Genomic DNA, 56,647 nt, shown 5'->3' on the forward strand with positions numbered 1-56,647 from the left:
CCGATGTCGCGACCAAGGAAAACTGGAAGGACATCATCAAGCCGTCGAGCCTGCTCGACAGCTGCACGATCGACGGCAAGATCTATTGCGCACCGGTCAATATCCACTCCTGGCAGTGGCTGTGGCTTTCGAACGCTGCTTTCGAAAAAGCAGGCGTCGCGGTTCCGAAGAACTGGGATGAATTCGTTGCCGCTGCGCCGGCGCTCGAAAAGGCGGGGATCGTTCCGCTTGCCGTTGGCGGTCAGCCCTGGCAGTCGGCCGGTGCATTCGACGTGCTGATGGTTGCCATCGCCGGCAAGGACACCTTCAACAAGGTCTTTGGTGACAAGGACGAGGAAGTTGCGGCCGGTCCAGAGATCGCCAAGGTCTTCAAGGCTGCGGACGATGCCCGCAAGATGTCGAAGGGCAGCAACGTTCAGGACTGGAACCAGGCCACCAACCTGGTCATCACCGGCAAGGCCGGCGGTCAGATCATGGGTGACTGGGCGCAGGGTGAATTCGCGCTCGCCAATCAGGTCGCTGGCAAGGATTACACCTGCCTTCCCGGCCTCGGCGTCAACGAAATCATCTCGACCGGCGGTGACGCCTTCTACTTCCCGCTGCTGAAGGACGAGGAAAAGTCCAAGGCTCAGGAAGTTCTGGCTTCTACGCTGCTCGCACCGGCCACCCAGGTTGCTTTCAACTTGAAGAAGGGCTCGCTGCCGGTCCGCGGTGACGTTGACCTCGCTGCCGCCAACGACTGCATGAAGAAGGGTCTCGAAATCCTTGCCAAGGGCAATGTGATCCAGGGTACCGACCAGCTGCTTTCGGCCGATAGCCAGAAGCAGAAGGAAGACCTGTTCTCGGAATTCTTCGCCAATCCGTCGATCACGCCGGAAGACGCGCAGAAACGCTTCGCCGAGATCATCGCATCCGCCGATTGATCACAGGCTTTGCTGTCACAAGCCGGCTTCGCGAAAGCGGAGCCGGTCTTTCCTCTCGGGTTCACCTCATGGGTGGCGAGCAGGGCGTGACGGTATCTCGTTTTCCGTAAAAGTCGCCAGAAGATGACTGTCGGAGAAGGGTAATCTGAGGCTGCGCCTGCGCGCGCCGGCTCTTGCCTGCAAGAAGCGCTCTTTACGAAGCGCTTGTGATATCGGAGGGAAATCAGAATGGCGGGACACGCAAAAACCGGCCGACCAAACCAACTTTTCCGCAATCTGAATGCGAAGATTGCGTCCATCCCGATGATCCTGACGGCCGTGGTCATCTTCTTTGGCGGGACACTGTGGACGGTCGTCTATTCCTTCACCAATTCCAAGCTGCTGCCGCGGCTCAACTTCGTCGGTTTCGACCAGTATGAGCGCCTCTGGGATGCGCCGCGCTGGGTCATCTCGATCCAGAACCTGGCGATCTACGGCTTCTTCTCGCTGATCTTCAGCCTCGTCATCGGCTTCCTGCTGGCCGCCCTGATGGACCAGAAGATCCGCTTCGAGAACACGTTCCGGACGATCTTCCTCTATCCCTTCGCGCTGTCCTTCATCGTCACCGGCCTTGTCTGGCAATGGATCCTGAACCCGGAATTCGGCGTTCAATCCGTCGTGCGCTCGCTCGGCTGGACGAGCTTCACCTTCGATCCGCTCTATACGCCGAGCATTGTCATCTACGGCATCCTGATCGCCGCGCTTTGGCAGGGTACAGGGCTTGTGATGTGCCTGATGCTGGCCGGCCTGCGCGGCATCGACGAGGATATCTGGAAAGCCGCCCGCGTCGACGGCATCCCGACCTGGAAGACCTATCTTCTGATCATCATCCCGATGATGCGTCCGGTGTTCATCACCACGCTCGTCATCATCGCCTCCGGCATCGTCAAGGTCTACGACCTCGTCGTCGCCCAGACATCGGGTGGTCCGGGCATCGCGTCGGAAGTTCCGGCGAAATATGTCTACGACTACATGTTCCAGGCGCAGAACCTGGGGCAGGGTTTTGCCGCCTCGACCATGATGCTGATCACGGTCGCCATCATCATCGTGCCTTGGGCCTATCTGGAATTCGGGGGAGGGCGCAAGCGTGTCTGATATCGCCATCAACAATGCAGGCGCCATGGCTGGTCCCCGGGGCAAGAAACCCCGTCCCATGCTCTCAGCCCGCAACATCATGATCTACGGCACGCTGTTTGTCGCTGCCGCCTATTACCTGCTGCCGCTTTACGTGATGGTCGTCACCTCGCTGAAGGGCATGCCGGAAATCCGTCTCGGCAACATCTTCGCGCCGCCGGTCGAAATCACCTTCGAACCCTGGGTGAAGGCCTGGGCGACGGCGTGTACCGGCCTCAACTGCGACGGCCTTTCGCGCGGTTTCTGGAACTCGGTGCGCATCACCGTTCCCTCGGTGATCGTGTCCATCGCGATTGCCTCGGTCAATGGCTATGCGCTCGCCAACTGGCGGTTCAAGGGATCGGAACTGTTCTTCTCGATCCTCGTGATCGGCGCCTTCATTCCCTATCAGGTGATGATCTATCCGATCGTCATCGTGCTGCGGGAAATGGGGATCTACGGCACGCTCACGGGCCTGATCCTGGTGCACAGCATCTTCGGCATGCCGATCCTGACACTGCTCTTCCGCAACTATTTCGCCTCGCTGCCGGAAGAACTGTTCAAGGCGGCGCGCATCGACGGGGCAGGGTTCTGGGCGATCTATTTCCGGATCATGCTTCCCATGTCGCTGCCGATCTTCGTCGTGGCGATGATCCTGCAGGTCACCGGCATCTGGAACGACTTCCTCTTCGGCGTCGTCTTCACCCGGCCGGAATATTACCCGATGACCGTGCAGCTCAACAACATCGTCAACTCGGTGCAGGGTGTGAAGGAATACAACGTCAACATGGCGGCAACGATCCTCACCGGCGCTGTCCCGCTTATCGTCTACTTCGTCTCCGGACGTCTGTTCGTCCGCGGCATCGCCGCCGGTGCTGTGAAAGGCTGATCCCACATGAATTCAAGTGTTTCCATCAAGGACCTGTCTTTGAACTTCGGCGCCGTCAGCGTGCTCGAACATCTCGACCTGGAAATCAGCGACGGTGAGTTCCTCGTGCTGCTCGGTTCCTCCGGCTGCGGCAAGTCGACCTTGCTCAACTGCATTGCCGGCCTGCTCGATATCTCCGACGGCCAGATCTTCATCAAGGGCAAGAATGTCACCTGGGAAGAGCCCAAGGACCGCGGCATCGGCATGGTGTTCCAGTCCTACGCGCTCTATCCGCAGATGACGGTCGAGAAGAACCTCTCCTTCGGCCTGCAAGTCGCCAAGGTGCCTCAGGCGGAGATCGACAAGCGGGTCGCGCGTGCTTCGGAAATCCTGCAGATCCAGCCGCTCCTGAAGCGCAAGCCGTCCGAACTGTCGGGCGGCCAGCGTCAGCGCGTGGCGATCGGCCGTGCGCTGGTGCGCGATGTCGATGTCTTCCTGTTCGATGAGCCCTTGTCGAACCTGGATGCCAAGCTGCGCTCGGAATTGCGCGTCGAAATCAAGCGCCTGCACCAGTCGCTGAAGAACACCATGATCTACGTCACCCACGACCAGATCGAGGCCCTGACGCTGGCGGACCGCATTGCGGTGATGAAGAGCGGCGTCATCCAGCAGCTTGCCGATCCCATGACCATCTATAACTTCCCGGAAAACCTGTTCGTCGCCGGCTTCATCGGTTCGCCGTCGATGAATTTCTTCCGCGGCGAGATCAAGGACAAGGGCGGCCGCAAGGTCATTGAGGTCAACGGCGTCGACTTCGGTCTCGAAGCCTATCCAGCGCGCGGACCGCTGGAGGCTGGCCGCAAGGTCGTGCTCGGCGTTCGTCCCGAACATGTGAAGGTCGATGAGACTGTGCCCGGCCGCGAGGTCCACGATGCTGTCGTCGATATCGAAGAACCGATGGGTGCCGACAACCTGCTGTGGCTGAAACATGCCGGCCAGACCATGTCGGTCCGCATCGCCGGCTCTCGCCGCTATGCCCCGGGAACGGCTTTGAAGATCGGCTTCGACATGTCCATGGCATCCGTCTTCGATGCCGTGACGGAGAACCGGATATAACCAATATCTGTGTGGGGTTTACCCCCTCTGTCCTTCCGGGACATCTCCCCCTCAAGGGGGGAGATAATCACGACCACCGGTGCATCTCTCGTAGGGGTGGCACAAAACTTTCGGCTGATCTCCCCCTTGAGGGGGAGATGTCCCGGAGGGACAGAGGGGGGTGAAAGCTCCGCTTACCAACGCATATTGGGTACAAGCATGATGAACAGCATCCAAAACACGGTCATCGACCTTTCCGGCGAGTGGCAACTGGCCTCGTCCGATAATAGCCATGCGCTGACCATCAACGTGCCCGGCGACGTCCATAGCGGCCTGCAGGCGGCTGGCATCATCGCCGATCCCTATGCTGGTCGCAATGAGGATGATGTCCAGTGGGTGGCGCACAAGGACTGGGTGCTGGAACGGACGTTTCAGCTCGATGCGGCGGATGTGCAGGGTCACTGGTATCTCGATGTCGAAAGCCTCGACACGGTTGCAGAGGTCTACCTGAACGACGAGGCCGTGCTCCATGCGGAGAACGCCTTCCGTCGTTACCGTCCGGATGTCGGCTCGGTGTTGAAGGCGGGGCAGAACCGCTTGCGGATCGTCATCCGGTCTTCAATCGCCGCCGGTGAAAAGGCGCAGGCGGCGCAGCCCTTCTACATTCCTTATTCAACCGGCAATTCACCGATCGCCAACGGCAACATGCTGCGCAAGCCGCAATGCCATTTCGGCTGGGACTGGAATATCGCACTCGCCCCGCTCGGCATCTACGGCACGATCGCGCTGAAGAAGCTCGCCGTCGCCCGGATCGAACATGTGACGACCCGCCAGGTGCCGCAGGCGAACGGTGCTGTTGATCTGCAGGTCACGGTAACTTTGTTCGCCAAAGAGCCCGGCATCACCGGCCTCGATTTCTCGCTCGATGGCCAGCGCGAACATCTGGATTGCGCCGTCAATGCCGGCGAAACCCGCATCACGCATGTCTTTACCGTCGACAAGCCGTCCCTCTGGTGGCCCGCCGGCAGCGGCGAACAGGCGCTTTCCGAACTGATCGTCTCGCTGGCGGGCGACAGCGTCACGCGGCAGATCGGCTTCCGCACGATCGAACTTCTGACCGACCCGGACGAGGCGGGCAGTCGCTTTGCCTTCCGCGTCAATGGCCGCGAAATCTTCTGCCGCGGTGCCAACTGGATTCCCGCCGATGCGCTCGCCTCGCGCGTCACGCCGGAGGGTGTCGAGGACCTCCTGCAGTCGGCTGTCGATGCCAATATGAACATGATCCGCATCTGGGGCGGCGGCTTCTATGAGCCGGACTGGTTTTACGACCTGTGCGACCGTCTCGGCCTGATGGTCTGGCAGGACTTCATGTTCGCCTGTAACCTCTATCCTTCGACGCCGGATTTTCTTGAGAATGTCGCAGCCGAAGTCGATTACCAGGTCAAGCGCCTGTCATCGCATCCGTCGATTGCGCTCTGGTGCGGTGACAACGAACTCGTCGGCGCGCTGACCTGGTTCGAGGAAAGCCGCAAGGATCGCGACCGCTACCTCGTCTCCTACGATCGCCTGAACCGCGTCATCGAGACTGGAATTAAAGCGGCTGCGCCCGAGGCGATCTGGTGGCCGTCGAGCCCGTCGGTCGGTCCGTTGAACTTCGGCGATGCCTGGCATGCGGACGGTTCGGGCGACATGCACTACTGGTCCGTCTGGCACGAGAACAAGTCGTTCGACAATTACCGCACCGTGCGCCCGCGCTTCTGCTCGGAGTTCGGCTTCCAGTCCTACACCTCGATGCCGGTCGTGCGTCAGTTCGCCGAGCAAAAGGACCTGAACGTCGCGTCGCCGGTGATGGAGGCGCATCAGAAGAATGCCGGCGGCAACGAGCGCATCGCCGCCACGATGTTTCGATATTTCCGTTTCCCGAAGGATTTTTCGAACTTCGTTTATCTTAGTCAGATCCAGCAGGGATTGGCGATCCGCACGGCCGTCGATTACTGGCGGTCGCTCAAGCCTCACTGCATGGGAACCCTGTATTGGCAGCTGAACGACACCTGGCCGGTAGCCTCCTGGGCGAGCCTTGATTATGGCGGCAACTGGAAGGCCATGCATTACATGGCGCGCCGGTTCTTCCAGCCTGTGGCAGTCGCCGCCGTTCCGTCAAACGACGGCAAGACGATCTCCTTCTCGATGGTCAACGATACGGCCGAGCCGGTCACCGTCGAATTGCAGACCTTCCTCGTTTCGCTGGATGGCAAGAAGACGCCGCTCACTGCGGCCGCCGGAACCTGCAGCCCGGATCGTGCCGCGACGCTGGTGACGATTGCCGCTTCAGACATCCCGAAGGACAGGCTGCTGTTCTGGTCCTTCGAGGCGTCGAACGGCATGCGCGGCGAGGGGCATCATGTCGAGGGCACCTACAAGGCGCTTGATCTGCAGCCGTCTGGTCTTGCCATTACGACGGTTGCCGATGCCGATGGAGGTTACGATGTGACGGTCGCCGCGTCCGGCCTGGCTCTCCATGTGATGATCGAGGCCGATATCGAGGGACGCTATTCCGACAACGCCTTCGATCTGACGGCGGGCGAAAGCCGCACGGTCCGGTTCACGCCGAAACAGGCGCTGGCAGCAGGGCAGGCTCCGGTGTTCACCGGTTACGACCTGCACTCCTGTCAGGGCAACGGGTAGGAGATGTCGATCATGCGCTGCGTTTCCAACGCTCCAGAAAATTCCCGCCCAAACCATATCCCGGTGCCCGACCACGGCATCTGGCTCAAATAAAACTCCCAAGGAAGGATACCCCATGCAGAACGTCAGCTTTCAGCTTTACAGCGCCCGCAATTTCCCGCCGCTCTCCGACGTCCTGAAGACGGTTGGCGCCGCCGGTTACACCCAGGTCGAAGGTTACGGCGCTCTCTATGCGTCGCTGGACGATGCAGCACTCGCCGCCCTCAAGGATGACATGACCAAGAGCGGCGTGACCATGCCGACCGCCCATTTCGGTCTGGACCTGCTTGAATCCGATCCGGCCCGTGCGGTGCATATCGCCAAGACGCTCGACATCAAGGCCATCTATTGCCCCCATATCGCCGCCGACCAGCGTCCGACCGATGCTGCCGGCTGGAAGGCCTTCGGTGCGCGTCTCGAAAAGGCCGGCAAGCCGTTCTGGGATGCCGGTCTCGATTTCGGCTGGCACAACCATGACTTCGAATTCGTGGCGCTGCCGGACGGATCGATCCCGCACGACCACATCTTCGAGGGCGGTCCGAACCTTTCGTGGGAAGCCGATATCGCCTGGGTCATCCGCGGTGGCGCCGATCCGTTTGCCTATGTCGAAAAGTATGGCAAGCGCCTGACCGCGGTCCACGTCAAGGATATCGCGCCTGCTGGTGAGAACACCGATCAGGATGGCTGGGCCGATGTTGGCCATGGCACGGTTGAATGGGCGAAGCTGTTCAAGGCGCTCGCTTCGACGTCGGCAAAATATTACGTCGTCGAGCACGACAATCCCAAGGATTACAAGGCGACGGCCGAGCGCTCGATCGCTTCGATCAAGACCTACTGATAGAAAGAACGCGTCATGACCAAGGAACTCGGCGTCGGCATCATCGGATGCGGCAACATTTCCACCACCTATTTCAAGCTTGCACCACTGTTCAAGGGCATCAAGGTTATCGCCTGCGCCGACATCAATCCGGCGGCGGCTGAAGTCCGTGCCTCCGAATATGACGTCAAGGCACAGACGATCGAGGAGTTGCTCGCCAATCCGGAGATTGACATCGTCGTCAACCTGACGATCCCGGACGCGCATTTCCCCGTCTCCAAGATGATCCTGGAAGCTGGAAAGCACGTCTATTCCGAAAAGCCGCTGGTCCTTTCGCTGGAGCAGGGCGAACAGCTGCGCGGCATTGCGACCGCGAAGAACCTCAAGGTCGGCTGCGCCCCGGACACATTCCTCGGCGGCGCGCATCAGCTGGCCCGCAATTATATCGATGAGGGCCGGGTTGGACGCATCACCTCCGGCACCTGCCACGTGATGAGCCCGGGCATGGAGATGTGGCATCCGAACCCGGACTTCTTCTTCCTGCCCGGCGGTGGCCCGATCCTCGATCTCGGCCCGTACTACATCGCCAACCTCGTCAACCTGATCGGTCCGGTCAAGCGCGTCGCCGCCCTGACCTCCATGGCCAATCCGACCCGCACGATCACCAGCGAGCCGCGTGCCGGCGAGGTCATCCCGGTCGCGACCCCGACCAACATCCATGCGCTGCTCGAATTCCAGAACGGCGCGACGATCACCCTGTCGGCCAGCTGGGATGTCTGGTCGCACAACCACGCCAATATGGAGCTCTATGGCACGGAGGGCTCTATCTTCGTGCCGGATCCGAACTTCTTCGGCGGCACCGTCTCGGCCAGCGGCCGCGACAAGGACATCCAGCCGCTGGAAACCTGGGATCACCCGTTCTCGGTTGCGAACCAGGAGCACAAGCAGGGGCCGATGGCGAATTATCGTACCGCCGGTCTTGCCGACATGGCGCTCGCCATCCTCGAAGGCCGCGATGCCCGTTGCTCGCTGGACCGCGCCTTGCACGGCGTCGATGTCATGGTCTCGATCCTGAAGTCCGGCGAAACCGGCCAGTTTATCGAGCTCACCACCACCTGCACCCAGCCACAGGCCCTCGGTATCGAGGAAGCAAAGGCCCTGCTGCGGTAAGGATTCCGCCACGGTAAAAACAGCGAAGGCCCGGATCATCCTAGATCCGGGCCTCCGTGCTTCAACCCGACGTACCGTCAGACGATAAACATGCTTTCCGTCATCGTCTTGGTCGACGAGATTGCCATGGAGTTGTTCAGGCCGGCTGTGCCATCGCCCATGTCATAGGCATGCCAGATCGCCATCATGCTGAGACCGGACTGGCTGTAGAACTCGTAGAAATAATTGCCGATGTTATCGGCGCTGCCCTCATAATCTTCAAGCCGTTGCGCATTCAGTACCGACAGGTCGAACCTGTCACCGCGCGCGGCATCTTCCACGAAAATCGTCGTCATTCCCTGGTCGGGATTGGCGCGGCCTGTCACGATCAGCTTGTCGTTGCCCGCGCCGAACTTGAAGTACACCATCAGTGGATCATCGGGGAACGACAGCTTGTAGGTGTCCACGCCGCTGCTTCCTTCGAATGTGATCATGTCGATCCCGGCGACCGGGCTTGCAGGAAGTTTGGCAACGTCGATCTTCAGCGTATGGGTAAGGCCGGGCTTGTCATTGACGTAGGCGTCGATGTTCTTAGTGAGTGTCTTCAGGGAGATCTCGGTACGGATCTTGCCATGGTCGCTGTCGATGACACGATCGCCGACATCGTCGATCACATAGGTGTCGTATCCCTTGCCGCCGTTCATGATGTCGGCGCCATCGCCACCAATGATCGTGTCGTCGCCGGCACCGGATTCAACGTGATCGTCGCCATCGCCGAGGTCGATCGTGTCTTTTCCCTTGCCGGAATAGACCCAGTCGTCACCGCCACCTGTCTTGATCTTGTTGGTGCCGTCACCGGCGATGACAAGGTCGTTGGTATTGCTGGCGTCACGGAACTTCGTTTTGCTCAGTTGGGCATAGCTTGCAACGCCCGCAGCAAACGTGTCGTTTCCGGCGCCTCCGACCTGTACGAAGTGTAGCTGATCGCCCTCCGCATGCTCGTCGGAGAGGATTTTCAGGTAGGTCTTGACCTGGGCCTCGAAGGACTCCGTCTTGATCGCGCCCGCATCCGCCTTGTTGATGACCTTGTCGCGCGCTGCGATCTTTTCGTAAACGCTGGTCGCGCCGCCCTCGCGGTCGAACAGGAAATCCATGGCCTTGAGCACGGCATCGGCGTCCTTGCGGTCCGACGGAGCCAGAATGCCGACCTTGTTGGATTCTTCTTCGCGGCGGTTCTGGAGGCCCTTGATGTTGAAATTGTCGTGGTTGTAGCGAACCTCGTACCAGAATTTCGCGTGGTTATCGTTCTTGATCGCACTCGAAATGCCAGGGCCGATCAGCGAGGGAGAATTGTAGTAGAGCGAATAGAGAACCAGTCGCTCCTGGGATTCCGCAGGCAGGGTGGCGCCATATTTCTTCAGGGCGGCCGTCAGGCCCTTTTCGATGGAGGAAGAAAACAGGCCGGGATGTCCATTCAACTTGGCTTCAAGCAGAACGGTAGCCTGTGCATCCGTCAGCCAGAGAGATTGCATCGCCTTCTTCTCTGTAGCCGTCCCGGCCGTCCCCTGCGACTTGGCAATAAGAGTCAGATCATCGGCTTTCGTCGCGGTCTTGTCATCCTTCCAGGCCTTGATGATCTTTAGGCCGCTTTCCTGTAGCGCCGTCAGCTTGCCGTCGATCTTGCCCGTCAGCGCGAGTTTGAAGGCCAGGGTTATATCCGCCATGCTCATGGCCTTGATATTCAGGCCATAGCCGACCGTCGGAATATCCTTGCTGTCATTGTGGACTCCACCATCGGCGGATGCCAGAGAATCTCCGATAAGCTTTGGATTTTCCCATTTCTTCAGAAAATTTGCGGTTTCTTTTAGAAAGTTCTTTTTATCGATCTTCGTCAAATTTGTGAGTGCCATATAAATTCCTTAAAATTTTATAAATCAACAAGTAGATAATTTTTTATACTATGCATTGTTTTCGGTCAACGTTGCCGTACATTCTTTCAGGGATGCCTGTTCTCCGTTTATCCCCTTGTTTCTCGTTGCTTTTTTTGCGATACCGCTTTCCTGATCCAATCCATGGACAAAGAGGTATCTTGCATGAGCTGGCAACCGGCGGAAAACCGCTATGAGACAATGAAATACAACCGCTGTGGCAAGACCGGCCTGAAGCTGCCAGCGATTTCCCTCGGCCTCTGGCACAATTTCGGACACGATACGCCGCATGAGCGCAAGCTCGATATGTGCCGCACGGCCTTCGATCTCGGCATCACCCATTTCGACCTCGCCAACAATTATGGCCCGCCTCCGGGCTCGGCCGAAACCGCCTTCGGCGAGATCATGCGCACCGATTTCGCCGGTTTGCGCGATGAACTCCTCATCTCGTCCAAGGCCGGCTACGACATGTGGCCGGGTCCGTATGGCGAGTGGGGCAGCCGCAAGTATCTGATCGCGTCCTGCGACCAGAGCCTTGCCCGCATGGGCCTCGACTATGTCGACATCTTCTATTCGCACCGCTTCGATCCTGACACACCGCTGGAAGAAACATGCGGCGCGCTCGATCATATCGTCCGCTCGGGCAGGGCGCTGTATGTCGGCATCTCTTCCTACAATTCGCAGCGCACCCGCGAAGCCGCTGCGATCCTGAAGGACCTTGGCACGCCCTGCATCATCCATCAGCCAAGCTATTCGATGCTCAACCGCTGGGTCGAGGATGACGGCCTTGTCGATACGCTGGAAGAACTCGGCATCGGCTCGATCGTGTTCTCGCCGCTGGCGCAGGGCATGCTGACGACAAAATATCTCGGCGGCATCCCGACCGACAGCCGTGCGGCGCAGAATCATTTCCTCAAGAAGGATTTCATCCGCCCGTCGATCATCGACAATATCCGCAAGCTCAACGAAATCGCCGAGAAGCGCGGCCAGACGCTGGCGCAGATGGCGATCGCCTGGGTCCTGCGCAATGGCCGCATCACTTCGGCACTGATCGGCGCCAGCCGCTCGTCGCAGATCGTCGATTGCGTCGCAGCGCTGAAGAACGACACGTTCACGGCGGAAGAACTGGCCGAGATCGATATCTACGCCAAGGAAGCCGACATCAACCTGTGGGCTTCGTCGGCAGAGCGCGACTGACCCTGTTTCTGCCATGGGCCGTCATCGTCGGCGGCCCATGGATTTCTCATCACGCGCCGTTGCGCTCATCGAAATCCTGGCGGGCCTGTTCCACGGCCGGCAGGTAATCCACCGTCCATCGATAAAGCACCTTGAACGGCTCCTGCAGCGTTCGCCCCAGCGGCGTGATGCTGTATTCCACGGAAATCGGCGAGACCGGAATGACCTTGCGGCCGACGATGCCGTTTCTTTCCAGCTTTCTGAGGCACTGCGTCAGCGCCTTTTGCGTCACGCCCTCCAGCCGCCGCCGGATTTCGTTGAAGCGCAACGGCTCGTCATGCAGCGCCGCGATAACCAGCACGGACCATTTGTCGGCAATCTGGTCGAGCAGCAGTCGGCTTGGACAATCGGCGACCGACAGAACTTTTCTGCGATTTTCCGACAGGTCTGCCATGGCTCCGGTTTCCTTTTTGCTACCTGGTCGACATATAGTGCCTAATTGACGCTAGGTATATAGTGTATACTTAGAGTGCTCCGAATAAACAGGAGCATGATGATGAGCCATTCCAATACCGATATTCTCTTCGAACCCTTCCGCCTGAAGACGCTGGCCCTCCGGAATCGGATCGTCATGGCGCCGATGACCCGAACCTTCGCGCCGAAGGGCATTCCTGGTGCTGATATTGCCGCCTATTACCGGCGCCGCGCTGAAAACGAGGTCGGCCTGATCCTGTCCGAAGGCACGGTCATCGATCGCCCAGCGTCCAGCAATCATCCGGGTATTCCGCATTTCTATGGGGAGAAGGCACTGAATGGCTGGAAACAGGTCATCGACGACGTGCATGCGGCCGGTGGCCGGATGGGGCCGCAAATCTGGCATGTCGGCTCGGTCGCCAACGGGATGACGGAGTGGGTACCGGGCGCGCCGATCGAAAGTCCCTCGGGTCTTCTGGCACCCGGTCAGCCGCGTGGCGAGACCATCAGCGAGGAAGCCATTGCCGATTCGATCGCTGCCTTCGGCCGTGCCGCCGCCGATGCGAAGCGCCTCGGCTTCGACACGGTCGAGATTCACGGGGCGCATGGTTATCTCATCGACCAGTTCTTTTGGTCCGGCACCAACCTGCGCACCGATCTCTTCGGCGGCGCGACCCTGAAGGAGCGTTCCCGTTTCGCAGGTGAAGTGGTCAAAAGCGTCCGCGCTTCCGTCGGTCCCGACTTTCCGATCATCTTGCGCGTCAGCCAGTGGAAGCAGCAGGATTATGCCGTCAAGCTCGCCGATGCCCCCGCAGCGATGACCGATTGGCTGGTGCCTTTGGTGGAGGCGGGCGTCGATATCCTGCATTGCTCGCAGCGCCGTTTCTGGGAGCCGGAATTTCCTTCTGTGGATGGCCAAGACGGACTGAATTTCGCAGGCTGGGCCAAGAAACTGACGGGTGCAGCGACGATCAGCGTGGGCTCGGCTGGCCTGTCCGGCGAGGTCATGGGCGCCTTTGCCGGTGAAAGCTCGACGCCAACCAAACTGGATACTCTCGTCGAGCGCATGGAGCGCGGCGAGTTCGACCTGATCGCCGTTGGTCGTGCCCTGCTCAGCGATCCGGCATGGGTCGCGAAGGTCCGGCAGGGCGAGGGCGCCGTCTTCCGGAACTTCACGGCTGACGCATTTGCCACGCTTGTGTAAGCAGGCGCTTTCGGCGGGCGGGACAATGACCGCCGGCCGAAAGATTTTCAGCCAGCTTATTGATTTGCCTAAGGTTTGAGCAACCGGCCGCGCGAAGGGATGCCTTAGACAAAAGTCGAAGATTTCGTTCCGCCGCATGGCTGGACAAGGGGGAGTGAGCGTGTAAGGTGCCGCATGGGAGGAGATGCTGCGAGGAGGATCGCTGCATTGCCACATCATTCTGGAGGAGGAAAAACATGGATCGCCGTCTATTCATCAAGCGCGCGGCTCTCGGTGGCGTTGGTGCCGCTGCCGCCACGACGCTCGCAGCCCCGGCCATTGCCCAGAGCAGCCCCAAGGTCAACTGGCGCCTGGCATCGTCATTCCCCAAGTCGCTCGATACGATCTATGGTGGTGGTGAAGTCCTGTCGAAGTACGTTTCGGAAGCGACGGACGGCAATTTCCAGATTCAGGTCTTCGCGGCCGGTGAAATCGTCCCTGGTCTTCAGGCTGCGGATGCCGCAGCAGCCGGCACCGTCGAGGCTTGTCACACCGTCTCCTACTACTACTGGGGCAAGGATCCGGTCTGGGCTCTCGGCGCGGCTGTTCCGTTCGCGCTCAACGCACGCGGCATGAACGCCTGGCACTATCATGGTGGCGGTATCGACCTTTTCAACGAATTCCTGGCGACCCAGGGCCTCGTTGGCTTCCCGGGCGGCAACACCGGCGTGCAGATGGGCGGCTGGTTCCGCAAGGAAATCAAGACCGTCGCCGATATGTCGGGCCTGAAGATGCGTATCGGTGGTTTCGCCGGCAAGGTTGTCGAGAAACTCGGCGTCGTGCCGCAGCAGATTGCCGGCGGCGACATCTATCCGGCTCTGGAAAAAGGCACGATCGACGCTGCCGAATGGGTCGGTCCCTACGACGATGAGAAGCTCGGCTTCTACAAGGTGGCGCCCTATTACTACTATCCCGGATGGTGGGAAGGTGGCCCGACGGTTCACGCCATGTTCAACAAGGCTGCCTTCGACGGCTTGCCGAAGAACTATCAGTCGCTGCTGCGCACCGCCTGCCAGGCGACTGACGCGAACATGCTGCAGAAGTACGATTTCCTGAACCCGGCGGCGATCAAACGCCTTGTCGGTGCTGGCGCCAAGCTCAGCCCGTTCAGCCCGGAAATCCTGTCGGCCTGCTTCGACAAGGCCAACGAGGTCTATGCCGAAATGGAAGCCTCGAACCCGACCTTTAAGAAGATCTGGGAATCGATCAAGGCGTTCCGCGGCGAGTATTACCTCAACGCCCAGATCGCCGAATACAACTACGATACGTTCATGATGATCCAGCAGCGCGGCGGTAAGCTGTAAACGCTCCTGCATGCATGATGTCAAACTTCGGCCCGGGGCAGCGATGTCCCGGGTTTTTCATGCGCCTCGTTGATTAGAGATTCTGCGGTTCGCCAATTTCAACGGCATGCCCGTCCGGGTCGTAAAAGCGGAAGACACGCTGTCCCCATGCCTGCCGTTCGACCGGTGGATAAGATCGACATGCGGGGCAATCGCTGCGAATGCGGCATCGACGTCATCGTGTTCGAAATAAAGCAGCAGGTTGTGCCGCCCGTAAGGCTGTTCGTCTTTTGACGCCTTGCCCCAGATCATCTGTTCCAGTGCCTCACCCTCGTGGGTCGCAAATCCACCCTCGAAGAGAACGAAACTGCCGAAGTCTTGCTGGATGGTCAGGCCGAGTGTCTTCTCGTAAAACGCCTTCGATTGGGCGATATCGCGAACGAAGGGGATCGGGTTCACAAAGCGCATCGGCTGCCCTTTCGACTGGATATAAGAAAAGCCGTCCGCAACATGTTGCTGCGGACGGCTTGTGTGTGCGCTTTAAAAACCTGCCGGTCTCGTCAATTGAACGAGGGCGGCGCGCTGAGGTCCGTTGCGGGCTTCTGCTGGCCGGCACCGTTCTGGTCGGCCGGTTTCGCGCCATTGCCATCCAGAGGGCTGCCACCCGGCAATTGCAGGCCGCCAGGCAAGCCGAGGCCACCGCCGTTGTCCGGCAGGGTCAGGCCGCCACCACCGACACCGAAGCCGGGGACCTCGATCTTGATCGTGGACGGATCGACGACGGCAGCATCGCCCTTGTAGTGCATGACCATCTGCGGAAAGGCGATGGTGAGACCGACCATGATGACCTGAATACAGACGAATGGCACAGCACCCCAGTAAATCTGCCCCGTGGTGACCGGCTGGATCGTCTTCCCGGTTATCCTGTCGAGATAGGGCACCTTGGCGGCGACGGAGCGCAGATAGAACAGTGCAAAGCCGAACGGCGGATGCATGAAGCTCGTCTGCATGTTGATGCCCAGAAGCACGCCGAACCAGATTAGGTCGATCCCAAGCGCATTGGCCGCCGGTGCCAGCAGAGGCACGATGATGAAGGCCAGTTCGAAGAAATCGAGGAAGAAGGCCAGGAAGAAGACGAGCAGGTTGACGGTGATCAGGAAGCCCGTTTCGCCACCCGGCATTGCCACCAGCAGATGCTCCACCCAGACATGGCCGTTGACGCCGTAGAAGGTCAGGGAGAACACGCGGGCACCGATCAGGATGAACAGCACGAAGGCGGAAAGCCGTGTCGTGGCCGTCAACGCCGAGCGGATAACCTCCAGGTTGAGGCGACCCTTCGCGGCTGCCATGGCCAGCGCACCGACGGCACCCATTGCTCCGCCTTCGGTCGGCGTCGCGATGCCGAGGAAGATCGTGCCGAGCACCAGGAAGATCAGCGCTAGGGGCGGGATCAGAACGATGATGACCTGTTGCGCAAGCCGCGACATCGCGTTGATCTTCAGTGTCCGATCGAGGATGGCCACAATGTAGATAAAGGCGACGCCGACGGTCCCTCCGAGAATATCTGCATTCTCACCCTGTGTCGGGTAGAGATAGACATGGGCGGCATAGGCAATGGCGCCGGCGACGATCAGCGCGATCAGGAGTGACGTGATACCCGAGCCCAAGGTCCGCGCTTCCAATGGCAAGGCCGGCATCGAGTCGCGACGGATGAAGGTCATGAGTAGGATATAGAGCATGTAGAGCCCGGTCAGGACCAGACCCGGAATCAGCGCGCCCGCATACATGTCGCCAACCGAACGACCGAGCTGGTCGGCCAGAACGATCAGGACGAGGGAGGGCGGAATGATCTGCGCCAGCGTGCCGGACGCGGCGATGACGCCGGATGCGACGCGGCGGTCATAGCCATATCGCAGCATGATCGGCAGTGAGATCAGGCCCATGGCGATGACGGAGGCAGCAACGACGCCGGTGGTGGCAGCGAGCAGCGCTCCAACGAAGATTACCGCATAGGCGAGACCCCCGCGAATAGGTCCGAACAACTGGCCGATAGTGTCGAGCAGATCCTCGGCCATGCCTGATTTCTCAAGCACGATTCCCATGAATGTAAAGAAGGGAATGGCGAGCAGCGTGTCGTTCGACATCACCCCCCAGAATCGGTCCGGCAGCGCGTTCAGCAACGGCCAGGAGAGATTGATCGATCCGCCTGACAAAGGGGCGAGTTCGACGCCGATAATGAAGAAGAGCAGGCCGTTGGCGGCGAGCGAAAACGCGACCGGGTAACCCAGCAGCAGGAACACAATCAGCGACGCGAACATGATCGGCGCGAGATTGACAGCGATGAATTCCATCATGGCCGTGCCTCCGGGGTCATGTCGTCAAGAGGTGCATGCGTCGGCACATAGGGGGTAGGGTCCTCCATATTGCCCGTCATGATGGCGATCTTCTTGATGATCTCCGAGATCCCCTGCGCGGCCAGCAGAATGAAGCCGAACAGCAGAATTGCCTTGGCCGGCCAGATGATCAGGCCACCGGCACTTGATGACATCTCGCCGGACCTGATCGACATCTGGACATAGGGGAACAGGTAATAAAGCATCAGCAGGACGAACGGCATCAGGAAGAAGACATGGCCGAACAGGTCGATCCAATGCTGTGTCCTGCGCGAAAACTTGCCGTAGACGACGTCGATGCGGATGTGCTCGTTCTGGCTGAGCGTGTAGGCGGCAGCGAACATGAAGGCGGCACCGAATAGGTACCATTGCGCTTCGAGCCACGCATTCGACGACATGTTGAAGATCTTGCGGATAACGGCGTTGCCGGCGCTGACCAGCACGGCCACCAGGATCAGCCAGGAGACTGATTTGCCGATAACTTCCGTGACACGGTCGATGAGCCTGCTGATACCGAGCAGTGCGGTCATATGTATTCCTCCCCGCCAAGCTGTGATCATGATTTTTATTGCCAAGCATAGCCACAGTGCCGATTTCAAGGCCCGATTCAAGTCTGCGAGGCGATTTTCCAGTATAGTCTGGCAACGTCATACCAAAGTCGCATATGGGCTGGTCGCCGATGCTCAAAGCTTAGGCAGAAAACGCGACGCAGGCACGGTTCACGCTGTTGTTGCGTGAATGTGTTTCGTTGTCACGGGAGGAGACGGAATCGTCTCTGCGGGGCTTGAAATGGCTGCGGCTTTGATGCTGGATAGCCGCTCAAGAATCCATGAGGTACGTTCGTCATGACCGCGATGATCCGCAATCCCATCCTGCCGGGCTTCAATCCGGACCCGTCCATCTGCCGTGTCGGCGACGATTATTACATCGCCACCTCCACCTTCGAATGGTATCCCGGCGTGCAGATCCATCATTCGCGCGATCTGGTGAACTGGACGCTGGTTCGTCGACCGCTGGAGCGGGCGAGCCAGCTCGACATGCGCGGCAATCCGGACAGCTGCGGCGTATGGGCGCCGTGCCTGTCCCATGCCGACGGGCTGTTCTGGCTAGTCTATACCGACGTGAAGCGTTTCGACGGCAACTTCAAGGACGCCCATAACTACATCGTGACGTCGCCGACCATCGAGGGCGAATGGTCGGAGCCGATTTATATCAATTCCTCCGGCTTCGATCCGTCGCTCTTTCATGACGACGATGGCCGCAAATGGTTCCTCAACATGCAGTGGAACCATCGCACCGAAAGCTTCGGCGGTGCGCCGAAGTCTCCGGCCTTCGACGGTATCCTGATGCAGGAATGGGATCCGGCAACGAAGTCGCTCGTCGGCCCGATCCGCAATATCTTTGCCGGCAGTTCGCAAGGGCTGGTCGAAGGCCCGCATCTCTTCAAGCGCAACGGCTGGCATTACCTGACGACGGCCGAAGGCGGCACGGGCTACGATCACGTCGTCACCATGGCGCGCTCCCGTGCCATCGAAGGGCCGTACGAGATGCATCCGCAAACGCATCTGATCACCTCCAAGGATAATCCGGAGGCGGTGCTGCAGAGGGCAGGGCATGGGCAGTATGTCGAGACGCCGGACGGTCAAGCCTATCACACGCATCTCACCGGCCGGCCGCTTGCCCCGCAGAGGCGCTGCACGCTCGGCCGCGAGACGGCACTGCAGAAATGCGTCTGGCGTGACGACGGCTGGCTCTATCTCAAACAGGGCGGCGTGGTGCCTGCCGTCGATGTTCCAGCGCCGCGCGATGCCGAGGCGATCGAAAAGCTCTCCAAGGTTGAGACCGAGTTCGACGGAGCGGATTTGCCGGTGGAATTCCAATGGCTGCGGACGCCGGTGCCGCAGCGTATCTTCTCCCTCTCGGACCGGCCAGGCTTCCTGCGCCTGTTCGGCCGCGAAAGCATCGGCAGCTGGTTCGAGCAGGCATTGGTGGCGCGGCGGCAGGAACATCATGCTTTCCGGGCGGAAACTGTCGTCGAGTTCGAGCCGGATACCTATCAGCAGGCGGCGGGGCTGACCCATTATTACAACCGCCATAAGTTCCATGCCGTGGCGGTGACGCTGCACGAAACGCTTGGCCGGGTGGTCACGATCTTCTCATGCAACGGCGATTTTCCGCACAGCCGGATGACGTTTCCGGTGGAAAGCGGCGTTGCCGTGCCCTTCGGTCGCGTGCATCTGGCGATGGAAATCCACGGCAACGACCTGCAGTTCTTCTGGCATCCCGACGGTTTGCGCGTCTGGCGCAAGCTCGGCCCGGTGCTGGATGCCGGCGTCGTCTCCGACGAGGGCGGACGCGGCGAGCACGGCTCGTTTACCGGCGCATTCACGGGCATGTTTGCCTTCGATACGTCCGGCCGGTCTCAGGTGGCGGACTTCGACCGCTTCAGCTACGAGGCCCTGATATTCCCGGTTGAATGACGAAGTCGTTTATCAGGTATATCTTATAATTAACTGATATCATTACAATATTGTAATTCTTGATTTCAGTTTCCGTTCATCTTTACGGCGCTAGGTTCGGGGTGTCAAAAACGAAAGGACACCCCGATGAAACGTCTGTTGATTGCTCTGGTCGCCAGTTCCTTCCTGGCTGCGCCGATGGCGTTCGCGCAGCCGGCCAAGCCGTTCGAAGTCGCTCAGATGAAGGAGCGCCACGTCGAAAAGAAGGTCTACAAGCACGGCAACAAGAAAATCGTCGAAAAGCATGTGGTGGTGAAGAAGCGCTGGGCGCGCGGCCATCGCCTGTCGCCCGCCGAGCGCCGCCATATCGCCGCCGTCAACGACTACCGCCGTTACCGTCTGAGTGCACCGCCGCGCGGACAGCGCTGGGTTCGTGTCGACAGCAATTTCCTGCTGATCAGCAACTCGACCGGCGTGATCGTCTCTATCCGTTAAGCGGGCAGGGCCAGTCGACCCGCCATGCGGCGGGTCGATGGACTTTCTCTACTGTCGTGCCGCGGCGGACCAACTGGCGAATGGGTCCGGCAGGTTTCGCCAAAGATGCGGCATGAAAGCCTCGTCCCCGACCAGGCACTTATCCAGTTCCGCCTCCAGAACCTTCTGGTCCATGGGATCCTCGCCGATGAAGACGATCTCCTGACGGCGATCACCCCAGACGGGGTCGAGATAGGGTTTCATCATTGCCAGGAACCCAGGATCATCTGGCCATTGCGCCTTCGGCACCGCCGACCACCACAGTCCCATCTTCGACGTTCTCACCATCGGCCCGGCCTGACTGATCTCGCCGGCATGGTGCGGACGGGTTGCCAGCCAGAAGAATCCCTTGGCGCGCACGACGCCCGGCCATGGGCGATGGACGAATGCGTGGAACCGCTCGGGATCGAACGGCTTCTTTGCCCGGTAGACGAAAGAGCGGATGCCATACTCTTCTGTCTCTGGGACATGGTCCTTGAAACCGTGCAATTCCTTGTACCACAGCGGATGCTGCTCTGCCTTTGCCATGTCGAAAAGACCGGTGCCGAGAATATCCCGTAGGCCGACCTTGCCGAAATCCGTCTCGATCAATCTCGCATCGGCATTCAGGCCCGCGATGATCTTTCGCGCAGCGTCCAGTTGCTCGGGGGAGGCGCTGGCGATCTTGTTGAGGATCACGACATCGGCAAATTCGATCTGCTCGACCAACAGGTCAACCAGCGTCCGCTTGTCGCCATCCCCGGCCGTTTCGCCACGATCGGCTAGGAAGTCCGCAGAGGCATAATCGGCAAGTAGGTTGGCGGCATCGACGACTGTCACCATCGTATCGAGGCGGGCGACATCCGACAGGCTGGCGCCGGTTTCGTCGCGGAACTCGAAGGTGGTGGCGACCGGCAAAGGCTCGGCGATCCCTGTCGATTCGATCAGCAGATAATCGAACCGGTCCTGCCGTGCAAGATTGCGCACCTCGTTCAGGAGATCGTCGCGCAATGTGCAGCAAATACAGCCATTGGTCATCTCGACGAGTTGTTCTTCTGTGCGAGAGAGATTGGCGCCACCGTCACGCACCAGTGCCGCGTCGATGTTGACCTCGCTCATGTCGTTGACGATGACGGCGACGCGCAAGCCGTCACGGTTGTGAAGAACGTGATTGAGCACCGTGGTCTTGCCGGCTCCGAGAAAGCCGGAGAGCACGGTGACGGGAAGTTTGTCGGACATCGATTGATCCATAATGTTATATTATTACATTCAGCGCCCCAAAAAAGGCGGGCAAACTGCCCGCCTCGCGCGCTCCGTTGACTTGGCCTTAGCTCCCCGAGGACAGGCAGGATTTAAGGGATGCGCCGATCGATTCCATCATCTGGAAATAGAGCTCCGGCCCGGCATCCAGCGTTCCTGCTTCGGGGTCGAGGGTTCCAGACTTGGCCTGCGTGCCTTCCAGAACGACATTGACGAGCTTCGGTTCGAACTGCGGTTCGGCGAAGACGCAGGTTGCTCCAAGTTCCTCGATCTTGGCGTGAATCTCCGACAGACGCTGCGCGCCGGGCATGGTTTCGGGGCTGACGGTGATCGAACCCGCGACCTTCACATGATAACGGTGCTCGAAATACTGGTAGGCGTCGTGGAATACGATGAACGGCTTGTCCTTGATAGGGGTAACCGTCTCCTCGATCGTCTTGTCGAGCTTGTCCAGGCGGCCATTCAGCGCCTCGAGATTGGCCTTGTAGGTAGCGGCATTGCCGGAATCAGCCTCTGCCAGCGTTTTCTCTATTTCGGCGGCCATCGCTCTGGCATTGGCGGGATCGAGCCAGAGGTGCATGTCGTATTCACCCTCATCGTGATGATGAGCTTCTTCACCGGAATGGGCATCTTCGGCGCCATGTGCATGCTCATCGCCGTCATCATGCGCCTCGAACGCTCCACCTTCGCGAAACTTGAGCTTTTCAAGGCCCGGCGCATCGTCGAGTTCGACGATCTTGGCGTCGCTTCCCAGCGTTTCGAGCGGCTTTTCAAGGAAAGCTTCCAGCCCGTGACCGACCCAGAAAACGATGTTGGCCTGTTCCAGTGCCGAGGCATTCGAGGGCTTCATGCTGTAGGTGTGCGGGGAGGCGGCCCCCTCGACGATCAGCGACGGCTTGCCGACACCCTGCATGATCGATGCGACGAGGGAGTGGATCGGCTTGATCGACACGACCACATTCGGTGCTTCTGCATGGGCGGCGCCGGCGATCAAAAGCTGGAATGGGGCAAACAGCAGGGAGGATGCGAGGAGGAGAAATTTTTTCAGGTTCATGCGGGGGGACTCCTGTCTTGTAAATCAATGTAATGTTATTACATCAATTGCGTTATGCTATAACGTGTGGCATAGCGGCTGGCAACTCCTCATCCGGATTTTTTCGATGCTGAATTTTCAGAAGACGGCCCAGACGCCACTCGTCACGCTCAGCAATGCCGGCGTGCGCCGCAATGGCCGCTGGCTGGTGCGCGGCGTCGAGTTTTCTATCAATCGCGGCGAGATCGTCACGCTGATCGGCCCGAACGGTTCAGGCAAGTCCACGACTGCGAAAACCGCGATCGGCGTCATGAAGCCGGACGAAGGCTGGGTCGAGAAAAAGCCCGGTCTGAAGGTCGGCTATGTGCCGCAGAAGCTTGCGATCGACTGGACATTGCCGCTGACCGTCGAGCGCCTGATGACCCTGACCGGACCGCTGAAGGGCCGCGAGATCGAGGAAGCGCTGCATTCGACCGGCATTTCCCATCTCGCCCGCGCCGAGGTGCAGCATCTCTCGGGCGGCGAATTCCAGCGGGCATTGCTTGCCCGCGCCGTTGCCCGCAAGCCCGATCTGCTGGTGCTCGACGAGCCGGTCCAGGGCGTCGATTTTTCCGGTGAGATCGCGCTTTATGACCTCATCAAGTCGATCCGCAACCAGACCGGCTGCGGCATTCTGCTGATTTCCCATGATCTGCATGTCGTCATGGCCGAGACCGATACTGTGATCTGCCTCAACGGTCATGTCTGCTGCCGTGGCACGCCGCAAATGGTCAGCCGCAGCCCGGAATATCTGCGCCTGTTCGGCAGCCGTGCCGCCCAGACGCTGGCCGTCTACAGCCATGACCACGATCACACCCATCTGCCGGATGGCCGGGTGCTGCATACCGATGGCTCCATTACCGAGCATTGCCATCCGGGCGACGGTCATCATCACGGCGACCACGATCATGACCACGTTCATGGCCCGAATTGCGGTTGTGGCTTCAAAAGCCGATTGCAGGGTTATGATGACAAGCTGTCCGGCGTGAGCGAGGAGCAAGACCGTGTTTGATGATTTCTTCACCCGCGCACTGATTGCCGGCATCGGTCTTGCCGTCACCGTCGGCCCGCTCGGCTGCTTCGTCATCTGGCGCCGCATGGCCTACTTCGGTGATACGATGGCCCATTCCGCTTTGCTCGGCGTCGCGCTTTCGCTGCTGCTGGATCTCAATCTGATGCTCGCCGTCTTCATCGTCGCTGCCGCGGTTTCTCTGCTGCTGTTGCTGCTGCAGAAGCGCGGTGCGCTGTCTACGGATGCGTTGCTCGGCATTCTCTCCCATTCTGCGCTTTCGATCGGCCTCGTCCTGGTCGCCTTCATGACCTGGGTGCGGATTGACCTGGTCGGCTTCCTGTTCGGCGATATTCTTGCGGTGTCCGAGGCGGATATCGACCTGGTCTGGGGCGGCGGTATCCTGGTCTTGGCGGCGATCGTCTATCTCTGGCGGCCGCTCTTGGCCTCGACCGTCAATCCCGAGCTTGCCGAGGCCGAGGGGCTACGGCCTGAGCGGGCGCGCCTCTATTTCATGCTTTTGATGGCGCTGGTGATCGCGATCGCCATGAAGATCGTCGGCATCCTGCTCATTACGTCGCTGTTGATCATTCCGGCCGCCACAGCGCGGCGTTTCGCAACATCGCCGGAAATCATGGCAGTGCTGGCCTCCGTGATCGGCGTGCTGGCCGTGACCGGCGGCCTGTTCGGATCGCTGCATTTCGATACGCCATCCGGGCCGTCGATCGTGGTTGCGGCCATGGGGCTTTTCGTGCTCAGTCTGCTGCCATTCGGCCGTAGCACGGAGACAGCCGTTCATTCATCGCATGGAGGACATCACTGATGGCGCCGCAATTGACGAAGAACCAGTCGCTGGTCCTCGATGCGCTCAACCATGCGGATGGGCCGCTCAGCGCGTACACGATCCTCGACAAGCTCCGCGACCACGGTTTTCGGGCGCCGCTGCAGGTCTACCGGGCGCTCGACAAACTGCTGGAATTCGGGCTGATCCACCGGCTGGAAAGTATGAATTCCTTCGTCGCCTGCACCCATCCCGATCATCACCACCATGATCATGGCGTCACGGCCTTTGCGATCTGCGAGGATTGCGGCCAGGTGACCGAAATGCACGATACAGCCATGGAGGAGCGCCTCTCCGTTCTCGCCGGCAACCAGCATTTCAAGACCGAGAAGACGACGATCGAGATTCGTGGCCACTGCCAGAACTGCACCAGCGCGTAGCGCGCGACGGACGCGGTCGCTGTTTTATTCCAGCCATTGAGGTTCATCCGTGAACAATCACGATTCGGTCGCCGATTTTCTGTTCTCAGCCCACGCGCACGGGCATGATGCCGCAGATGAAAGACGCGAAGAGGTCGTGACCGCGATTGATCCCGTCTGCGGCATGACCGTCAAGCTGAACGCTGGCAAGCCCAGCCTTGATTATAACGGTACTACTTACCACTTCTGCAGCCAGCGCTGCCACGACCGCTTTGGTGCCGATCCGTGGTTCTTTCTCTCCGGTCATGCCCGCAACAAGCCGAAGGTTGTCAGGAAGGCGACGCAGTACACCTGCCCGATGGACCCGGAAATCGTCCGCGATTCGCCCGGAGCATGTCCGATCTGCGGCATGGCGCTGGAGCCCATGGGGGCGCCGGTGGATGGTCCGAACCATGAACTGCTCGACTTCACCCGCCGCTTCTGGGTGAGCCTGGCCTGCGCTGTTCCGCTGGTCATTCTCTCGATGGGACCCATGCTTGGCTTGCCGATCCGCGAGTGGATTGGTGGCCGCGTATCGTCCTGGTTGGAACTTTTGCTTGCCACACCCGTCGTGCTTTGGGCGGCAAAACCCTTTTTCCATCGCGGCTGGGTTTCGGTACGGACGGGCCACTACAACATGTGGACGCTGATCATGCTCGGCGTCGGTGCCGCTTATCTTTACAGCGTTGTTGCGACAGGGTTTCCGCATCTGTTTCCGACGGAGCTTGGAGGCCATCACGGAGATGTCGCCGTCTACTTCGAGGCCGCGACGGTCATTGTCGCGCTCGTCTTTCTCGGTCAAATCCTCGAACTCAGGGCGCGGGCACGCACCGGCGACGCGATCCGGGCGCTGATGAACCTGGCGCCGAAGACGGCCCGCCGCATCCAGCCTGACCGTACGGAGCAGGATGCGCCGCTGGAAAACATCCTATCCGGGGATTTCGTCCGCGTACGTCCCGGCGAAGCCGTCCCCGTGGACGGTATTGTTCTTGAAGGCCGGTCCAGCGTCGACGAAAGCCTGATCAGCGGAGAGCCGGTGCCGGTCGAAAAGGCCACTGGCTCCAGGGTGACCGGCGGTACCATCAATCGCAACGGTACGCTGGTCGTTCGTGCCGACAGGGTCGGAAGCGATAGCGTGTTGTCACAGATCGTCAACATGGTAGCGGCGGCCCAGCGGTCGCGTGCGCCGATCCAGAAGTTGGCCGACCGGGTCTCCGGCTGGTTCGTTCCGGCGGTCGTCATCATTGCCGTGATGTCCTTTTTTGCCTGGCTCATCCTTGGGCCGGACCCCTCGTTCATCTACGGTCTTGTTGCGGCTGTTTCAGTCCTCATTATTGCCTGCCCATGCGCGCTCGGCCTGGCGACGCCGATCTCGATCATGACCGCGACGGGCAGGGGGGCGCAGTCCGGCGTGCTTGTTCGCGAGGCTGCTGCGCTGGAGCGGCTCGCCGCGGTCGACACGCTGATTGTCGACAAGACGGGCACGCTCACAGAGGGCAAACCGCGCCTGACCGAAGTGCTTGTGCATCCGGACTTCCCCGAGAACAGGCTGCTGATGCTTGCCGCGTCGCTCGAAAGGGCGTCGGAACATCCGCTCGCTGAAGCTATCGTTGCCGGTGCAGAGGCGCGCGGGGTGGTGCTGATGCCTGTCACCGATTTCGAAGCCACCAATGGCAAGGGCGTCGCTGGTCGGGTGCATGGAGATCGGGTTTTGGCAGGCAATGTCGTGATGATGATGAATGCCGGCATTGATACGACCGTTTTCGCCGACCACGCGGAGGGGCTGCGCCGGAACGGCCGGACAGCACTTTATGTCGCCGTCAACGGTCAGCCCGCCGGACTGCTGGCGCTTACCGATCAGGTCAAGCTCAATGCCGTCGAGGCGATCCGGGGGCTACGGGCGGATGGCATCCGGGTGATCATGGCGACCGGCGACAATGCGGTGACGGCCGCTGCGGTGGCGCAAGCACTGGGGATCGGGGAGGTGACCGCGGATCAACTGCCGGAAAGCAAGAAGGCGCTGGTCGAGCGTTTGAGAGCGGAAGGGCGGATCGTCGCCATGGCAGGAGACGGTGTCAATGACGCACCGGCACTGGCAGCCGCGGATGTCGGTATCGCCATGGGCACGGGCGCCGACGTTGCGCTGGAAAGTGCCGGCATGACCCTCCTGAAAGGCGACTTGTCGGGGATCGTTCGGGCTCGTGTGTTGTCGAAGGCAACGCTTTCCAACATTCGTCAGAACCTGCTGTTCGCCTTCGGATACAACGCCATCGGTGTGCCTGTCGCGGCTGGGCTTCTCTATCCCGTTACCGGTTCTCTCCTATCTCCGATGCTTGCTGCCGCAGCGATGAGCCTCTCCTCCGTTTCGGTCGTTGCCAACGCATTGCGTCTGAAGCGCTTAAAACTCTGATCCGATCATTCAATGACGGAAAGCGTGGTGGCAAACAGCTGCCATTTCTTCACATAGCTGTCCGCCGACTTCTTGAGACCCGAGATGGCGGCCTCGTCCAATTGACGAATGGCCTTTGCCGGCGAGCCGACGATGAGGGAGTTGTCCGGGAAAACCTTGCCCTCTGTCACCAGCGCATTGGCGCCGACCAGGCAATTGTTGCCGATGACGGCCCCGTTCAGAATGGTTGCGCCCATGCCGATCAGTGAATTGTCGCCGATCGTGCATCCATGAACGATGGCGCGGTGGCCGATCGTGCAGCCTTCGCCGATGCTCACCGGAAAACCCGGATCGACATGCACGACGACACCTTCCTGAATATTGGTGCGATCACCGATGCTGATCGGCTCGTTATCGCCGCGCAAGACAGCGCCAAACCAGACGCCGGTATCCTTGCCGAGTACGACCTTGCCAATTACGTGAGCATCCGGGGCAATCCAGTAACTACCTCCGGCTGGGGTCTCGGGGCGATCGGGTCCAAGTGCGTATAGCGGCATGGATTATCTTTCTCCTGTGCAGAACGTTGCGCAGACGTCAGACGACGATTGCGGTCCGAAGATAGCATGTTCCCATGGGCCGGAGATTGGTTGCGAAATGTTTTCGTGGCGAATCTGTGCCCGCAGTTTTCCGCGGCGCCCGTGTTGGCCGACGACGCTCGGATTTCAGAAACACAAATCCGGCCAGGCAGAGCCTGGCCGGATCGGATGAAATAAAGGTCATAGGCGGGACAATGGCCGTCACATGACGGTCGCTCGGCAATCAATGCCGGGCAGCTTAACCTTGGCGGGCGGAAACGTTAGCTGCAGGCGTACGCCTGAAGCTGATCGCGCGTCAGGAAGCGAACGCCTGCACGGGAATTGCGTTCGGGATGCGTATATTCCAGGCTGGGAACATCCGGCAATTCCAGCGCCTGACGCACTGTCATGATGCCGACATCACGGCGATCGGTGCCGCGCTTCAAACTGACTTCGACGATGCGGTACAGATTTTCCTCGATCATGTTTTCCACTCCCGTCTTTCGTTTTTTGATTCTGAGACTTTAGTAGTAGCTCCGAAATTGGTTTTTATGAGGCACCTCACTGATTAACATGCCATAGATAAACGAAGAGCAACAGTAGTTTTTCAGCAAATGCCTGGCTTCGTATCGCAATGATACGTGATCGGCAGCATTATTCCGCGCGGGCATGGCATATTTCGAGCAAGCGCTCGTTCGTCGGGCATATTCCCTAATTCAACCGGAACTTTCCTCGTTCAATGGCGTTTTTGCTTCGCAATGGAAAAGGAGCGCATGATGGCAAACGTCAAGAATCTACGAACTGGATTTACCGGCGAACTGGACGATGCAAGCGGCATTGCTACGCGGGCCAAACAGGCGGCGGGTTATGTCCGCGATGAGGTCGGGGCTGTTGCCCGCAATGCGCAGGACCACCCCTCCGCCACGAGCACGGCCCTTCTTGTGTTCGGCGCGGCGGCTTTCGTGGCAGGCTATCTGATAGGCAGTGCATCGGGTGAGGCGGCAACACGAAGAAGTTACTGGTGAATGTTGCATTGCGTCATTTCCACCTTGAATATGACGCGATGCAGCATTATGTTTATCTCATCGCAGCGATTCATCCTCCTCCCGGAAAGCTGCGATCGATCAGCGGTTACCTCCTCCCAACCGTGGATCATTTTCTGAAAGCCTGCCGCACCTCCTCCCGCGGCAGGCTTTTTTCATTCGCCGATTGCCCAACCGGAACCACTTGCGGTATCCTGCGTTTGTGATGGCAAGAAAATCGGAGGAGATGCTCATGCCAACTGCAAAATGGGCCAACCCGGTCGAGGTTGGTTTTGCCCAGGATGGCCCCCAGATGGTCCAGGGGCCATTCGATGCTCTCACCTGCCTGATGGATACCTGGCCCGATGTGCGCGGCCCCCAATATGTCGCCGCACGCAGCTTCTGCCGGGCAGCGCTCGATGGCCGCAAGTCGGCTGAGGAGGCGAGGGAGGTTTTCATTTCCGCTGCGAGGGAAGCAAAGCTTCAGGCGCATTGATCGAAACATATCACCAGACCTGACGACCGCTTTTCTGCGGCGTTGGTCATATTAGGCCGTACGGTGCACCGGGGAAATTTGAATCCGGTGCTAGGTGGCTATATTATTTCGATAGTGCAGCCCGACGCGGCGATCTGAACTCAGGTTGCAAACGTCTCGGGACTATCACTCCCGCACGCGCCTTCCCACCACTCGCTTTTTCCTTGGTTGCGCTGTATATCGGCGCGAAAGTCGGCTTGATGCTGCCTGCAACACACCCGAGACAAGCGATATGACGATGCCATCCGAAGCCACACGGAGAGACAACTGGTATTTCCATGCACCGGCCTTTGCGGTCGCTCCCATGATCGACTGGACGGATCGGCATTATCGTTTCTTTGCCCGGCAACTGTCGAAGCATGCGCTGCTGTACACCGAGATGATCGTGTCCGAGGCGATCCTGCGGGGGGATCGGCAGCGGTTGCTGGGGTTCGATGATGCCGAGCATCCGGTGGCGCTGCAGTTGGGCGGCAATGATCCCGCGAAGATGGCGGAGGCGGCGCGGATCGGCGAACAGTTCGGCTATGCCGAGATCAACATGAATGTCGGCTGTCCGTCGGACCGGGTGCAATCCGGAACTTTCGGTGCCTGCCTGATGCGCGAGCCGGCTGTGGTGGCAGACTGCGTGGCGGCGATGAAGGCGGCGGTTTCGATTCCGGTGACGGTGAAGTGCCGGATCGGGGTCGATGACCAGGAGCCGGAGCTGGCATTGCGGGATCTCGTTTTCCGCGTCATTGAGGCCGGGACGGATGCGGTCTGGGTGCATGCGCGGAAGGCCTGGCTGCAGGGACTGTCTCCGAAGGAGAACCGGGATATTCCGCCGCTGGACTATCCGCTGGTGCATCGGCTGAAAGCGGAAAACCCCAGTCTTTTCATCGGCATCAATGGCGGCCTTGGGACTTTGAATCAGGCCGTTGAGGAACTGAATCAGGATACCAGGCTCGACGGCGTCATGCTCGGCCGCGCTGCCTATCATGATAGTGCCATGTTGACGGGGGTGGATGGATATTTTTCGCATCCGCTGACGGGGGCTGCGCCGATCAACGCGGCCGGCGAAGCCTTCACGGCCAATGGCCACCGGCAGTCGCTGGATTTCTGGGCCGGGGTGCGCGATGCGATGATGGCCTATTCGGCCGGGCATATCGCGTCGGGCGGCCGGCTCATCCATGTCACGCGCCACATGGTCGGCCTGTTCCAGGGCTGGCCGGGTGCGCGGCGGTTCCGGCAGATCCTGTCGACCGACGCGACGCGGGCAGGGGCTGGACCCGAGGTGATCGCCGCAGCTTTCGACGCCATCTTTACGGCTGCCGAGGCAAAGCAGGCGGCGGAATAAACCGGACGGCTCCGATCTTCATCACCCGTCCATCATTGCATGGTTCTCAAGGCCGGGGATGATCGTGCCCCAAGAAAAAAAACGGCGCCCCGAGGGACGCCGTTCAATTTTATCGCGAAGCGATCAGATCGAGGCTTAGGCAGCCTGGATGTTGACAGCCTTCGGGCCCTTGCCCATGCGATCCGGCTCGGTATCGAAGGTGACCTGCTGGCCGTCCTTCAGGGTCTGGAGACCAGCGGCCTGCAGCGCGGAGATGTGAACGAACACGTCCTTGGCGCCGCCTTCCGGCGTGATGAAACCAAAACCCTTGTCCTGGTTGAAGAATTTTACGGTGCCCTTGGTGGCCATGGGAGAAGTCCTTTTTTCCCTCAAATGATGTGTCCTCACCCCTGCCAGGGTGGAGACGTTTTTCTTTCCGGTTGTGTCTTTATCTCGGAAAGCCAGTCGGTGGAGTCACGATAACGGGGAAAGAACGTCTACAGTGCCGTTTTACCGACACGCCCGGATGTCTCCGGGACCATACAGCCAGTCCAGTCTCCGGGATTGAAAACGCCCGAACGCCGAAATATTTGCAGCAAAAAAAGAAAATAGCAAGCGTTTAATCCTGCCATTTCAACCTCCCGTCGATACTGACCGGTCATGCACCAACACCGTGCTTTTGCTCATTTTCGGGGATTTCGCCCGCTGTCCCGTTCCGACCACAATTTGGTCCCGACCATGACGGAAAAGGGAGCGGTGGGCATCGCCGCTTCGGGGTTGATGCCGGCCCGGCGACGCGGTAGGTCGGGTGGTGCGAAGGCTGGAATGAGGTAGGCTGTGATCGATCCCTATGAAACGCTCGGTGTCGGGCGCGACGCAGACGAGCAGGCGATCAAGGCGGCCTGGCGCAAGACCGCCAAGACCGCCCATCCCGACAGCGGCGGCGATACCGAGGCCTTCGGCCGGCTGCAGGCCTGCTACGACCTCCTGAAGGACCCCGTCCGCCGCAAGGTCTACGACAATACCGGCTATGATCCGCAGCTGGCCGACCCGCGCGACCTGCAGGGCATTTTGCGGCTGGAAACGCTGGTCAACGACTTCATCCTCGACGAGCGCGAGCCCGGCAGCTTCGATCCGGTCGCCGCCATGCGCCGAAAACTGTCCGACGACATCGTCAAGAGCCGCTTCCATATTCTCGAACTGGAACGCCACCGCGCCCGCGTCCGCCAGCATATCGACCGGCTGGGTCGCCGTCCGTCTGCCGATATCCTCGGTTCGATGCTGCGCACCCGCTCCCAGTCCATCGCCGACGCCATCCGCAGCGCGGAAGCGCAGATCGAGGCGATCGAGCAGGCGTATATGATGCTGGAAGGCTATTCCTACGAGCTGGAACTGCTGGAAGAGGCGGCGGAGTAGGGCGGAGCGCGTCACCGTCAAAGCCGTTTCCATGCTTCCATGGCCGCTGGCAGGTCCGGCAGCCGCGGGACCCGGCTGCCGTCGATGCGATACCATCTTGGCAAGGCCGCATGCAGCCAGTGGCCGCGCGGCTGGACGCGGCGGACAAGCTCGAAGACCAGCACCAGATAGGCATTGGACAGCGCCTTGCCGGTCTTGGAGATGATGTCGAGCTTGGACTGCTCGAAGCGCACACACGTCTCCAGCAGGCGATCGTAGAATTTTCGCCTGGGTGCGTCGAGCCTTGCCAGGCACGGCGGGGCAAGCGGCGTTTCGCTGCAGCAGCGGCCGAGCCTGCGGCAGGCGGGCCGGTTGCAGCGCTCGACCGGCAGCAGCACTTCCATGATGCGGGCCGGCAGCTGTGCCTGCGCGTGGACCTTCGGGTTCAGGTGATACATCATGGCGCTTCTCCTGTCGGGCGGACGTGTCTGGTGGACGCGACGATGCGGTCACGCGGCCGCAGCGGTCCGTGTCATGCCTTATTCTGCTCCTCTGGCCGTAGCCTCGGGGGGCCTTTCGCCGGCGGATGGCCGGCAATCGGACGCGGCGCTCGCGAGAGCCTCGTTGGGTAATGGGAAAGTGGCTCTCGCCAGCGCCCCGTTCGGCGGTTTTTGCCCACGCACTTTTTCCACTACGGCCTGATCGGCCCTCTGTGCATCGCACGCCCGCAGCAGCAACAGCCTGCGGAGGGGAAATTTCGCCTGGACCCCGGCTCTGGGGACGTCCGTCCTTCCCCCAAACCCGGCGCCGGCCCCACCTCGCTGCCACGGCTGGCAGTGTATCCGTGGCGGGACGGGAGGATTATGGCATGGGGGATTGGGGCGGGGATTTGCGGGGATGAGTTATACATACTTACCGCACAATATAAATTATCATGCAATATACGATGAAATTCCCCAAAATTGCTTTATATTAAGTAACTCTATCTGCTGGATTGTGGCGTTTATTTTACCTCAACAGCACAGTACGTTCCAAGAGTTGTGGCATCTTCGGCGTTAAAATTTCCTTGACAATCGGGGCAAGTAATTTCGCCTTCGTAAGCAATTCTAAGATTTTTACAATGTGGACAAAGAAGAAGATACTGCTCAAGCGCCTCTTCTATGCTAGAATCCGACATTACCGCCACAGCAAGACGGGGATCGACGATGCCATACAGATATTGTGGCCTATTGCCTGGATTTGGCACTTCACCAATTTTTATTACCGCTCCAGAATTCTGCCATTTTTGGGCCTTCGCACGAGCGGCTTGCCCTGAGATTCTGAAAATCTCGCTAGCCAAAATGCTGATGGTGAAGTTTAGTGCGTGAACTTTTTTAAGTTCCGCCATCTGCGCTCCATAAAGCTCGCGAGCCCTCTCAACAGAAAAAGCGATGATTCCTGATTTTACAGTGCGAAATGGAATTTTTTCTCCGAATGACCCCGCACGTGTGTGTTCGTCAACTATCTTCTTGCTAATTCTGATAAGGTCTCGAGGTGATCCGTGAGCGAAATGCGCGAGCATCTTATGAACGTCATAGTTCGCATCTCCGGACAATAACTCATCAAACCGACTAACTTTCCCATCGGAATATGTTTCGATTCTTCTGCTAAGAACTTTTTCAAGTTCCGCCGCAGACCAATCCAAAGAATATTCAATCAATCTATCAGGTCTACCTCCTGCAGACTGATAATATTCCTTTGTTTGATCCCATAAAAAGAATTTGAAGGCGACGCCTTGAGTTTCAAGCAATGGAAGGTCAATCAGAATTGACTCCAGAAACTGAAACGCTCTCTCTGCGTCGTTGGCTGTAAATGTCAGCTCGTCTACTCTGTCTATCAAAATATAGATAGACGAATATGACGTTTTTGTTAGAAAATTTACTATTGAATCAAATTTAAACCTGATTGATTCTTCAATTTTCTTGGATTCTGCCTTTTCAATTTCAAGTTTCCCAATGCTGAATCGCGCGGATATGGCATTTATCAATCCCGTAAAAGTACCGCCATATTTTTTTCATATATCGGCAAACTTATCTTGCACAGATTTTATAGATGCCAAGCTTTCGTGAAATTTTTCGGCAGAGATGTTTCCAAGCATCTCTTGGCACAAAATTAAAATAAGCTTTCTATCATGTTCTGGAATATCATCCTTATTAATTTCCTTGTTTTCTATCATCAACAACGCCGCGATCAATAAGCTGCGTGTGATGTTTTCCAGATGATATTCGCTCGTCCCGCTCCTGGACGTGGCGTTCGGAAATTTATCATATGTTATGCAGAGGAAATCGTGTTGACTACGGCTCTTTTCTTCAATCATAATTTTTTGAGCAGTCTTGCCACCACCGCGAGGGGCAAAAACGATGTTACTCTTGGGGGATTTGGGATCACCAACGACTGCGGGGAAAAAAGGCGGCTGCACGAAATAACGTCCGATCAAAGGTTCGTCGGCCGCGTTGGTAGACGCAAACGGGTCGCTTGAGAAACCGAGCGTAGCAAGAAATTCAATCGACACCGCTTATTCACTCCCCCAAACAATATTGAAGCAATTTAGAATAGAAAAATTGTGCAAGACAGGCACGAAGATGCGTTGTCCACGAGAAATCTTTGATATGTGGGAACCGGCGTAAGTTATTTGCGTTTGGCCGATCTCCATCGGCGATATAGTGATCGCGTCTCAAGTGACCGCCCCCTTGGTGAGGCCCTTGCGCTTCTGTTCGACTTCGCCCTTCTGGGGCGGGCTCCGATCTTGCCGCGGATGAGGGGCGGGTGCGTTGACGTCAGGCGTTGGGCACAGGCCCCCTCACCAAGTTCGCCTCGCCAATCGGCTGCGCCTCTTGGGGCGAACTATCCTCTCCCACCAAGGGAGAGGTAGGGGCTCCGCGTTTGTGGTGGCCTCTTGTTTCAATGTGGGTGTTCGGCGGGTTACCTCTCCCTTGGTGGGAGAGGAAGCAATTTCAACTCTTAGCTTCAGCTAAGTGTTAGAAATTGCAGGTGAGGGGATACGCCGGAGTTTGCCGTCGCTCACTGTCCCGGCCGGCCCGTCTTGCCCTTGGTGCGGCCCTTGCGCTTCTGTTCGCCTTCGTCCTCGTAGGAGCCGGCGCCGATCTTGCCGCGGATGAGGGGGCGGGGATCGGAGTCGGTCTGCCCCGCCCTTAAGCTCCTCCTTGCGTCGTCGCTGGCGGGGACCCCGGGTTCCGGCTGGCCTTCGAGCAGGGGGGAGAAGCGCTTCTTGCTGGACAGGGTTTCGGACGGGCGGGACGGCACGGTTCCGGCGACCGGCTTTTCGGTACGGCCGACGGTCATTTCGTCGAGCGTGTTCTTGCGGAACAGGGATTTGCCGGCGGGCGTGGCGACGTCGCGGCCCATGTCGTCGAGGGCGGGTTTGGTGAAGAGGGTGGCTTTACCCTCCCCTTGAGGGGGAGGGTCGGACCGGAGGTCCGGAGTGGGGTGATCTTCGGCGACACCCAAGGGATCACCCCCACCCGCAGCTTCGCTGCGACCTCCCCCCTCAAGGGGGAGGTGAGTGTCGCCGCGTTTGCCCTTTTTGCCCGAACCTTCCATCGCCTTCGCCGCATTGTTTTGCGTCCCTGTCCGGCCTTCGGCCGTCCGCGCCTCTTGCCGTGCCATCGGATCATCCATGACGGCGAGTTCGGCGGCTTTGAGGCGTTTGATTTCGTCGCGCAGGCGGGCGGCGGTTTCGAAGTCGAGGTCGGCGGCGGCGTTGCGCATCTGCTTTTCCAGCGCTTCCAGATGGGCGGCGAGGTTGTTGCCGACCAGGCTGGTGATGCCGCCCTTGACGCCCTTGATGCCGATATCGGCGCGGACATGGTCCTTCTCGTAGACGCTATCGAGGATGTCGGAAATCTTCGCCTTGACCGATTCCGGGGTGATGCCGTTGGCCTCGTTGTAGGCCACCTGCTTTTCGCGGCGGCGGGAGGTTTCCTCCATGGCGCGCTGCATCGAGCCGGTGATCTGGTCGGCATAGAGGATGACCTTGCCGTCGACGTTACGCGCGGCACGACCGATGGTCTGAACGAGGGACGTTTCCGAGCGCAAAAAGCCTTCCTTGTCGGCATCGAGGATGGCGACGAAGCCGCATTCGGGAATGTCGAGGCCCTCGCGCAAAAGGTTGATGCCGACGAGCACGTCGAAGGCGCCGAGACGCAGGTCTCGGATGATCTCGATGCGCTCCAGCGTGTCGATATCGCTGTGCATGTAGCGGACGCGAATACCCTGTTCGTGCAGGTATTCGGTGAGGTCTTCGGCCATGCGCTTGGTGAGCACTGTGACGAGGGTGCGGTAGCCGGCCTGGGCGGTCTCGCGGATTTCGCCCAAGACGTCGTCGACCTGGGTCTTGGCCGAGCGGACTTCGACCGGCGGATCGATCAGGCCCGTGGGGCGGATGACCTGTTCGGCAAAGACGCCGCCGGACTGTTCCAGCTCCCAGGCGGCCGGGGTGGCGGAGACGGCGATCGTATCCGGGCGCATGGCGTCCCATTCCTCGAAGCGCAGCGGCCGGTTGTCCATGCACGACGGCAGGCGGAAACCGTATTCGGCCAGCGTCGCTTTTCTTCTAAAGTCTCCTCGATACATGCCGCCGATCTGGCTGACGGAGACGTGGCTTTCGTCGATGAACAGCAGGGCATTGTCGGGGATGTATTCGAACAGGGTCGGCGGCGGCTCGCCGGGCTGGCGGCCGGTAAGGTAGCGCGAATAGTTCTCGATGCCGGCGCAGGAGCCGGTCGCCTCCAGCATCTCGACATCGTAGCGGGTGCGCTGCTCCAGCCGCTGGGCTTCGAGCAGGCGGCCGCCCTTTTCCAATTCGGCGAGGCGGAGCTTCAGCTCTTCCTTGATCGACTTGATCGCCTGGTTAAGCGTCGGGCGCGGGGTGACATAGTGGGAATTGGCGTAGATCTTCACCGATTTCAGATCGTCGGTCTTCTGCCCGGTCAGCGGATCGAACTCGGTGATCGAGTCGATCTCGTCGCCGAACATCGAGATGCGCCAGGCGGCATCCTCAAGGTGGGCCGGGAAGATCTCGATCGTGTCGCCCCTGACGCGGAACGAACCGCGCTGGAAATCCATGTCACGGCGCTTGTACTGCTGGGCGACGAGATCGGCGAGCAGCTGGCGCTGGTCGAGCGTGTCACCGACCGTCATCTGGAAGGTCATGGCGGTATAGGTCTCGACCGAGCCGATACCGTAGATGCAGGAGACCGAGGCGACGATGATGACGTCGTCGCGCTCGATCAGCGAGCGGGTGGCCGAGTGGCGCATCCGGTCGATCTGCTCGTTGATCGAGGATTCCTTCTCGATGAAGGTATCCGAGCGCGGCACATAGGCTTCCGGCTGGTAATAGTCGTAGTAGGAGACGAAATATTCGACCGCGTTGTCGGGGAAGAAGTTCTTGAACTCGGAATAGAGCTGCGCCGCCAGCGTCTTGTTCGGCGCCAGAATGACGGCCGGGCGCTGCGTCGCCTCGATCACCTTGGCCATGGTGAAGGTCTTGCCGGAGCCGGTGACGCCGAGCAGGACCTGGCTGCGATCGCCATTGTTCAGGCCCTCGACGAGATCCTTGATGGCGGTCGGCTGGTCGCCGGCGGGCTCATAGTCGGATTTCATGACGATCTGGATGCCGCCTTCGGACTTTTCCGGCCGGGCGGGCCGGTGTGGCGTCCAGAGCTTGCCGTCCTTGAACAGCGGATTGCCGCTCTCGATCAGGGCGGAGAGAGCCTCGACCGTGGCGGTGACGCTGCCGGAGGCCAACGTACCGGCATCCTCGAGCGAGACGTCGAGGCCGGAGACCGGATTGAGGCCGGCGGCGGCGCGGGTCTTCGGATCGGTGCTGCCGCCCATCGAGGTGCCGCGGCCCGACCGGCTGGCGGTGACGCCGTCCTTGCCGGCCTTGTCCTGTTTGGCCTTCTGGGCAGCGATCTCGACCGTCTTGCGGTGCTTGCCGGCCTTGGAGGCGACGTCATGGCGGGTCTCGATCGTCTCGGCCTCGGCCATGCGCTGCAGTTCTTCGGCCCAGTCGGCGACGTTTGACGACAAAGGGGCGCCTTCGAACGAGGCCTGCGGAGCCTCCCCGAAACCGTCAGGGGCAGGGCGGGCGGATTTTTTCGGTGCTTTCGACATGGTCGGAATATGGAGAGAGTCCGGCCGAAAGGGAAGGGGTGGATGAGTACGAAAAGGCAACGGGAGGCGGCCTACTGCCAGTTTTTGACATTGCTGTTGCGGCGCACCTATATGCGTTCATGGGGCAATCATCCAATCCGAATCCGCGGCCGTTTCAAGCGGAACTCGCTGCTGAGACAAATACGTCAGCCGCCGACGCAGAGACGCTGCGTGCGTTGGCTGACGACTTCAATGCCGCATGGCGGGGGCTGGCGCGCCGAGTGCGGCGTATAACGATTGCCATTGCCGTCCCGGCCGCGCTTGTGATCGGCATCGCCGGCCTCTTCGCCGTCACCGAGGTTGAACGGCGTTTCGGGCCGGGCGGGCTGTTTCCCACCGTGGCCGGTGGTTTCGCCCTTTGGCTGCTGCTCATATTATCGCTGAAGGTTTTGACTGGCGAGCCGATCCGGCTGCTGGAAATAGCGTTTCGGCGTGATCTCGCGCCAAGCCTGTTTCCGTTTGTCGCGCGTTTCCAATTTTATGACGGAGGCCGTCCGTCGGAGATGGAACGCCTCTCACGCACGCGGCTGTTCACCTTTCTCGACAGTACGCACAGTCGAACGCTGACGGGCGCATTTGAAGGCTTGCCATTTGTGATGACGCGGGCCGCGCTCGTTCGCGGTCGCGTCAAGGTCGCGGGGATAAATCGGCAGATGAACGCCTTCGAGGGCGTTGTCGTTCGTCTTCCGCCGCCGGTTGCTTTCAGCGGAACATTGCTCCTGCGTTCGCATGCGCCAGACGGCTTTCAGCTGCCGCCGGATCCCGTTCGAGGGAAAGGCCAACTGGTCAAGAGCGGAGACGCCGAACTCGACAAGCGTGTTACTCTTTACAGCGATCGCCCGGACGTGCATGTGTCGGCCTTGGCCAAGCTTCGGCAAGCGACGGTTGCCATGATGGATTCGGGTGCTTACCCGCGGGTTCACCTGGCCATCACTGGCGAGGACTGTTTCGTGCTGCTGGCGTGTTCTCGCGGACTTTTCGAATTGCCGGGCCTCGGCAGGCCTGTCCATGTCGAGCGTGACCTGCTGCCCATTGCCGCCGATCTCAGGAATATCCTGTCAGACGCAAGGGTGCTGCGTGGCGCCGTCGCTCAATCGCCGCCACCGAACTGACCGTGTATTCTGACCCCTGTTCCATCGTGTTAGCATGGCTGCCAGATGAGGCACCGCGAATTAATTTCGCTGTACAGACGTCTTCGACCGGGAGGCTTTGTCATGAGCGATCAGGCATTCGATGAAAAGACCGTGATGCCGGACGAGGCGGCGTTTCAGGCGGTGCGCTCGGCAATCGGCGATTACAACGATGCCAGGCCTGGGCTGGAGCGGGCGATGCACTGGCGGCTTACGCTGATCATGGGCATCTATACCGTCCTCGCGGTGGTGGCTTTTTTCGCGCTAGTCAGCGAGATCGGCTGGGGTGACGGGCTGGGCGCGGTGATCGCCATCCTGTTCGGCATCGGCTGGGGCCTCTACAATCTCTGCATGAAGCCTGTCTGGGACTTTCAGCAGAACCTGCGCAACCGCATGCTGCCGCTGATCTTCGGCTTTGTCGACGAGATGCGGTACAGCAAGGGGCTCAAACCGCGTTTCATGGAGAAGTTTCCAAAGCCGGCGTTGTTGAAATACGGCGTGGCCGAACATGACGATGCGATTTCGGGACAGCATGACGGCATGCATTTCATGCTGTCGGAGGCGGAACTGAAGACCGGCGGCAAGAACAAGACGACACTGTTCGACGGAGTGATCTTCCACTTCTATCTCGACCACCCGTTTCCCGGTATCCTGGCGGCGGCCAAGCGGCCCACCGGCTTCCAGAAATTCGCGCAGGAGCTTTTCGGTACGGGTGACCTGCGCATCATCGACAGCGGCGATCCGATGATCGACGGCACGCACGAGTTCCGCACTGACAATACCACCGCCGCGCGCCCGTTGATCGAGGGACCGCTCGTCAAGGCGCTCGACTATCTCTCCAGCGTCTGGCGCGACGATGTCGTGCGCATCGCGCTCTCCAACCACGAATGCTTTCTGCTGGTGCCGACCAAGAAGAATTTCTTCGAACTGCCTGCCATCGCCCATGACATCGATTTCGACAGGCACGTCGCGCCGATGATCCGCGATCTGGTCACGCTGCTGGTGACCGCGCGGCTGGTCAGCCGGATTGGCGTGGAGAAGACCGCCGATGCGACAGCTGGTGTCGGGGAGGCAGGGCCGAGGTGAGCAAACATGGTTTCGGCACGGCCTTTGCCGGGTCACCTAGAAATTCGGTATCAGCCCGCGTGAATTTCCAAGGCGGTCGCGGTGGCAAGGGAGTCTGGCTCCCGCTTTTGCCACCGCTAACCGGTGAAAGCGAATTGCCTCAGCGGCAGCGCGCCTCGAAGCGGCGGCCATAGCGATCGCGGTAGATGCAGTAGCCGGCGCGGTCGCGCGAATTGCCGATCAAGGCACCGATCGTGCCGCCGGCGACGGCGCCAATGGCTGCACCACCCCAGCTGTCCGACACGACACCACCGATGATCGCGCCGGTTCCGGCTCCGATAGCAGCGCCTTTCTCCGTCTGCGTGCAGGACGCAAGGCTGGCAACAATTCCCAGTACAATGACAAGCTTTTTCATTTTTTTGCCCTTTGTTTCAACCTGAGCATTTCATTCTGTCCATGCTGCAATGAAAGTCCAGCGTCTTCTTGGCTATCTATTGTCATCGGCTCGCATTTTGCCATAGGCCGCGCTTTCGCGGCGTGAATATTCAGCACTCTTTCGTAAGAAGACAGTTACCCCTCACCAATGTCCGACCGATAGACAACCGAGCGATTGCGTCCGTTTTCTTTCGCCCGATACAGCGCCATGTCTGCTCGGTGCTGAAGCTTTTCGGTCGAGATGACTTCGGTGTCAGGGGACGCAACGGCAATTCCGATACTCACAGTCACATAGGGAATGACGCCGGATGTCGGATTTGGAAGCGCAGCCGCTTCAACCTCGCTGCGAATTCGTTCGGCAACCGTGACCGCATCCCGTTCGCCGGAACCGGGCAGCATGACCAGAAACTCCTCCCCGCCATACCGGGACACCTGGTCGATCCCGTCCCGCAAGCAACGGCGAATGATATTGGCGACTTCGACGAGGCTGCGGTCCCCCTCAGCATGCCCGAGACTGTCGTTCAGCCGTTTGAAGTGGTCGATATCACACATCAGGATCGCTACTTGCCTTGTCTTGTTTGAGCTCTCCGTCCAGAAGCGGTCGAGGGACTCGCTCATGGAACGCCGGTTGGCGACCCCAGTCAGGGGGTCCGTGCCGGCGAGAAATTCCAGTCGCTTGTTTGCGTCGATGAGATCCGCAAGACGACTGCGGTCGCGCAACTCCAGCAGGAAAGTCTTGTGAGCCAGGATGTTCGCAGTCCTTCTCGCGGCCACGGTTGCGATAACGCCAATCGAGAAGAACAGGAAGTCCGACAAAGCGCTGCCGATCGTGATATTTGGATTCCGTAGCTGAAACGTCATGTAAAGCCCCATCGCAAAAGCGCCGATCGCCACGGCAAACTCGATCTGCACGGGAAATATGATGATGGCGGTAACGGCGACGAACAGCATGATTGTTAAATGTCGTTCGTAAAATTCGGCACCTGCATCGTATCCCCAGAAGGCGAGGGATACGAGGATTGCGAAGAGGCCGGAGAGGATCAAAACTCTCTTCATCCAAAGGGATGGAAGTTCGACAAAGACGACGGCCGTTGTGACGGCCACAGGAGGAACGATCGATGCTGGAAACAGCATCTTCCAGACGATGTCGGCTGGAAGGAGTAACATATTGATTCCCAAAGCCAATGCATCGATAACAGCAACCCACATGAACCACGCGCGAATGATCTTGGAGGCCTGCGGCCAGGAACGTTCGCGGAAGAGATCGGCCAATTTGCTGTTGAGGCGAATGTTACGCGTTCGTCCCGCAAGCAGGCGCTCAACTTCTGCTGTAATGGCCGGATCAAGCCGTTCGGGGATGTTCCTCGAAAGCCATTCAGATGATGTGACGGAATTTGCAGTTTTTTTCGCGTCCATGTTGCATCTGTAGCATAAGCGGGCACGGGTAATCCACTGCGCTCCTTTTGAGCGTTACCTCCGTTGCGATGTGCCGGTTCGGGACGGATTTGGCTTCGGGATGCCGGGCATCATGAAAAGGCGCGCTGCCAATTCCATGGACGAAAGCGATGCGCATGACACGACAAAAGTGGTGCGCTTACCCACGGCTTTCGGAAATCACTCCGGGGTGAGACGAAACGGTCGTCAAGGTCGAACGAAGTCTCTTCGTTACATGGATCGAGCGAGCCATTCATAACGACGAGATTTCGGTCATGAAACGGCAACCATTCTTGTTATGGCTGTCGCTAACCGTGTTGATCGATTGATCTCTGGCGGGCTGTGGCGGCATGAGCCAGCCGTCCCTCGGGCGGCGCAGGGTGCGTGATGTTCACTCGCCGTTTTCAGTGAGGTCAAGGTTCACGCATGGTCGGCAGGGAGGGCCGATGACCACGCGGTGCCCGCAATCGCGCTTGAACTGGCGGAAGACGGCTGTACATGCTGCGCGCGTTACTCCATTTCTCAGGGATTCGCCCATGCCATTTTCGCTGAACGCGGCCGCCGTCTGGCCGATCCTGCTGCTGCTCCTGTCCAATGTCTTCATGACCTTCGCGTGGTACGGGCATCTGAAATACACGTCTTCGCCACTTTACATGGCCATCGTCGCCAGCTGGGGCATCGCCTTTTTCGAATATTGCCTCGCCGTGCCAGCGAACCGGATAGGTCATGAGGTCTATACGGCGGCGCAATTGAAGACGATGCAGGAGGTGATCACGCTGGTGGTGTTCGCCGGCTTCTCCGTTTTCTGGCTGAAGGAATCTCTGACTTGGAACCATGCCATTGGTTTTTGCCTGATCGCCGGTGGTGCTGCCTTCGTCTTCAAGGGGTAAATTTACGTAACGTTTCGATTAGTCCGCAGAATTGCCAGCCCGTCCGGTAAAATGCCAGATGGGTTGGCATTTTGCCGGACGGGCTGCGTGATCCCATGGAACCGCACCGAATTAACGGGAGCGCAACCGGCATTTTGCGGCGGCGCTCAATCCAGCAGATCGAAGGCCCGAAAGATCCAGATGACCTGATAGGCAAGACCGGTGATCAGGAAGACGGCGTGGAAGCGGCGGTTCGGGGTGATCGCGGCGATGATGCAAAGTGCGATGTAAGCGGTGTTTCGCAGCGGATATTCCAGGCCGTAGGAGAGAAAATAGGCTTTCCCCTTCACGGCGGTGTCAACGAGATCCACGGCATAGGCAAGTGCCAGAAAGCCGAAGAACCAGGCCCGCCGCGACATGAAATAGTGTTCGTAGCCGCTGTAATCCTCCATCGTTGTCGGAAACAGCAGGACGCAGAGAAAGAAGAAGATGCAGCAATAGGTGATGACGAACAGGTAGACGCTGAAATCGATCACCGGCACCGAATGCAGCCGATATTCCCACCACCAGAAATAGATCAGGAACAGGAACATGAAGAGCACCCAGCCAAGGTGCAGCCAGTAGATTTTGGTTTTGCCGGGATGCTGGACGAAGATGGCGAGACCGCTCAGCAGCCGTGCCATCGAAAGGCTGATGACCATGCCCATGACGACGCGGATATGGGAGAATATCTGCGGATCGATCGGTTGCTCCATGGCCTGGCTCCCTGGCTGTCAGGTTGTTTTCACGCTTCCGTCGGGACCGGCTTGGGATGTCCGTTCTCGTCCAGCGCCACCATGACGAACAGCGCGTCCGTGACCTTGTCCATGCGGTCGGAGAGGTAACGCTGCGCCCAAGCCTCGACCTTCAGCGTCATCGACGTGCGGCCGACCTTGACGACATCGGTATAGATGCAGAGCGTATCGCCGATCTTCACCGGCATTTCGAAGGCCATTTCCTTCACCGCGGCGGTGACGACGCGGCCGCGGGCGCGCTCGGCGGCGCGGATGCCGCAGGACAGGTCCATTTGCGCCATGACCCAGCCGCCGAAAATATCGCCGGCGGCATTGGCATCGGCCGGCATAGCGAGGGTCCGCAAGGTCAGGTCGCCGTTGGGCTTGGTCATTTTCCATCGTCTCCGTTTGGGTCGATGTAACCCGAGGCGGTGTCATCGGAAAAGGCCCCTTGCGGAAATATCCGTCAGTCCCGCGACGCGACGGTCATTCCGGGCAGGACTTGCGAACGATTGCGAAGGCTTTAGACGAACCGGCGAGCTTGAAGTCATCGGGGCCGTATTTGCCATCGGTGCTCCTGGCTGTAATCCGGTCCCCGGTCTTCAGGAGTTCGATGATCCGGTCTGACATGGTGGGGTAGGCGGCCAGCGCGCCATCATCCGCTTCGTAGAGCATTTTAAGCGAGACGGTTTCATTCGGCGTAATCCAGTCCACCACGAAGCGGCTGTTGCCTTCCGGTTCAATGTCCCGGTACGGGATGTAGCGCAGCGAGATCTTTTCCTTGCCCCCGCATTCGATCAGCAGTTCGCTGCGTTTGTCCGCGACGCCTGTGCAGATGGAGGCCATCATCGTGCCCACACCGGAATCGCCGCTCTCCCATCTGTCGCACGTCTCTGCGGCCCGGACAGCGGAAGAGAGAACCAGCGCAACTACCGCCCTGGCAAGGATTTTACGGTTCATGACAACTCCCGATGCTGTTCGGCCTCGAACGGATACGTCCTGTGATTGAGTCTTAGCAGAAGGTTAAGTAAAGCACATCAATTTTAGCGGTTTCTTGTTAGGGAGTTGGAAAATTCCCGCCCGTATCTTTCTCCCTACTAAGATTTGAGGGGGATTGGGCCTGATGAAGCATTTTCGTATTTCCGTGCGTCTTTATGCCTTGGTGGCCTTGGCGCTTGTAACGATGGCAGCCGTGATGACGCTCGGCCTGTTCCAGGAGCAGGACAAGCTCGTGGCGCAGCGCAAGGCGATGCTGGAGGCCATGAACGAGAACGCGGTGACCGTTTTCGAAGCCTATTACAAGCAGCAGCAGGCGGGCACGCTGAGCGAAGCGGACGCGCAGGCACGTGCCATCGAAGCCATCAGCGCGATGCGTTATCAGGGCAACGGCTATTTCTGGATCAACGACATGCATCCGAAAATGGTGATGCATCCGATCAAGCCGGCGATGAACGGGACCGATCTCACCGAAAACAAAGACCCGAACGGCAAGCATCTGTTCGTCGAGTTCGTCAAGACGGTACAGGCGTCCGGCAAGGGCTTCGTCGATTATTACTGGCCGAAGCCTGGTGCCGAAGAGCCGGTCCTGAAGTATTCGCATGTTGCCGGCTTCAAGCCCTGGGGCTGGGTCGTCGGCACGGGCGTCTATGCGGATGACCTGGCGGCGATGTTCCGCGAAGGTCTCATCCAGGTGGCGGCCATCTGCGCCGTTGCCGCGCTCATCATCCTGCTCGCCGCCTTCTCGATCGTCCGCAGCGTTGTCGGTCCGGTCGAGCGCCTGAAGGCCTCGATGCGCGCCATCGCCGACGAAGACGTGTCGGCCGACGTACCCGAGACCGACCGCAAGGACGAGATCGGCCAGATGGCCAGTGTGCTGGTGGTCCTGCGCGACTCCGTCAAGGAGCGCATCGGCCTGCGCGAGCGCGAGGCCGAACAGCAGAACCGTCTGGACGACGAGCGCCGCAGCAATGAACATCGTCTGCAGTCCGGCGCTCAGGCACAGGCCGATGCCATGGCATCGGTCGGCAGTGCGCTTGAGAAACTGGCGAGCGGCGACCTGACGGCGGAAATCGGCCGGATCGCGCCGGAATATTCCAAGCTGCGTGACGATTTCAACACCGCGGTTACAGCGCTTCGTGGCGTCATCCAGTCGATCGCACAGTCGACCGAAGTGGTCTATGAAAGCGCCGGCGATATTTCGGAAGCTGCCAACAACCTGTCGCGCCGCACCGAGCAGCAGGCCGCTGCTCTGGAGGAAACCGCTGCCGCTCTCGACGAGATCACCTCGACCGTGAAGAGCGCTTCCGACCGGGCTTCCGAAGCCCGCGAAATGGTCAACGAGACCAAGGGAAGTGCTGCCAAGTCCGGTGATATCGTTCGCAACGCGATTGCCGCCATGAGCCGGATCGAAGGTTCCTCCAGCCGCATCAGCCAGATCATCGGCGTGATCGACGAGATCGCCTTCCAGACCAACCTTTTGGCGCTGAACGCCGGCGTCGAGGCGGCGCGTGCCGGTGAGGCCGGCCGAGGCTTTGCCGTCGTGGCACAGGAGGTGCGTGAACTGGCGCAGCGCTCGGCAGGGGCTGCCAAGGAGATCAAGGAACTGATCCGTAACTCCGCCACCGAAGTCGAGACCGGCGTGTCGCTGGTGCGCTCGACCGGCGACGCGTTGATGGAGATCGAAGGTCTGGTCAACCGCGTCAACGAGCATGTCGCATCGATCGCCACGGCAGCGCGCGAGCAGGCGACGGGGCTGGCGGAGGTCAACACCGCCGTCAACAGCATGGACCAGATGACCCAGCAGAATGCCGCGATGGTCGAGGAGACCACGGCGGCGAGCCAGACGCTGGCACAGGAAAGCCGCGAGCTGAAAAGCCTGCTGCAGACCTTCCGCCTTTCCGGTGGCGCAAGCCAGAAGGCCTACAGCCGAGCCGCCTGATCATTCAAAAGACGGAAATGCCGATTGCCCGCGTTCGAAAGGACGCGGGCTTTTTCTTGTTGGGGATAGCAGTTGCGTCTGCTTCGCCCCGAAATCGGACTGTCGATTTCGGGTCACACGCCTTGACCCTGCTCCAATTGCCGCGAGAATGGCACGGTGATTCAAGGTGTTGCACGTGATTTCGCGAAAGCGCGAATGGCTTCACCCAAGGGGAGGACAATTGCATGGTGTCGTTTCAACGCGCCCTGATCCGGATCGGGGCATTCGTTGCGCTGTCGCTCGCGGGGCTTACGGCCTGCACGGTGGTCGATGAAGGCGGCGGCGGCCCGCGGCCGCGTCCCGAGCCGTCTTTCCCGCAGATGTGCACGATGGAATATGACCCAGTCTGTGCCAGCGACGGCGGCCGCCGCCGGACATTCTCCAATGCCTGCCAGGCGCGGGCGGATGGCTACCGTATCGTCGGACGCGGCGAGTGCCGGCCGGAGCGTCCCGATTACGGCGATGACCGGCCGCAGGTCTGCACGCGGGAATACGACCCGGTCTGCGCACGGCAGGGGCGTCGCGAGCAGACATTCTCGAATGCCTGCATGGCGGAGGCCCAGGGCTTCCGGGTGATCTCCAACCGCGAATGCCGCCGTGCGGATACGCGGCCGGTCGATGACAGCGACATGCGCCCGCCGCAGGGCCGGCCGGACCGCGATCCGGACGTGCGGCCGGGCCGTGACCCGGACAACCGTCCGCAGCGGGCCTGCACGCGGGAATTCGCGCCGGTCTGCGCCCGTCAGGGCCGCCAGCGGCAGACGTTCCCGAATGCCTGCACGGCTGAGGCTGAAGGCTTCCGCGTGATCGACAACAATCCCTGCCAGTAAGGCCGAGCTTTCGACAGGACAGGGCCGCTTTCCAGCGCGGGAGGCGGCCCGTTTTTATGAACCTTCACCGGAGCGGTGTGATGCGCATTCTTTCGCTGAATTGCTGGGGCGGCAGAATTCATGACCCGCTGATCGACTATCTCGCTCATGCCGATGCCGATGTTCTTTGCCTGCAGGAGGTGGTGTGGACGCCGGGAGAAAACACGGGCTGGCTGGTCTATCGCGATGCGGGTGTCGAACTCCCCCAGCGCGCCAACCTTTTCGATGAAATAGCGGCTGTCCTGCCGGATCATCAGGCCTTTTTCGCGCCAACCGCGCGCGGGACGCTGTTCGATGGCGCAAGATCGGTTCTTTCGGAATTCGGGCTGGCGGTCTTCGTGCGCAAGTCGTTGCCGGTCGTGGGGCAGGCTTTGGATTTTGTACATGGTGCGTTTTCGCCGGACGGCTGGGGGCCGCATCCCCGGGCGCGCAATGCGCAGTGTCTTCGCCTGTATGACTATGAGAGGCAATCTGCGATCACCATTGCGCAGATGCATGGCTTGCGGGAGACGGGCGGCAAGGGCGATACGCCGGCACGCGACGCGCAGACGAAGGCGCTGACCGAATTGATCCGGCGGATCTGGCCCGGCGACGAGCGGCTGGTGGTTTGCGGCGATTTCAACGTCCTGCCGGAGAGTGCGATGTTTCCTGCGCTTGCGGAGGTGGGATTGACCGACCTGGTCGTGTCGCGGGGGCACACCGATACGCGGACATCCTACTACGAGAATCCGGGGCGCTATGCCGATTACATGCTGGTGACACCGGATGTGGAGGTCGCTTCGTTCGATGCGGTAGCTGAGCCGGAGGTGTCGGATCACCGGGTTCTGTTGCTCGATTTGCGCTAAGCTTCCTGGTTGCAAATATTTTTCGCCTTGTGTGTCGATCTCGAGAGGACTCGTTCGTCGTGAGGATACGGGCATGCGCCCGCAAGACGATTGTTCCTGAAGGAGAGCCCGTAATGCCTAAGATGATTTTCGTGAATCTGCCCGTCGCCGATCTGGCCGCCGCCACCCGTTTCTACCAGGCGATCGGATGCGAGAAGAACGAGCAGTTCAGCGACCAGAGTTCGGCCAGCATGGTCTGGTCGGAGACGATCACGTTCCAACTGGCGACGTCGGATTATTTCAAGACCTACACACCGAAGGCTGTCGCGGATGCGCACGCGACGACGGAGGTGTTGCTCGCCCTGTCCATCGACAGACGCGAGGAGGTGGACAGGCTTGCCGAGGCGGGCGCTGCTGCCGGTGGCCGGGCTGATATCCGCGAGCGGCAGGAACTGGGCTTCATGTACAATCGCGCTATCGAGGATGCCGATGGTCACATCCTCGAACTGGTCTGGATGGATATGAGCGCCGTGCCGGCGTGATCGCCGCAACACTGTGAAAGAGACCATGAGGACGCGATGGCCGGCCGTGAATGTCCGGTCATCGCAATCCTGCCGGCACCCTCCACATCCGGGTATGGGTTCGAAAGCCTTCGTTTACCATATCTCCATAAAATCCTCTTCAATCACGGCCTTTGCCAACGGGTGCCCGCCTTTCGACAAAGGTGGCCTGCAGGTTGGTGCGGGGGACCGGGCGATTTTTGATGGCGCATTTCGGTGCATCGTCAACGGCAGAGGCGGCACTTGAGTATGGCGTATGTTTCCCTTTTCCGTCGGCCGGCCCTGGCCGCCGTGCTGTCGCTGTCGATCGCTGGCTGTTCGACGGATGATCTCAGTCCCTCCGCCCGTATCGATTCTTCGTCGCGCGTGAGCGCCATTCCCCAGGTTCGCGGCGAGGGGCGGGCGCAGCGCGAAATCGCCTATCCTTCTCAGGATATGCCTGTCGCCGCCGCATCGGAAAATTCAGGCGATGCGTTGCCGGTCAATACGCATATGCAGGCAACAAGCCAGCGTCTGCCGATGATCGACAGCGAGCCGGACAATGGCGGGCAACAGGCGCTGGCCGCGACAGGTACGCAACCGATGACCGTGCCGCCGGAAGGTGTCAATATGGATGCGATGCTGGGCGTTGCGCCCGCATCCGACCCCGTCGTCGGACTGGCCGAGGAACAGAACCGCGAAATCGCTGAGGGGAATGTCAGCCAGCCGGTGGTCGGTGGCATCGGTGAGGACACGGTCCAGCAATTGGGCGGGCCGCAACGTGTCGCAAGTACCGTTGATGCCGATCCCGGTTACGATCCCGACCTTCCACCGCTCAGCCCAGAGAAGATTGCTGCCGAGGAGGCGCGTAAGGCGCAATTCCTCGATCAGCAGCAGCGTGTCATGCTGCAGAAGCGTCAGGTACAGGAAGAGCAGCAGGTCGCCTTCCTGCCGCGCGCCGAAAACCCTGTTTCCGAACCTGACTTTACCGGTCGCATGCCGGCCGACGAGGTTGCCTGCCGTCAGCGGTTGAAGAAGCTCAAGGTCCAGTTCACCGATATTCCACGCATCTCCAACGGCAAGGCATGCGGCATCGATTATCCCATCGAGCTTTCCGGCCTGTCGGGCGGCATCGAGGTGAAGCCTGCGGTCAAGCTGAACTGCGAGGTGACCGAGGCCTTCGCCCAATGGGTGAAGAACGAACTGGCGCCATCCGCCCGCTATCGCTACCTCTCCGGCATCAAGCGGATCAAGCCGCTGGGTGGCTATTCCTGCCGGACGATGAACTCGAAGCGGGGCAATCCGATGTCGGAGCACGCCCATGGCAATGCCATCGACGTCGGCAAGTTCGTGCTGAATTCCGGCAAGGAGATCGACGTGCGCAAGCCCGGCTTCTTCGCCTTCCGGGAAAAGGGCCTCTTGAAGGCGGTGCGCAGCGATAGCTGCAAGTATTTCAACACCGTGCTTGGCCCTGGCAGCGATCCGCAGCACAAGGATCATTTCCACTTCGATCTGAGGAACCGCAAGTCCGGCTATCGCCACTGCGACTGATTAAAAAATGGCCGGCTTGAAGCCGGCCCAATGGAACCTAGCCGAAGGGGGGACTGCGGGGTCGGTTCGTGCAAATCATGCGAGCGTAGAACGCGTTCCACGCGGCGAACATGCGACATGACCGTCACGGTTTGATGACAGCTGCGAAATTGCGGGTGTCCGTTCAGTGTACGAATTGTTTTTTCGCCTCACTCTCATTTTCCAGCTGAAATTTTCAAGGAGACGCCCCATATAAGGCATCTCTTTCCGCACCTTGCCACCCGGATTCCCGTTTCATGGCCCCCATCGTTTCCGTTTCCAATCTCGTCAAGACCTATGCGTCCGGGTTTCAGGCGTTGAAGAATGTCAGCCTCGATATCGAGGAGGGCGAGATTCTCGCGCTGCTCGGGCCGAACGGCGCCGGCAAGACGACGCTGATCTCAATCATCTGCGGCATCGTCAACCCGTCCGGTGGAACGGTGCTGGTCGGCGGCCACGATGTCGTCAGGGATTTCCGGGCGACACGATCGATCATCGGGCTGGTGCCGCAGGAACTGACGACGGACCAGTTCGAGACGGTCTGGAACACGGTATCGTTCTCGCGCGGCCTGCACGGCAAGAAGCCGGATCCGGCCCATATCGAGAAGGTGCTGAAGGACCTGTCGCTCTACGACAAGAAGGACAACATGCTGCGCGAGCTGTCCGGCGGCATGAAGCGGCGCGTGCTGATCGCCAAGGCGCTGTCGCACGAGCCGCGCGTGCTGTTCCTCGACGAGCCGACGGCGGGCGTCGATGTTAATCTGCGCAAGGATATGTGGAAGGTGGTCGAGAAGCTGCGTGAGACCGGTGTGACCATCATCCTGACCACTCATTACATCGAAGAGGCCGAGGAGATCGCCGATCGTGTCGGCGTCATCAATGGCGGCAAGATCCTGCTCATCGAGCAGAAGACCGAACTGATGAAGAAGCTCGGCCGCAAGCAGTTGCGCGTCGATCTGGCCGAGCCGATCGCGGCCATTCCCGACGCCTTGTCCTCGTACAGCCTGACGATCGAGGACGAGGGGCATGCGCTGATCTACGACTACGACACGTCGGGTGAGCGGACTGGCATCACGACGCTGCTGACGGCGCTGGCGGAGGCGGGCATCCGTCTCAAGGACATCTCGACGCGGCAGAGCTCGCTCGAGGATATTTTCGTGGAACTGGTGGGAGCGCAGGCATGAACTTCGAAGCGGTCAAGTCGATCTATTTCTTCGAGATGGCGCGCACCCGGCGCACGCTCCTGCAGAGCGTCGTTTCTCCGGTCATCTCCACCTCGCTCTATTTCATCGTCTTCGGCGCTGCCGTCGGCTCGCGCATCCAAGAGATCGAAGGGGTGTCCTATGGCGCCTTCATCACGCCCGGCCTGATCATGCTGACGCTTCTGACGCAATGCATCGGCAACGGTTCGTTCGGCATCTATTTCCCGAAATTCACCGGCACGATCTACGAAATCCTGTCCTCGCCGGTATCGATGGCAGAAATTGTGCTCGGCTATGTCGGGGCGGCGGCGACCAAGGGGCTGATGATCGGCACGATCATTCTCGGCACGGCGGCGCTGTTCGTCGACCTGTCGATCGCCCATCCCTTCGTCATGCTGCTGTTCTTCGTGCTGACGGCCATCACCTTCAGCCTGTTCGGCTTCATCATCGGCATCTGGGCGAAGGACTTCGAGCAGTTGAACCTCATCCCGATGCTGGTCATCCCGCCGCTCGTCTTCCTCGGTGGCAGCTTCTATTCCATCGACATGCTGCCGCCCTTCTGGCAGGCAGTCAGCCATTTCAACCCGGTGCTTTACCTGATCAGCGGCTTTCGCTGGAGCTTCTTCGAGATCGCCGACGTCAACCCGGTCGTCAGTTTCACGATCATCATCGTCTTCCTGGCGGTGCTGATGACGCTCCTGACGTGGATTTTCCGGACGGGCTATCGGTTGCGGAACTGACAGGCGGGGATGTCAAAGTCCCCGCCTGCGGCGGACCCGTTTTTCAAAGGATGAAATCGCTCGAGGCGAGACTAATGGCGTCGTCGAGACGGATGACGAAATCCGTTCTGCCGTCGCCGTTGCGATCACCGTAGATGTACGTGTCCGAGCTTTCCCTGACATAGCGCAATTCGCCGGCCTCGCCGCTGTAGCCTCCACTGCCGACGAAGGAGAAGGCCTGGTTGCCGCCTCTTGTCACATCCGCGTCCATGCTCCTGAGATTGATGATGTCGTCGTCGGCGCGCGAGAAGTCGAAGATGATGTCGGTCGCGGAGCGGGTGGTTCCCACATCGGATCCGAACTTGAAGACGAAGACGTCTCTTCCCGATCCGCCATAGAGGTTGTCGTAGCCCCCGCCGCCGAGCAGGATGTCATCCCCTGAACCGCCGTCGAGGCGATTGGCGCCGCTGTCGCCGATCAGCCGGTCGTCATGGGAGGAACCCTTCAGGTTTTCGATCGAGACGAAGACATCTCCCTTCGCATCATTGGTGTTGGCGGAGGAATCGGAGAGGTTTGCGGTGACGCCCCTGGCGGCGTTGTCATAGGTGGCGGTATCGCGCCCCGAACTGCCGGACAGGCGATCCGCACCGCTGCCACCGCGCAGGACATCATTCCCCTCCATGCCGGAGAGGCCATCATTGCCGCTGTCGCCAGACAGGAAATTGTTCCGCGTGTCGCCGATCAGGTGATCGTTGCCCGCGAGACCGGACAACATGCCTGTCGGATCGACCCTCATTGTGTCGGCGGCACCCGTGCCACGCCCGTAGGTCTCTGCCGCTATGCCCCGGTCGTCGGCGTCGATCGAGTCCGATGTGTAAGTCACGGCAAATCCGCCGCCGGATAGTGCCGCGACGGAGAGATCCACCTGCTCATCATACTTGTCGGCATCGATGCCAACGGTGAATACGCGGCTGACCGGGGTGCCGTCCGCCGATAGGATGATGGCATAGGCGTCGTCGCCGATCTCCTCGGGATAAAGCGAGTGCTGGTTCCAGACGACGACATAATGTCCCGTTGCCAGCCTCGCCATATCGAGGTCGCCGACGACCGTGCCCCGGTCGAAAACCGACGTGGCTGCTGTCACGCGCGTGCCCGCCTCGTTATAGGCGGAGAAATAGATTGCCATGGCGCCGTCATCATCATCCGCTTCGGTCCAGTTGAGATTGGCGACGACGAAACCGCCGCCGGCGCGGGATGCGACGGCGTATCCGTAGTTTTCGCTGTCGCTCCAGACGCCGCCGGCTCCGCCGAAATGCGGGGTCAGTCCGAAATCGGATCGCAGTGCTGTACCATGCTCATCGAACAGCGTCGCCCGGATCTGGTTTTGTCCGTTGTCCGAGCCGTCGTCGATCGCCGCTTCCGAATTCCAGATGACGATGCTGTTACCGTTCGTGAGGGCAACGGATTTCGTTACCAGTTCGTCGAAATCGTTCGACCGGGTGTTGAGAACCCGATCGGCTCCGCGCGCCGTGCCGTTGGCATTGTAGGCGCGGGAATAAACCTCGTCGAAATTGCCTGTCGATGTGGAGGCTCCGAAGGAGACGACGAAGCCGCCGTCACCGGTCGCAACGACATCCGGTGCGTAGGCCTGCGTGGAGGCGACGGTATCGACGTTGATCACGCCGCTGACGGCATTGCCGTTGGGCGTGAAGACCTGCGCGCGGATATGGGCGTCGTTCGTGAAGATCGGATCATCGAGTGCTTCGATCCAGGTGAAGACGATATTACCGTTCGCGAGCTGGGTCGCCTGCGGGGTGCCGGAATGCCCGCCGTTCACGCCACGGATGACAAGCTCACTGCCTGTGGGATCGCCGTTGGCGTCGTAGAACCGCGCTGCGACATAGGTGGTGACAACATCGGAGTCGTCGTACTCGTTGAAGCAGCTGGACCAGGTGACCAGGAATCCGCCGCTTCGCAAGGCGATGACGTTGGAATCTTCCTGCCAATTGTTCTGATAGCTATTGACCCGAAACTCATTTCCCATGGGAAATCCTCCTCGATTGCAAGCCGGGATGACCCTAAGCGGCTCCTGTGACAGCTTTGAAACACGGAAAGGTTTAGGGTCGGAACAGCCGCCGGCAATGGTGGCGAGGTCAAAAAAAAGGGTTTGGCCCGGAAGCTGGAGGCAGAACAATTGGTCCCCGGCGAGGGGCCGACGGCTGGATTATCTCAATTTTTCCGCCTTCGACTGTCGACGCGGGATAGGCCGGCAGACGGGGACAGTTGCGGAAGGCTTCGCATCACTCCTCCCCGAAGAGATCGGAGATTGGTCGAAATCTGCAAAGTGTTTATGCCCCATGGGCTGACCGGAAATGACCGGTTTTCAAATCCTGTTTGTCGGGCTGTCTTCTGACGGCTTCCGGTAGATGGCCTTGATCGTTTTGGCCGGGCCGTCCCCGCCCTTGACCACCATCATCATGTGTAGGTCGTTTCCTTTCAGGAACAGGCCGATTTCAATCGGGTCGCTGTCCTGGCGTCTGCGACCGACACCGGTGGCGAAGCTGGCGTGGCCGGGATTGTCTGTCTGCAGGATGGCTGACCAGTCGTCGCTTGCCATTACCGTCAGCACGCTCCCGTTCTGGACGAGGCCGATGGTGCAGGATTTGCAATAACCGTCGCTGGAATAGACCTGCTGCCAGCGGCCGGCGAAGTCGAGTTCATCGGCGTGCGCGGGGGCGGCGATCAAAACGGTGATCAGGGCAACGAAACTCGATTTTCCCCACGATCCCATCAATCCCTCAGCCGCAGTTCGTCGGTCTGCATCTGCAGGAAATCGAGCGTCGAAAGGAAGCTCATGCCGAGCAGGCTCTGGTCGAGCATTCCCTGTTGGGTGACCATGGCCTTGACGTCCTTGCGGACGATCGGGCCGATCGATACTTCCGCAAGCGTCACGGGTGCCGCCCGCGCCTCGCCATTGGCGGTAAGGATGGACTGGGTATAGGAAAGGGTCTCGGGAGCAAGGCCCAGTTTCTCGGCATCATCGTAGGACAGCGCGACCCGGCTTGCGCCGGTGTCGACGAGCATCTGTACGCTGACGCCATTCACCGCGACATTGGCTTCGAAATGGCCGTTCAAGACCTTGTGCAGCACGACTTCCTGGATGCCTTCGCTATCCGTGAACACCGCCGCGCGACCGGGGATGAGCCCGCCGGCCAGACGGTTACCGAAGGATTGCAGGTCGGTGCGATAGAGGTATCCGGAGACAAGGACGAGGATGATCAGCACCCAGATCCCCAGCTGGCGCATGCTTTCGCCGAAATGCCGGCGGCTCTGAAGAATGCCCGCGCCGAACATCGCCGCGATCGCGCTCAGCGTGACAAGGTGGCCGAAATCGTCGTTGACGATGCCGAAGGTGCGGCCGCTGTCGTGGTTCAGAATGAGGAAAACAAGGCCGACTGCGAGGATGGTGAAGAGGATGGTCAGCTTGTTCATTCTGTGTCGACCCGCTCGCGTGCCATGCGGGTCCGGCGTGTCTCGCGGCGCGGCTTGCGCTCGACCGTTTCCAGCCGGGCCGGCAAGGTCGCCATGATGCTGCGGCGCTCATCGGACGTGTAGAGTGTCCAGGCACCGATCTCGTCGCGGGTCCGGCCGCAGCCGAAGCAATATCCGGTTTTCATGTCGATCGAACAGACGAGAATACAGGGCGATTCCATGGAGGCGTGGGGTCCGGACTAAGGAGCAGTTTCAACTTATATCGGCGTTTCAGATGGTCAGTGCAAGTGCGGCGAGAACCGCGATTTCCGTCAATTGTTGTGTGGCTCCGATTGTGTCGCCCGTATGACCGCCGATCTTGCCGTCGACGATTTCGCTGAAGGCTGGCACGGTTGCCGCAAAGGCCGCGATCGCGAGGACTGCGGAAAGCAGCGATGCGCCTGACAGGAACAGGAGGAGGGCGGCGGAAACGACACCGATCACAAGGGCCACGGTGACGGCTGACGCATCCGGTTCACCGGCGGAAGCCGCG

Annotated in this window: 54 protein-coding genes and 1 pseudogene (2 of these 55 only partly in view); 31 read left to right on the forward strand and 24 right to left on the reverse strand. The window is 59.8% G+C overall.

From position 1 onward, the window contains the following. The 7 genes from ASG68_RS20275 to ASG68_RS20305 form a co-directional block, all read left to right on the forward strand. A protein-coding gene (locus ASG68_RS20275) for an ABC transporter substrate-binding protein (protein WP_062580396.1) crosses the window boundary here: on the forward strand, nt 1–923 show its 3' portion. 313 nt of this gene lie to the left of the window's left edge; only the last 923 of its 1,236 coding nucleotides appear in the window; its start codon lies off the left edge, out of view; the stop codon is at nt 921–923. A gap of 228 nt (nt 924–1,151) precedes the next feature. Then, entirely contained in the window at nt 1,152–2,057 is a 906-nt protein-coding gene (locus tag ASG68_RS20280; RefSeq protein ID WP_062580398.1) for a carbohydrate ABC transporter permease, read from the forward strand. 25 nt (nt 2,058–2,082) lie between these two features. Continuing rightward, nucleotides 2,083–2,964, forward strand: coding sequence for a carbohydrate ABC transporter permease (locus ASG68_RS20285; RefSeq protein ID WP_062580904.1), 882 nt, complete (start codon nt 2,083–2,085; stop codon nt 2,962–2,964). 6 nt (nt 2,965–2,970) lie between these two features. Next, nucleotides 2,971–4,059 carry an ABC transporter ATP-binding protein gene (locus ASG68_RS20290; protein ID WP_062580400.1) on the forward strand — a complete coding sequence of 363 codons (1,089 nt, stop codon included), beginning with the start codon at nt 2,971–2,973 and terminating at the stop codon, nt 4,057–4,059. A gap of 201 nt (nt 4,060–4,260) precedes the next feature. Beyond that, on the forward strand, nt 4,261–6,723 hold the full coding sequence (locus tag ASG68_RS20295; RefSeq protein ID WP_244484290.1) for a beta-mannosidase: 2,463 nt from the start codon (nt 4,261–4,263) through the stop codon (nt 6,721–6,723). A 115-nt stretch (nt 6,724–6,838) separates the two neighbouring features. Further along, nucleotides 6,839–7,600: a sugar phosphate isomerase/epimerase family protein gene (locus ASG68_RS20300; protein WP_062580405.1), complete on the forward strand. Its 762-nt coding sequence runs from the start codon at nt 6,839–6,841 to the stop codon at nt 7,598–7,600. 15 nt (nt 7,601–7,615) lie between these two features. After that, nucleotides 7,616–8,749 carry a Gfo/Idh/MocA family protein gene (locus ASG68_RS20305; protein WP_062580408.1) on the forward strand — a complete coding sequence of 378 codons (1,134 nt, stop codon included), beginning with the start codon at nt 7,616–7,618 and terminating at the stop codon, nt 8,747–8,749. Between the two features lie 77 nt (nt 8,750–8,826). On the opposite strand, the gene ASG68_RS20310 is transcribed toward ASG68_RS20305, so the two are convergent. Beyond that, complete coding sequence (locus tag ASG68_RS20310) at nt 8,827–10,638, reverse strand: calcium-binding protein (protein WP_062580410.1); 1,812 nt, start codon at nt 10,636–10,638, stop codon at nt 8,827–8,829. Between the two features lie 183 nt (nt 10,639–10,821). Here ASG68_RS20310 and mgrA point away from each other — a divergent pair, with 183 nt between their 5' ends. Beyond that, entirely contained in the window at nt 10,822–11,853 is a 1,032-nt protein-coding gene (gene mgrA, locus ASG68_RS20315; RefSeq protein WP_062580413.1) for an L-glyceraldehyde 3-phosphate reductase, read from the forward strand. Between the two features lie 49 nt (nt 11,854–11,902). Here mgrA and ASG68_RS20320 read toward each other — a convergent pair whose 3' ends face one another. Continuing rightward, complete coding sequence (locus ASG68_RS20320; protein WP_062580416.1) at nt 11,903–12,286, reverse strand: winged helix-turn-helix transcriptional regulator; 384 nt, start codon at nt 12,284–12,286, stop codon at nt 11,903–11,905. Nucleotides 12,287–12,388: 102 nt separating this feature from the next. On the opposite strand from ASG68_RS20320, the gene ASG68_RS20325 reads away from it, so the two are divergent. After that, the gene (locus tag ASG68_RS20325; protein ID WP_062580906.1) at nt 12,389–13,510 is read left to right on the forward strand and encodes an NADH:flavin oxidoreductase; all 1,122 of its coding nucleotides are present in this window, start codon (nt 12,389–12,391) and stop codon (nt 13,508–13,510) included. Between the two features lie 236 nt (nt 13,511–13,746). After that, complete coding sequence (locus ASG68_RS20330; protein ID WP_062580419.1) at nt 13,747–14,853, forward strand: TRAP transporter substrate-binding protein; 1,107 nt, start codon at nt 13,747–13,749, stop codon at nt 14,851–14,853. A 73-nt stretch (nt 14,854–14,926) separates the two neighbouring features. On the opposite strand, the pseudogene ASG68_RS20335 reads toward ASG68_RS20330, so the two are convergent. The 3 genes and pseudogenes from ASG68_RS20335 to ASG68_RS20345 all read right to left on the reverse strand — a co-directional run bounded on the left by ASG68_RS20335 (nt 14,927) and on the right by ASG68_RS20345 (nt 17,755). Continuing rightward, a pseudogene (locus ASG68_RS20335) lies at nt 14,927–15,300 on the reverse strand (VOC family protein). A 92-nt stretch (nt 15,301–15,392) separates the two neighbouring features. Further along, nucleotides 15,393–17,186 (reverse strand): TRAP transporter large permease, encoded by a 1,794-nt coding sequence (locus ASG68_RS20340; RefSeq protein WP_062580421.1) that lies wholly within the window; start codon nt 17,184–17,186, stop codon nt 15,393–15,395. Then, complete coding sequence (locus ASG68_RS20345) at nt 17,183–17,755, reverse strand: TRAP transporter small permease subunit (RefSeq protein WP_062580423.1); 573 nt, start codon at nt 17,753–17,755, stop codon at nt 17,183–17,185. Before ASG68_RS20345 ends, ASG68_RS20340 begins: the two co-directional genes overlap by 4 nt. 324 nt (nt 17,756–18,079) lie before the next feature. Here ASG68_RS20345 and ASG68_RS20350 point away from each other — a divergent pair, with 324 nt between their 5' ends. Continuing rightward, on the forward strand, nt 18,080–19,705 hold the full coding sequence (locus ASG68_RS20350) for a glycoside hydrolase family 43 protein (protein ID WP_062580909.1): 1,626 nt from the start codon (nt 18,080–18,082) through the stop codon (nt 19,703–19,705). A gap of 126 nt (nt 19,706–19,831) precedes the next feature. After that, nucleotides 19,832–20,179 (forward strand): RcnB family protein, encoded by a 348-nt coding sequence (locus tag ASG68_RS20355; protein WP_062580425.1) that lies wholly within the window; start codon nt 19,832–19,834, stop codon nt 20,177–20,179. A 48-nt stretch (nt 20,180–20,227) separates the two neighbouring features. Here ASG68_RS20355 and zigA read toward each other — a convergent pair whose 3' ends face one another. Together zigA and znuA are read right to left on the reverse strand one after the other, a co-directional pair. Further along, a complete protein-coding gene (gene zigA / locus ASG68_RS20360) occupies nt 20,228–21,436 on the reverse strand; it encodes a zinc metallochaperone GTPase ZigA (RefSeq protein ID WP_062580911.1) in 1,209 nt (402 codons plus the stop codon). An 88-nt stretch (nt 21,437–21,524) separates the two neighbouring features. Further along, nucleotides 21,525–22,511 (reverse strand): zinc ABC transporter substrate-binding protein ZnuA, encoded by a 987-nt coding sequence (gene znuA / locus ASG68_RS20365; RefSeq protein WP_062580427.1) that lies wholly within the window; start codon nt 22,509–22,511, stop codon nt 21,525–21,527. 106 nt (nt 22,512–22,617) lie between these two features. Here znuA and ASG68_RS20370 point away from each other — a divergent pair, with 106 nt between their 5' ends. The 4 genes from ASG68_RS20370 to ASG68_RS20385 are packed head-to-tail and all read left to right on the forward strand — an operon-like array spanning nt 22,618 to nt 27,187. Continuing rightward, nucleotides 22,618–23,541 carry a metal ABC transporter ATP-binding protein gene (locus ASG68_RS20370; RefSeq protein ID WP_062580430.1) on the forward strand — a complete coding sequence of 308 codons (924 nt, stop codon included), beginning with the start codon at nt 22,618–22,620 and terminating at the stop codon, nt 23,539–23,541. Continuing rightward, nucleotides 23,534–24,361 carry a zinc ABC transporter permease subunit ZnuB gene (gene znuB / locus ASG68_RS20375; protein WP_062580432.1) on the forward strand — a complete coding sequence of 276 codons (828 nt, stop codon included), beginning with the start codon at nt 23,534–23,536 and terminating at the stop codon, nt 24,359–24,361. Before ASG68_RS20370 ends, znuB begins: the two co-directional genes overlap by 8 nt. Then, complete coding sequence (locus ASG68_RS20380) at nt 24,358–24,759, forward strand: Fur family transcriptional regulator (protein ID WP_062580434.1); 402 nt, start codon at nt 24,358–24,360, stop codon at nt 24,757–24,759. The genes znuB and ASG68_RS20380 overlap by 4 nt, the downstream gene beginning before the upstream one ends. A gap of 49 nt (nt 24,760–24,808) precedes the next feature. Continuing rightward, nucleotides 24,809–27,187, forward strand: coding sequence for a heavy metal translocating P-type ATPase (locus ASG68_RS20385; protein WP_082478181.1), 2,379 nt, complete (start codon nt 24,809–24,811; stop codon nt 27,185–27,187). Between the two features lie 5 nt (nt 27,188–27,192). On the opposite strand, the gene ASG68_RS20390 is transcribed toward ASG68_RS20385, so the two are convergent. Together ASG68_RS20390 and ASG68_RS20395 are read right to left on the reverse strand one after the other, a co-directional pair. Beyond that, nucleotides 27,193–27,723 carry a gamma carbonic anhydrase family protein gene (locus ASG68_RS20390; RefSeq protein ID WP_062580437.1) on the reverse strand — a complete coding sequence of 177 codons (531 nt, stop codon included), beginning with the start codon at nt 27,721–27,723 and terminating at the stop codon, nt 27,193–27,195. Between the two features lie 299 nt (nt 27,724–28,022). Further along, the gene (locus tag ASG68_RS20395; protein WP_062580440.1) at nt 28,023–28,226 is read right to left on the reverse strand and encodes a hypothetical protein; all 204 of its coding nucleotides are present in this window, start codon (nt 28,224–28,226) and stop codon (nt 28,023–28,025) included. Nucleotides 28,227–28,517: 291 nt separating this feature from the next. Between ASG68_RS20395 and ASG68_RS20400 the strand changes: the two genes are divergently transcribed. The 4 genes from ASG68_RS20400 to dusA all read left to right on the forward strand — a co-directional run bounded on the left by ASG68_RS20400 (nt 28,518) and on the right by dusA (nt 30,631). After that, nucleotides 28,518–28,766 carry a hypothetical protein gene (locus ASG68_RS20400; protein WP_156373744.1) on the forward strand — a complete coding sequence of 83 codons (249 nt, stop codon included), beginning with the start codon at nt 28,518–28,520 and terminating at the stop codon, nt 28,764–28,766. Then, the gene (locus tag ASG68_RS31545; protein ID WP_156373745.1) at nt 28,763–28,990 is read left to right on the forward strand and encodes a hypothetical protein; all 228 of its coding nucleotides are present in this window, start codon (nt 28,763–28,765) and stop codon (nt 28,988–28,990) included. The genes ASG68_RS20400 and ASG68_RS31545 overlap by 4 nt, the downstream gene beginning before the upstream one ends. A 26-nt stretch (nt 28,991–29,016) precedes the next feature. Further along, nucleotides 29,017–29,259: a DUF982 domain-containing protein gene (locus ASG68_RS20405; protein ID WP_062580914.1), complete on the forward strand. Its 243-nt coding sequence runs from the start codon at nt 29,017–29,019 to the stop codon at nt 29,257–29,259. Between the two features lie 271 nt (nt 29,260–29,530). Next, nucleotides 29,531–30,631 (forward strand): tRNA dihydrouridine(20/20a) synthase DusA, encoded by a 1,101-nt coding sequence (gene dusA, locus ASG68_RS20410; RefSeq protein WP_062580445.1) that lies wholly within the window; start codon nt 29,531–29,533, stop codon nt 30,629–30,631. Between the two features lie 135 nt (nt 30,632–30,766). Here the strand turns inward: dusA and ASG68_RS20415 are convergent, their stop codons facing one another. Then, nucleotides 30,767–30,979: a cold-shock protein gene (locus ASG68_RS20415; protein WP_018324555.1), complete on the reverse strand. Its 213-nt coding sequence runs from the start codon at nt 30,977–30,979 to the stop codon at nt 30,767–30,769. 468 nt (nt 30,980–31,447) lie between these two features. Here ASG68_RS20415 and ASG68_RS20420 point away from each other — a divergent pair, with 468 nt between their 5' ends. Further along, nucleotides 31,448–32,026: a J domain-containing protein gene (locus ASG68_RS20420; RefSeq protein WP_062580447.1), complete on the forward strand. Its 579-nt coding sequence runs from the start codon at nt 31,448–31,450 to the stop codon at nt 32,024–32,026. 17 nt (nt 32,027–32,043) lie between these two features. Here ASG68_RS20420 and ASG68_RS20425 read toward each other — a convergent pair whose 3' ends face one another. The 4 genes from ASG68_RS20425 to uvrB all read right to left on the reverse strand — a co-directional run bounded on the left by ASG68_RS20425 (nt 32,044) and on the right by uvrB (nt 38,179). Then, nucleotides 32,044–32,466 carry a hypothetical protein gene (locus ASG68_RS20425; RefSeq protein WP_062602563.1) on the reverse strand — a complete coding sequence of 141 codons (423 nt, stop codon included), beginning with the start codon at nt 32,464–32,466 and terminating at the stop codon, nt 32,044–32,046. A 542-nt stretch (nt 32,467–33,008) separates the two neighbouring features. Continuing rightward, nucleotides 33,009–34,031: a hypothetical protein gene (locus ASG68_RS20430; protein WP_062580452.1), complete on the reverse strand. Its 1,023-nt coding sequence runs from the start codon at nt 34,029–34,031 to the stop codon at nt 33,009–33,011. Nucleotides 34,032–34,058: 27 nt separating this feature from the next. Next, nucleotides 34,059–34,556, reverse strand: a complete 498-nt coding sequence (locus ASG68_RS20435) for a hypothetical protein (protein WP_062580454.1) — start codon at nt 34,554–34,556, stop codon at nt 34,059–34,061. A 509-nt stretch (nt 34,557–35,065) separates the two neighbouring features. Further along, nucleotides 35,066–38,179, reverse strand: a complete 3,114-nt coding sequence (uvrB, locus tag ASG68_RS20440) for an excinuclease ABC subunit UvrB (RefSeq protein WP_062580457.1) — start codon at nt 38,177–38,179, stop codon at nt 35,066–35,068. 260 nt (nt 38,180–38,439) lie between these two features. Between uvrB and ASG68_RS20445 the strand changes: the two genes are divergently transcribed. Both ASG68_RS20445 and ASG68_RS20450 read left to right on the forward strand, forming a co-directional pair. Beyond that, nucleotides 38,440–39,330 carry a hypothetical protein gene (locus ASG68_RS20445; protein WP_156373746.1) on the forward strand — a complete coding sequence of 297 codons (891 nt, stop codon included), beginning with the start codon at nt 38,440–38,442 and terminating at the stop codon, nt 39,328–39,330. Nucleotides 39,331–39,432: 102 nt separating this feature from the next. After that, on the forward strand, nt 39,433–40,434 hold the full coding sequence (locus tag ASG68_RS20450; RefSeq protein WP_062580461.1) for a DUF3137 domain-containing protein: 1,002 nt from the start codon (nt 39,433–39,435) through the stop codon (nt 40,432–40,434). 139 nt (nt 40,435–40,573) lie between these two features. On the opposite strand, the gene ASG68_RS20455 is transcribed toward ASG68_RS20450, so the two are convergent. Then, the gene (locus tag ASG68_RS20455; protein ID WP_062580463.1) at nt 40,574–40,828 is read right to left on the reverse strand and encodes a YMGG-like glycine zipper-containing protein; all 255 of its coding nucleotides are present in this window, start codon (nt 40,826–40,828) and stop codon (nt 40,574–40,576) included. Between the two features lie 155 nt (nt 40,829–40,983). Beyond that, a complete protein-coding gene (locus ASG68_RS20460) occupies nt 40,984–42,264 on the reverse strand; it encodes a GGDEF domain-containing protein (RefSeq protein ID WP_062580464.1) in 1,281 nt (426 codons plus the stop codon). A 554-nt stretch (nt 42,265–42,818) separates the two neighbouring features. On the opposite strand from ASG68_RS20460, the gene ASG68_RS20465 reads away from it, so the two are divergent. Beyond that, nucleotides 42,819–43,172: a DMT family protein gene (locus ASG68_RS20465; protein WP_062580466.1), complete on the forward strand. Its 354-nt coding sequence runs from the start codon at nt 42,819–42,821 to the stop codon at nt 43,170–43,172. Nucleotides 43,173–43,318: 146 nt separating this feature from the next. On the opposite strand, the gene ASG68_RS20470 is transcribed toward ASG68_RS20465, so the two are convergent. From ASG68_RS20470 to ASG68_RS20480, 3 genes are all read right to left on the reverse strand, one after another. Next, nucleotides 43,319–43,906: a hypothetical protein gene (locus ASG68_RS20470; RefSeq protein WP_062580470.1), complete on the reverse strand. Its 588-nt coding sequence runs from the start codon at nt 43,904–43,906 to the stop codon at nt 43,319–43,321. Nucleotides 43,907–43,935: 29 nt separating this feature from the next. Continuing rightward, complete coding sequence (locus ASG68_RS20475) at nt 43,936–44,316, reverse strand: acyl-CoA thioesterase (protein ID WP_062580472.1); 381 nt, start codon at nt 44,314–44,316, stop codon at nt 43,936–43,938. A gap of 94 nt (nt 44,317–44,410) precedes the next feature. Continuing rightward, nucleotides 44,411–44,884, reverse strand: a complete 474-nt coding sequence (locus tag ASG68_RS20480; protein ID WP_156373747.1) for a hypothetical protein — start codon at nt 44,882–44,884, stop codon at nt 44,411–44,413. 163 nt (nt 44,885–45,047) lie between these two features. Between ASG68_RS20480 and ASG68_RS20485 the strand changes: the two genes are divergently transcribed. From ASG68_RS20485 to ASG68_RS20515, 7 genes are all read left to right on the forward strand, one after another. Continuing rightward, a complete protein-coding gene (locus ASG68_RS20485) occupies nt 45,048–46,862 on the forward strand; it encodes a methyl-accepting chemotaxis protein (protein WP_062580916.1) in 1,815 nt (604 codons plus the stop codon). Between the two features lie 224 nt (nt 46,863–47,086). Continuing rightward, nucleotides 47,087–47,731: a Kazal-type serine protease inhibitor family protein gene (locus tag ASG68_RS20490; protein WP_062580477.1), complete on the forward strand. Its 645-nt coding sequence runs from the start codon at nt 47,087–47,089 to the stop codon at nt 47,729–47,731. 80 nt (nt 47,732–47,811) lie between these two features. Beyond that, nucleotides 47,812–48,615 (forward strand): endonuclease/exonuclease/phosphatase family protein, encoded by an 804-nt coding sequence (locus ASG68_RS20495; protein ID WP_062602565.1) that lies wholly within the window; start codon nt 47,812–47,814, stop codon nt 48,613–48,615. A gap of 113 nt (nt 48,616–48,728) precedes the next feature. Continuing rightward, entirely contained in the window at nt 48,729–49,136 is a 408-nt protein-coding gene (locus ASG68_RS20500) for a VOC family protein (protein ID WP_062580481.1), read from the forward strand. A gap of 267 nt (nt 49,137–49,403) precedes the next feature. Further along, nucleotides 49,404–50,684, forward strand: a complete 1,281-nt coding sequence (locus ASG68_RS20505) for an extensin family protein (protein WP_062580482.1) — start codon at nt 49,404–49,406, stop codon at nt 50,682–50,684. Between the two features lie 275 nt (nt 50,685–50,959). After that, nucleotides 50,960–51,886, forward strand: coding sequence for an ABC transporter ATP-binding protein (locus ASG68_RS20510; protein ID WP_062580483.1), 927 nt, complete (start codon nt 50,960–50,962; stop codon nt 51,884–51,886). Then, a complete protein-coding gene (locus ASG68_RS20515; RefSeq protein WP_062580484.1) occupies nt 51,883–52,644 on the forward strand; it encodes an ABC transporter permease in 762 nt (253 codons plus the stop codon). The genes ASG68_RS20510 and ASG68_RS20515 overlap by 4 nt, the downstream gene beginning before the upstream one ends. A 43-nt stretch (nt 52,645–52,687) precedes the next feature. Here ASG68_RS20515 and ASG68_RS20520 read toward each other — a convergent pair whose 3' ends face one another. From ASG68_RS20520 to ASG68_RS20540, 5 genes are all read right to left on the reverse strand, one after another. Continuing rightward, nucleotides 52,688–54,667 (reverse strand): calcium-binding protein, encoded by a 1,980-nt coding sequence (locus ASG68_RS20520; protein ID WP_062610066.1) that lies wholly within the window; start codon nt 54,665–54,667, stop codon nt 52,688–52,690. Nucleotides 54,668–55,006: 339 nt separating this feature from the next. Further along, the gene (locus tag ASG68_RS20525) at nt 55,007–55,414 is read right to left on the reverse strand and encodes a hypothetical protein (protein WP_062580489.1); all 408 of its coding nucleotides are present in this window, start codon (nt 55,412–55,414) and stop codon (nt 55,007–55,009) included. Further along, nucleotides 55,414–56,115: a TIGR02281 family clan AA aspartic protease gene (locus tag ASG68_RS20530; protein WP_062580490.1), complete on the reverse strand. Its 702-nt coding sequence runs from the start codon at nt 56,113–56,115 to the stop codon at nt 55,414–55,416. The genes ASG68_RS20525 and ASG68_RS20530 overlap by 1 nt, the downstream gene beginning before the upstream one ends. Next, complete coding sequence (locus ASG68_RS20535) at nt 56,112–56,336, reverse strand: DUF1289 domain-containing protein (RefSeq protein ID WP_062580493.1); 225 nt, start codon at nt 56,334–56,336, stop codon at nt 56,112–56,114. Before ASG68_RS20535 ends, ASG68_RS20530 begins: the two co-directional genes overlap by 4 nt. 49 nt (nt 56,337–56,385) lie before the next feature. Then, a protein-coding gene (locus ASG68_RS20540; RefSeq protein ID WP_062580496.1) for an adenosylcobinamide-GDP ribazoletransferase crosses the window boundary here: on the reverse strand, nt 56,386–56,647 show its final stretch. Its footprint extends 527 nt past the window's final position; the window shows 262 of its 789 coding nt (coding positions 528–789); its start codon lies beyond the right edge, outside the window; its stop codon occupies nt 56,386–56,388.

Source organism: Rhizobium sp. Leaf453 (assembly GCF_001425605.1).
Lineage (GTDB): Bacteria > Pseudomonadota > Alphaproteobacteria > Rhizobiales > Rhizobiaceae > Pararhizobium.

What these genes read in the sequence shown, in the direction of transcription:
- ASG68_RS20280 (WP_062580398.1), top strand. Translation starts at nt 1,152, where the DNA reads ATGGCGGGACACGCAAAAACCGGCCGACCAAACCAACTTTTCCGCAAT.
- ASG68_RS20285 (WP_062580904.1), top strand. Translation starts at nt 2,083, where the DNA reads ATGGCTGGTCCCCGGGGCAAGAAACCCCGTCCCATGCTCTCAGCCCGC.
- ASG68_RS20290 (WP_062580400.1), top strand. Translation starts at nt 2,971, where the DNA reads ATGAATTCAAGTGTTTCCATCAAGGACCTGTCTTTGAACTTCGGCGCC.
- ASG68_RS20295 (WP_244484290.1), top strand. Translation starts at nt 4,261, where the DNA reads ATGAACAGCATCCAAAACACGGTCATCGACCTTTCCGGCGAGTGGCAA.
- ASG68_RS20300 (WP_062580405.1), top strand. Translation starts at nt 6,839, where the DNA reads ATGCAGAACGTCAGCTTTCAGCTTTACAGCGCCCGCAATTTCCCGCCG.
- ASG68_RS20305 (WP_062580408.1), top strand. Translation starts at nt 7,616, where the DNA reads ATGACCAAGGAACTCGGCGTCGGCATCATCGGATGCGGCAACATTTCC.
- ASG68_RS20310 (WP_062580410.1), bottom strand. Translation starts at nt 10,638, where the DNA reads ATGGCACTCACAAATTTGACGAAGATCGATAAAAAGAACTTTCTAAAA.
- mgrA (WP_062580413.1), top strand. Translation starts at nt 10,822, where the DNA reads ATGAGCTGGCAACCGGCGGAAAACCGCTATGAGACAATGAAATACAAC.
- ASG68_RS20320 (WP_062580416.1), bottom strand. Translation starts at nt 12,286, where the DNA reads ATGGCAGACCTGTCGGAAAATCGCAGAAAAGTTCTGTCGGTCGCCGAT.
- ASG68_RS20325 (WP_062580906.1), top strand. Translation starts at nt 12,389, where the DNA reads ATGAGCCATTCCAATACCGATATTCTCTTCGAACCCTTCCGCCTGAAG.
- ASG68_RS20330 (WP_062580419.1), top strand. Translation starts at nt 13,747, where the DNA reads ATGGATCGCCGTCTATTCATCAAGCGCGCGGCTCTCGGTGGCGTTGGT.
- ASG68_RS20340 (WP_062580421.1), bottom strand. Translation starts at nt 17,186, where the DNA reads ATGATGGAATTCATCGCTGTCAATCTCGCGCCGATCATGTTCGCGTCG.
- ASG68_RS20345 (WP_062580423.1), bottom strand. Translation starts at nt 17,755, where the DNA reads ATGACCGCACTGCTCGGTATCAGCAGGCTCATCGACCGTGTCACGGAA.
- ASG68_RS20350 (WP_062580909.1), top strand. Translation starts at nt 18,080, where the DNA reads ATGATCCGCAATCCCATCCTGCCGGGCTTCAATCCGGACCCGTCCATC.
- ASG68_RS20355 (WP_062580425.1), top strand. Translation starts at nt 19,832, where the DNA reads ATGAAACGTCTGTTGATTGCTCTGGTCGCCAGTTCCTTCCTGGCTGCG.
- zigA (WP_062580911.1), bottom strand. Translation starts at nt 21,436, where the DNA reads ATGTCCGACAAACTTCCCGTCACCGTGCTCTCCGGCTTTCTCGGAGCC.
- znuA (WP_062580427.1), bottom strand. Translation starts at nt 22,511, where the DNA reads ATGAACCTGAAAAAATTTCTCCTCCTCGCATCCTCCCTGCTGTTTGCC.
- ASG68_RS20370 (WP_062580430.1), top strand. Translation starts at nt 22,618, where the DNA reads ATGCTGAATTTTCAGAAGACGGCCCAGACGCCACTCGTCACGCTCAGC.
- ASG68_RS20390 (WP_062580437.1), bottom strand. Translation starts at nt 27,723, where the DNA reads ATGCCGCTATACGCACTTGGACCCGATCGCCCCGAGACCCCAGCCGGA.
- ASG68_RS20395 (WP_062580440.1), bottom strand. Translation starts at nt 28,226, where the DNA reads ATGATCGAGGAAAATCTGTACCGCATCGTCGAAGTCAGTTTGAAGCGC.
- ASG68_RS20400 (WP_156373744.1), top strand. Translation starts at nt 28,518, where the DNA reads ATGGCAAACGTCAAGAATCTACGAACTGGATTTACCGGCGAACTGGAC.
- ASG68_RS20405 (WP_062580914.1), top strand. Translation starts at nt 29,017, where the DNA reads ATGCCAACTGCAAAATGGGCCAACCCGGTCGAGGTTGGTTTTGCCCAG.
- dusA (WP_062580445.1), top strand. Translation starts at nt 29,531, where the DNA reads ATGACGATGCCATCCGAAGCCACACGGAGAGACAACTGGTATTTCCAT.
- ASG68_RS20415 (WP_018324555.1), bottom strand. Translation starts at nt 30,979, where the DNA reads ATGGCCACCAAGGGCACCGTAAAATTCTTCAACCAGGACAAGGGTTTT.
- ASG68_RS20425 (WP_062602563.1), bottom strand. Translation starts at nt 32,466, where the DNA reads ATGATGTATCACCTGAACCCGAAGGTCCACGCGCAGGCACAGCTGCCG.
- uvrB (WP_062580457.1), bottom strand. Translation starts at nt 38,179, where the DNA reads ATGTCGAAAGCACCGAAAAAATCCGCCCGCCCTGCCCCTGACGGTTTC.
- ASG68_RS20450 (WP_062580461.1), top strand. Translation starts at nt 39,433, where the DNA reads ATGAGCGATCAGGCATTCGATGAAAAGACCGTGATGCCGGACGAGGCG.
- ASG68_RS20455 (WP_062580463.1), bottom strand. Translation starts at nt 40,828, where the DNA reads ATGAAAAAGCTTGTCATTGTACTGGGAATTGTTGCCAGCCTTGCGTCC.
- ASG68_RS20460 (WP_062580464.1), bottom strand. Translation starts at nt 42,264, where the DNA reads ATGGACGCGAAAAAAACTGCAAATTCCGTCACATCATCTGAATGGCTT.
- ASG68_RS20465 (WP_062580466.1), top strand. Translation starts at nt 42,819, where the DNA reads ATGCCATTTTCGCTGAACGCGGCCGCCGTCTGGCCGATCCTGCTGCTG.
- ASG68_RS20470 (WP_062580470.1), bottom strand. Translation starts at nt 43,906, where the DNA reads ATGGAGCAACCGATCGATCCGCAGATATTCTCCCATATCCGCGTCGTC.
- ASG68_RS20475 (WP_062580472.1), bottom strand. Translation starts at nt 44,316, where the DNA reads ATGACCAAGCCCAACGGCGACCTGACCTTGCGGACCCTCGCTATGCCG.
- ASG68_RS20480 (WP_156373747.1), bottom strand. Translation starts at nt 44,884, where the DNA reads ATGAACCGTAAAATCCTTGCCAGGGCGGTAGTTGCGCTGGTTCTCTCT.
- ASG68_RS20485 (WP_062580916.1), top strand. Translation starts at nt 45,048, where the DNA reads ATGAAGCATTTTCGTATTTCCGTGCGTCTTTATGCCTTGGTGGCCTTG.
- ASG68_RS20490 (WP_062580477.1), top strand. Translation starts at nt 47,087, where the DNA reads ATGGTGTCGTTTCAACGCGCCCTGATCCGGATCGGGGCATTCGTTGCG.
- ASG68_RS20495 (WP_062602565.1), top strand. Translation starts at nt 47,812, where the DNA reads ATGCGCATTCTTTCGCTGAATTGCTGGGGCGGCAGAATTCATGACCCG.
- ASG68_RS20500 (WP_062580481.1), top strand. Translation starts at nt 48,729, where the DNA reads ATGCCTAAGATGATTTTCGTGAATCTGCCCGTCGCCGATCTGGCCGCC.
- ASG68_RS20505 (WP_062580482.1), top strand. Translation starts at nt 49,404, where the DNA reads ATGGCGTATGTTTCCCTTTTCCGTCGGCCGGCCCTGGCCGCCGTGCTG.
- ASG68_RS20510 (WP_062580483.1), top strand. Translation starts at nt 50,960, where the DNA reads ATGGCCCCCATCGTTTCCGTTTCCAATCTCGTCAAGACCTATGCGTCC.
- ASG68_RS20515 (WP_062580484.1), top strand. Translation starts at nt 51,883, where the DNA reads ATGAACTTCGAAGCGGTCAAGTCGATCTATTTCTTCGAGATGGCGCGC.
- ASG68_RS20520 (WP_062610066.1), bottom strand. Translation starts at nt 54,667, where the DNA reads ATGGGAAATGAGTTTCGGGTCAATAGCTATCAGAACAATTGGCAGGAA.
- ASG68_RS20525 (WP_062580489.1), bottom strand. Translation starts at nt 55,414, where the DNA reads ATGGGATCGTGGGGAAAATCGAGTTTCGTTGCCCTGATCACCGTTTTG.
- ASG68_RS20530 (WP_062580490.1), bottom strand. Translation starts at nt 56,115, where the DNA reads ATGAACAAGCTGACCATCCTCTTCACCATCCTCGCAGTCGGCCTTGTT.
- ASG68_RS20535 (WP_062580493.1), bottom strand. Translation starts at nt 56,336, where the DNA reads ATGGAATCGCCCTGTATTCTCGTCTGTTCGATCGACATGAAAACCGGA.